Here is a 57,671-nt window from a genome sequence, read left to right on the forward strand (position 1 = left end):
TAGAGGTGCAGCACGTCGCGCTCGCGACGGCCGAGCTGAGCACGGGCAAAGTCGGCGTCGGCGTCGATCGCGCTCGCCCAGTCGAGGTTGTTGAGGACCTCGCCGCTGGCGACGGTCTTGATGGCGGCCATGACGGTCTGGGTGGCGGCCGACTTCGGGATGACTCCCGCCGCGCCTGCGGCGAGCGCCTCGCGGACGCTGGCGACGCGGTCGGCGATGGAGTGCACGAGCACTCCGGCGCCGGTGGCCTGGATCTTCTTGACGTTCTCGGTCACGCTGGAGCCGTCGCCGAGCGACAGGTCGAGCACGACGACATCGACCTCGCGGCCGTTCAGGGCGGCGATCAGAGCGTCGACCCCCGGCGCCTCTTCGATGAAGGTGAGTCCGGCGTCGGTGCAGGCGGCCTTCAGGCCGAGGCGGACGGACTCGTGGTCGTCGACCGCGGCGACGCGGTAGGCAGGAGTCGGACGGACCTCAGCGGCGGCATCTGTGACGCCTGCGGCCGTACTGACGATCTCGCCGGCAGCGGCGCTGTACGCGCCGAGGCTCGGCGCCGCAGCGGCAAGTGCCGGGCTGGTCAGATCTGGTCCGTCGATCAACTGAACCTCGTTCACGTTTCTCCCCCATTAGGCCTTCCCCAAGGCCGCGAGCCAATCGTACTTCGCGGACCCCCGGAATGTACCCCGGTGCTACGCCCCCACTTCACGGCGCGTAATGACTCTCAGCGTGCGGGGTTGGGCGCTCGAAACGGGGCTGCGACACACCTGCGCGGCGCTTCGTCCCCCGGTTGGGAGGCGCGAGCGACCGAGCGGGCCGGATCGGGTCACGCAGGGACGAGCGTGGCGACCGCTTCGACGTGGTGGGTGTTCGGGAACAGGTCGAACGCTCTGAGCCGGACCAGTTCGTACCCCTTGCGTCGGAATCCGCCGATATCGCGGGCCAGCGCGACCGGATCGCAGGCCACGTAGACGATCTGGGCGGGCCGCAGCTCGACGAGCTGGTCGACGACGGCGCCGCCCGCACCGGAGCGGGGAGGGTCGAGCACGACCGTTCCGCGCCGCAGTCGACTGCGCCGCGCGTTGTCGGCTGTGCGGAGGACGCCGGCGAGATAGCGGTCGACTCGGGCGGTGACGGCGGTGGCGCCGATCCAGTCCGCGAGGTTCTCCTGCGCGAACGCGGTGGCCGACTCATCCGACTCGACGGTCTCGATCTTGGTCGCGCTGCCGAACCGGTCCCCGACCGCCGCGGCGAGCAGGCCGACGCCGCCGTAGAGGTCGAGGTTCTGGGCGCCCGCGTCGAACAGCTGGTCGTCGATCGCCTCGCGCACGGCTGTGGTCAGGGTCTGCGCCGCGGAGCGATGCACCTGCCAGAAGCCGCTGCGGGCGAGGCGGAACTCCCGCCCGCCGACGCGCTCCACGATGACGCCGCTCGGATCGGATCGCCGTCCCGCCCTCAACGCCGCGACGGACGCCGATCCGAGGGAGGGCAGGACGAGGTCGATGCCGTCGATGTCGGGCTGCGCGCGGCCGAACGGCGCGACCTCGGCGAGCTCGGGCGCAGCGAGCGGGAGATCGGTCACCGGGATCACGCGGTGCGAACGAGCGGCGTAGGGGCCGATGGTCCCATCGTCGCCGACATGCAGCCGGACGCGGGTGCGCCAGCCGGTGCCGTCCTCGGCGCCCTCGATGGCACGGACCGTGGTGTCGATGTCCGGGCCGCCGCTGTCAGAGCCGCCGCTGTCAGAGCCGCTGCCGCCATCCCCGTCGACCGCCAGGCCCGCCATCCGCTGGAGGTTCTCGACGAGGACCTGCTCCTTGAGCAGTCGCTGGCGGTCGATCCGGATGTGGCCGAACTCGGCCCCGCCCGCGCGGTCATCCGGGTCTCGATCGATGCCGGCCACGGACCAGATGTGGTCCTGCCGGTCGGCGGATGCATCGAGCACACGGACGGCCTCTGCCCGCCAGAAGCGGTCGTGGGAGGCGTCGCTGATCCGGGCGACGACGCGCTCGCCGGGCAGCGCGTCGCTCACGAAGACGACCCGGCCCTCGGATCGGGCGACGAACACTCCGCCGTGGGCCACACCGGTGATCTCGACCTCGACCTCCCGGCCGATCTCGGGTGAGGGAGGCCCCGCCGGCGACTTGGGACGCGCTCCCCCACGCGGCGCATCTGCCGCGCTTCCGCCGGGCCGGCGTCCGGACGGCGCCTTGCCGCGCGGCTTCCCGCGCCCGTGCGACGATCGGCCCGAGCCTGCCGGCGATCCTCCCGACGAGCTGCCGGGTCCGCCGCCCGAGCCGCCGTTGGAGGCCCTGCCCGAGCCACCGCCGGATCCGTTGCCTGTCGAACCGGGGCCGTCAGCGGGTCTGGGAGCATGAGGCATCCCTCGAGCATGACACAGGGCCTCCGCGCTGCCGGAGGCCCAAGAGAGGAGCATCCGTGCCCCCATCCCCCCGCCTCTACCTGGCATCGACCTCCCCCGCCCGGCTCGCACTGCTGCGATCAGCCGGGGTCGAGCCGATCGTGCTGCCGTCGGAGGTCGACGAGCCGGCTGCGGTCGCCTTCGCCGAGGAGGCCGGCGAGCGCGCACTCGCGCCCGCAGAGCTCGTGCAGCTCCTCGCCACCGCCAAGGCCTACGCCGTGCTCGCCGCGCACCGCGATGAGATCGACGGCTTCATCCTCGGCGGCGACTCGGCCTTCGTGCTCGATGGAGTGATCTACGGCAAGCCGTACACCTCCGAGGTCGCGCGGCAGCGCTGGGAGCTGCAGCGGGGTCGCACGGGCGTGCTCTTCTCGGGCCACACGCTCATCGACGCCCGTGCCGGGGGAACGGGTCGAGTCGAGACCGCCGTCGCCCAGGCGTCGGTGAGCTTCGCCGCCGACATCACGGACGCCGAGATCGGCGCGTACATCGCGTCGGGCGAACCGCTCCAGGTGGCGGGAGCGTTCACGATCGACAGCCTCGGCGCACCGTTCATCAGCCGGATCGAGGGCGATCCATCCACCGTCGTCGGGCTGTCGCTGCCCACGCTGCGCAACCTCCTGGGCGCCTTCGGAGTTCCCTTCGCAGACCTCTGGAATCGCTGACTCCCCGACCACCTTGTAGGCACCCGGCGCAGTTCCGCCGGATCTTTGTGTCGAGTCGTCAAGGGGGCACCCGATCGCGTCAATAGGCTAGGGGGATGCCGAGCCCGACAGCGCAGCCGAGCGCGCCTCCGACCACCCGTGCCATCACGAAGGTCCTGATCGCGAATCGCGGCGAGATCGCCGTGCGCGTGATCCGCGCCGCGAAGGATGCGGGCATCGGCTCGGTGGCCGTCTACGCGGATCAGGACCGCGGCGCCCTTCACGTGCTGCTCGCCGACGAGGCGTACGCGCTCGGCGGCACGACCAGCGCCGAGACCTACCTCGTGATCGAGAAGATCCTCTCGGTCGCTCGCCGATCCGGCGCCGACGCCGTCCATCCGGGTTACGGATTCCTCGCCGAGAACGCCGACTTCGCGCGGGCCGTCCTCGACGCGGGCCTCGTCTGGATCGGCCCGCCGCCCGCGGCCATCGAGCAGCTGGGCGACAAGGTCAGCGCCCGACACGTCGCCGAGAAGGTCGGCGCCCCGCTCGCGCCGGGCACGCTGGAGCCCGTCTCCGGCGCCGACGAGGTGCTCGCATTCGTCGACATCCACGGCCTCCCCGTCGCGATCAAGGCGGCATACGGCGGCGGCGGCCGGGGCCTCAAGGTGGCCCGCGAGCGCGAGGAGGTCGCCGAGCTGTTCGAATCCGCCACCCGTGAGGCGATCGCAGCCTTCGGTCGAGGCGAGTGCTTCGTGGAGAAGTACCTCGACCAGCCGCGGCACGTCGAGACGCAGTGCCTCGCCGACGCGGAGGGCAACGTCGTCGTCGTCTCGACGCGCGACTGCTCGCTGCAGCGCCGGCATCAGAAGCTCGTCGAGGAGGCTCCCGCGCCGTTCCTCTCCGATGAGCAGAACGCGCAGCTGTACGCGGCATCGAAGGCCATCCTCAAGGAGGTCGGCTACGTCGGCGCCGGCACCTGCGAGTTCCTCGTCGCGAAGGACGGCACCATCTCGTTCCTCGAGGTGAACACCCGCCTGCAGGTCGAGCATCCGGTCACCGAGGAGGTCACCGGCATCGACCTCGTCCGCGAGCAGTTCCGGATCGCCGCCGGCGGCACGCTCGACTACTCCGACCCCGCACCGCGCGGTCACTCGATCGAGTTCCGGATCAACGGCGAGGACCCGGGCCGCAACTTCTTCCCCGCTCCCGGACCCGTGCACGTGTTCCGCGCACCGGGAGGCCCCGGTGTCCGCGTCGACACGGGCGTGCAGGCGGGTGACGTCGTCTCCGGCGCCTTCGACTCGCTGCTCGCCAAGCTCATCGTGACCGGCCGCGACCGCACCGACGCCCTCGAGCGCGCCCGCCGTGCCCTCGACGAGTTCGAGGTCGCCGGGCTGCCGACTGTGCTCCCCTTCCACCGCAAGATCGTCCGCGACGAGGCGTTCGCGCCGAGCGACGGATCAGCGTTCCGGATCTACACCCGCTGGATCGAGACGGAGTTCGCGAACGACATCCCGGCCTGGTCGGGTTCGATCGTCGCCGACGAGGACAGCCCGCCCGAGGTCCCCCGCCAGAGCGTGGTCGTCGAGGTCGACGGCAAGCGGCTCGAGGTCAGCCTGCCGGGCCGACTCGTCGCATCCGGAGCGGCCGCCACCCGGCCGTCCGCCCCGCGCCGCCGAGGCGCTGGCACCGCCGGCGTCTCCACCGCGACCGGCAACTCGGTCAAGGCGCCCATGCAGGCCACCATCATCAAGCTCGCCGTGACCGAGGGCGACAAGGTCGTCAAGGGCGATCTCGTCGCGGTCCTCGAGGCCATGAAGATGGAGCAGCCCCTCACCGCGCACCGCGACGGCGTGGTCGCCAACATCGGTGCAGCGGTCGGCGCCACCGTATCGTCGGGCACCGTCCTGCTGGACATCCTCGACGCCTAGATCCGCGTAACGCGGCAGTGCGGACGAAACGCGGTGGTACCCGACCGCGTTTTGTCCGCAGCAACGCGTTCTGCGGGAGGGCGGGTCAGTTGACGATGTGCATGGCGCGGGCGGCGTCGGTGATCGAGCCCGAGAGGCTCGGATAGACGCTGAACGCGCGGGCCATCTGGTCGACGGTGAGGCGGTGCTCCACGGCGAGCGCGATCGGCAGGATCAGCTCGGACGCGCGGGGCGAGACGATCACGCCGCCGATCACGGTGCCCGATCCGGTGCGGGCGAACAGCTTGACGAAGCCGTCGGTGATGCCCTGCATCTTGGCGCGCGGGTTGGATTCGAGGGGGAGCTTGTAGATCTCGCCCTGGGCGATGCCGTCCTCGATCTGCTTCTGGGTCCAGCCCACCGTCGCGATCTCCGGGTTGGTGAAGATGTTGCTCGCGACGTTGCGGATCTCGGTCGGGTTGACCGCATCCCCCATCGCGTGGAACACCGCGGTGCGGCCCTGCATCGAGGCGACCGAGGCGAGCGGGAGGAAGGTCGTGCAGTCGCCCGCGGCGTAGATGGCCGGCACGGAGGTGCGGGCGACCCGGTTGACCCGGATGTGTCCGGAGGCGTCGAGCTGCACACCGGCTTCCTCGAGGCCGATGCCCGCGGTGTTCGGAATGCTGCCGACCGCCATCAGGCAGTGGCTGCCCTCGACGATCCGTCCGTCGGAGAGGGTGGCGCGCACGCCGCCGTCGATGACCTCGACCTTGTCGGCGCGGCTCTTCGAGAGCACGGTCATGCCGTTGCGGGTGAAGACCTCCTCGATCACCGAGGCCGCGTCGGCGTCCTCGCCGGGGAGGACCTGGTCGCGGCTCGAGATCAGGGTGACCTTGCTGCCGAGCGCGGTGTAGGCCGACGCGAACTCCGCTCCGGTGACACCGGAGCCGACGACGATCAGGTGCTCCGGCACGTCGGCGAGGTTGTACAGCTGCGTCCAGGTCATGATCCGCTCGCCGTCGGGCATGGCCGAGGGCAGCACGCGCGGGCTGGACCCCGTGGAGATCACCATCGTGTCCACGTCGATCTCATCGAAGTCGCGGCCGCCCGCGCCCTTCGCGGTCGACGCCACGAGTCGGCTGGGGCCCTCGAGGCGCCCCTCGCCGGTCACGATCCGGACGCCGGCCTTCTTGAGGTTGGCCTTCATGTCCTCGGACTGCTGGCGGGCGAGACCCATCAGCCGCTTGTTGATGGCCGCGAGGTTGACCGCGATCTCGGGCCGGACCGCACGACCGGACTCGCCTCGGGTGAAGAACTGCACGCCCAGGTCGGAGGCGTCATCGATCGCGCTGCGCGCCTCGGCGGTCGCGATCAGGGTCTTGGAGGGCACGACGTCGGTCAGCACCGCGGACCCGCCGACGCCCGCGCGCTCGATCAGGGTCACCTCGGCCCCCAGCTGTGCTCCCGCGATCGCCGCCTCGTATCCACCCGGGCCGCCGCCCAGGACACCGATCCGCTGCTTCCGCTCGAACTCGTACGCCATGCGGCAATTGTCGCGCATCGGCACGACCTCGACGCGCGACGCCCCCGCGCGAGGGCGAGGATGCGTCCGCCTCCCGTCGCTCGGGGAGCTTCGAAAGTAGGCTGAGCGAGTGAACGCACCCTCCCCTTCGCCCCTCGACGACCTCGCTGTCGACCCCTTCGATGTCGCCGCCCGCGCCGCCGAGCAGATCGCCGCAGCCACCGGCGTGCAGCGGCACGACATCGCCCTCACCCTCGGCAGCGGCTGGGGCCGGGCCGCAGAGCTGATCGGCGAGACCGTCGCGACGGTGCCCGCGGCGGAGATCGAGGGCTTCAGCGTCTCGGGCGTCGCCGGCCACAGCGGCACGCTCCGCTCGATCCGGCTGGCCGACGGCCGGCACGCGCTCGTCATCGGCGCGCGCACCCATCTGTTCGAGGGCCTCGGCGTGCGACGGGTCGTGCACAGCGTCCGGACCGCCGCCGCGACGGGGGCGAAGATCCAGGTGCTCACCAACGGCGCCGGAGGCATCAAGCGCGGCTGGAAGCCCGGATCGCCGGTGCTCATCAGCGATCACATCAACCTCACCGGCAAGTCGCCGCTCGAGGGCGCCACCTTCATCGACCTGACCGACCTCTATTCGAGCCGACTCCGCGACATCGCCCGAACCGTCGATCCGACGCTCGACGAGGGCGTCTACGTCCAGTTCCCCGGCCCCCACTACGAGACGCCCGCCGAGGTGCGGATGGCCGAGATCATCGGCGGCGACCTCGTCGGGATGTCCACGTCGCTCGAAGCGATCGCCGCCCGCCAGGCGGGCATGGAGGTGCTCGGCTTCTCCCTGATGACCAACGTCGCCGCCGGCATCCTCAAGGACGCGCCGCTCAGCCATGCGGAGGTCCTCGAGGCCGGCCGCGAGGCCGAGGGCCGCATCGGTTCGCTGCTCGCGGCGGTGGTGGGCAAGCTGTGACCGACGCTTCGTCGACGACCGAGCTGCTCACGGCGGTGCGGAGCTGGATCGCGCAGGATCCGGATCCAGACACCCGCACCGAGCTGGAGACCCTTGCGACAGCCGCAGATGGGCAGGTCGCCGAGGCGATCGCCGAGCTGCACGACAGCTTCTCCGGCCGGCTCGCCTTCGGCACCGCGGGACTGCGCGGCGAGGTCGCGGGCGGTCCGAACCGGATGAACCGCGTGGTCGTCAGTCAGACGACCGCCGGCCTCGCCCGCTTCCTGATCGGCCGCGCACAGGAGGGCGAAGAGGTCAGCGCCGTCATCGGCTACGACGGTCGCACGAAGTCCGACGTGTTCGCTCGCGACACCGCTCAGATCCTTGCCGGTGCCGGCATCGCGGTGACGCTGCTGCCCCGCGCTCTGCCGACGCCGGTGCTGGCCTTCGCCGTGCGCCACCTCCGAGCCGGTGCCGGGGTGATGATCACCGCCTCGCACAACCCCCCGCGGGACAACGGCTACAAGCTCTACCTCGGGGATGGCGACGGCGGCTCGCAGATCGTGCCCCCCGCCGACACCGAGGTCTTCGCAGCGATCGACGACGTCGTCGCCACCCTGCGGATGGATGAGCTGGAGCGCTCGGACGACTACACCGTCGCCGACGAGAGCATCCTCGACGCGTACGTGCGCCGAACCGCGGGCGCGCTCGGGGTGCCTCCCGTCCCCGTCCGCTGGGTCTACACGCCGATGCACGGCGTCGGATGGGAGACCGTCTCTCGCGTCATCACCGCAGCGGGGATCACGCCGCCGCTGCTCGTGGAGGAGCAGATCGATCCCGATCCGGCCTTCCCCACCGTGGTGTTCCCGAACCCCGAGGAGCCGGGAGCGCTCGACCTCGCCTACGCCACCGCGACCCGGACGGGCGCCGAGCTGATCCTGGCCAACGACCCCGACGCCGACCGGCTCGCCGCCGCCGTGCCCGACGGCAGCGGCTGGCGCGCGCTCAGCGGCAACGAGCTGGGCCTCATCCTCGGCTGGGGCATCGCCCAGCGCATGCAGCGCGAGGGCCGAACCGGCAACTTCGCCGCATCCATCGTCTCCTCGCCGGGCCTGCGGGTGATGGCGGAGCGCCTCGGCTTCGGCTATCAGGAGACGCTCACCGGCTTCAAGTGGATCTCCCGCGTGCCGCACCTCGCCTTCGGGTTCGAGGAGGCGCTCGGCTACCTCGTCGACCCCTGGAAGGTGCGCGACAAGGACGGCATCTCAGCCCTGCTCGCCGCGCTCGAGGGCGTCATGGGACTGCGTGCCTCGGGCCGGACGCTGTCCGAGTTCCAGGACGACTTCGACGCCATGTTCGGCAACTTCGCCTCCGCTCAGCTGTCGGTCCGAGTGGCACAGCTCGACCAGCTGACCGAGGGCATGCGCCGGCTGCGCGCCGACCCGCCCACCTCGATCGGCGGGCTGGCCGTGCTGTCGATGGATGACCTGTCCGCCGGTTCGGAGACGCTGCCGCCGAGCGACGTGCTGCGCTTCCAGCTGAACGAAGGCGCCCGGGTGATCGTGCGACCGAGCGGAACCGAGCCGAAGCTCAAGGTCTATCTCGACGTGGCCTCCGAGACGGGCTCGGTCCTGGAGCGCCGCTCCCACGGCCGCCTCACCCTGGCCCGCCTGCGCGAGGGCGCCTCCGCCCTTCTCTGACCGATGTGTACGTTCCGGCTCGATACCTACGTAATTTCGTAGGTATCCGCGGGTTTCGTAGGTATCCGTGGTTAGTCGCGCGCGAGACGGGGTCACAACCGACCCAGACCGTCCGGTGATCACTACCTACGATTCGGTCACATGTGCACGGAATTTCGAGCACATTCGGCCGGAACGTAGGAATGGGTCAGGCGAGGGCGGTCTCGAGCTTCGAGGTGAGCTCGTCCTGATCGAGGATGTTCTGGATCACGATGACATCCGCGTAGGTGTCGCCGATCGCGCCGAGATGCTCGGCGGTCGTGAGGATCACCTGCGCATCCTCCGCATCCTCTCGGACGCGGCTGACGTTCGTCGCCAGCACCTCGGCCTCGAGGCCGAGAGTGCTGAGCGCACGCTCCGCGCTCACCTTGAGGATGGCGGAGGTGCCGATCCCCGCCCCGCAGATGGTCACGATCTTCACGGGGCGAGTGTACCTCGCTGAGTCTTCCTCACCTCAGGCCAACCACCTGGCCACGGGTTCTGCGCGCGGGTCAGGCCGACAGCTCGTCGAATCCGGCGCTGATGCTCTCCGCGAGGTCCTCGCGGTCCTCCACGCTGAGGAACGTCGCGGCGGCGGCGTTGAGCTGGAAGACCTCGAAGTCGGAGAGGTCGTAGCCGAACGCGTCCGACAGCAGCGAGAGCTCCCGGGTGATGCTCGTGCCGCTCATCAGCCGGTTGTCGGTGTTCACCGTGACGCGGAAGCCGAGCTGGTAGAGCAGATCGAACGGGTGATCCGACAGCTCGGTGCCCCAGGCGGCGATGGCCTCGGTCTGCAGGTTGGACGACGGCGCGAGCTCGAGCGCGATCTCGCGGTCCTTCACCCACTGGGCGAGGTCGCCCAGGCTGACGAAGGTGGTCTCGTCGTCCTCGTTCTCGATCTCGATGTCCTCCGCGACGCTGACGCCGTGGCCGAGGCGCAGGGCACGGCCGTCGATGATCGCGCTGCGGATGCTGTCGAGGCTGTCCGCCTCGCCCGCGTGCACGGTCACCGGGAACCACGACTCGGCGAGGAAGTCGAAGGCATCGAGGTGCAGGCTCGGCGGGAAGCCCTTCTCGGGGCCGGCGATGTCGAATCCGACCACGCCGTTGCCGCGATGCCGCACAGCGAGCTGGGCGATCTCGAGGCTGCGGTCGGCCTGCCGCATGGCGCTGACGAGCTGGCCGACGCGGAGGACGTGCCCGCTGTCGCGACGGGCGTCCTCGATGCCGAGCTCGAGGCCCTCCTGCACCGCTTCGACGGCCTCGTCGAGGCTGAGCCCGCGCTGCAGGTGCTGCTCGGGCGCCCAGCGGATCTCGCCGTAGACGACTCCGTCGTCCGCCAGGTCGAGCGCGAACTCTCGGGCGACCCTGATGAGGCCCTCACGGGTCTGCATCACGCCGAGGGTGACGTCGAAGGTCTTGAGGTACTCCACGAGGGAGCCGGACGCGGCGCTCTCGCTGAACCACCTGCCGAGGGAGTCGGCGTCGTCGGCCGGCAGCTCGAAGCCGATCTCATCGGCCAGCTCGAGGATGGTCTGCGGGCGCAGGCCGCCGTCGAGGTGGTCGTGCAGACTGACCTTCGGAAGCCGCGCGATGTCGATGCGGCCACCCGCGGTCCGGACCCCGTTGATCAGATACTGCCCTGCCAAGCTCATGGCTCCAACCTACCGGGGCGGGGTTGCTCCCGGATTCAGGAGATGCGGTCGGCGATGAGCTTCCGCGGCGCGAAATGCGTGCCCTCTGGCGCGATCGTGTACGCCCCGTCGACGGCCTCGAGGGCCCGCTCGAATCGAGACCCGTCGTCGGCGTGCAGGGTGAACAGCGGGTCGCCGGCCGCCACCGTGTCGCCCGGCTTGGCGTGCAGCTCGACGCCCGCGCCGAAGACGACGGAATCCTCCTGACGCGCGCGCCCCGCACCGAGCCGCCAGCCGGCGATGCCGAAGGCGAGGGCGTGCTGCTCGGTGAGCACCCCCGACACCTCGGCCCGCACCACGTGCGTCTCCTTCGCCACGGGCAGCGCCGCGTCGGGATCGCCGCCCTGCGCGACGATCATCCGCCGCCAGGTGTCCATCGCGCGCCCATCCGCGAGTGCCGCGGCCGGGTCCGCATCGGGGAGCCCAGCGAGGGACAGCATCTCCCTGGCGAGTGCGAGGGTCAGCTCGATGACGTCTGCCGGTCCCCCACCCGCGAGCACCTCGACCGATTCCCGGACCTCGAGCGCGTTGCCGATGGTGAGTCCGAGCGGGACGCTCATGTCGGTGAGCAGCGCACTCGTCGCGACGCCGGCGTCCTTGCCGAGGTCCACCATGGTGCGGGCGAGTTCGGTGGCCCGAGCGAAGTTCTTCATGAAGGCGCCCTCGCCGAACTTGACGTCCAGCACGAGGGCGGCGGTGCCCTCTGCGATCTTCTTGGACATGATCGACGACGCGATGAGCGGGATCGCCTCGACCGTGCCGGTCGTGTCGCGGAGCGCATAGAGCTTCTTGTCGGCAGGGGCGAGTCCTGCGCCGGCCGCGCAGATGACGGCGCCGACCTCCTGCAGCTGGGCGATCATCGCGTCGGGCGCGACATCCGCCCGCCACCCGGGGATCGATTCCAGCTTGTCGAGGGTTCCGCCGGTGTGACCGAGCCCGCGCCCGGAGAGCTGCGGCACCGCGACGCCGAACGAGGCCACGAGAGGCGCGAGCGGCAGGGTGATCTTGTCGCCCACGCCGCCTGTCGAATGCTTGTCGGTCGTCCGCTTGCCGAGACCGGTGAAGGTCATCCGCTCACCGCTGTCGATCATGGCGAAGGTGAGGTCGCGGATCTCCGCCCTCGTCATGCCCTTGAGCAGCACCGCCATCGCGAATGCGGACATCTGGGAGTCGGCCACGAAGCCGCGGGTGAAGGCGTCGACGAGCCAGTCGATCTCCGCCCTGTGCAGCTCCCGCCCGTCGCGTTTGGCGATGATCAGGTCGACCGCATCGAATCTCTCCATCCGACAAGGCTATGGGCCGCAGGCCGTGTGCACGAAACGACCCGATGCCTACGTAATTTCGTAGGTATCGAGCCGGAACGTAGGAGATGTCACTCGGCGGAGAGGGCTCCGACCCGCAGCCAGCTGACGTCGGATGAGAGGCAGGCGGGCAGGCCGGGCGACTCCACGAAGACCGCGACGAAGGAGTGCGGCGGATAGATCCGCCAGCCGTCGCCCGCTGCCACGTCGCAGGCATCCCCGAGAGGACCGCCGTCCGTGCCGATGTTGACCATCTGGATCGAGGCCCCGATCGAGTCGCCCGGCTTCAGCGGATAGGTCGCGATCTCCATCCCGTCGAAGTGCTCCGCCGACGCGCCGAGCTGCGTGCCGTTCCCGTCGCCCACGACCGAGACGCCGGGATAGCCGCGCAGCTCGCAGTCCGCCGTGCCCGTATTCGTGAAGACCAGCTGGTAGTACATGCTGCCCGCGCCCGAGTCGGCGGGCAGGACCTGGGTCCCGATCGCGTCATCGGCGCACTGAGCGGCTGGAGCATTGGGATCGGTCGGGTCGACCGGAGGCGGCGTCGGCGTCACCGACGCCGATGCAGTCGGGCTGGGAGTCGCCGAGGTCTCAGGAGGCGTGGTCACCGTGACGGTCGACGCAGGGGCAGGAGCGGAGCAGCCGGCCAGCAGCGCGCACAGGGTGACGGCAGCAATAGCTGCCGGGACGAACATCCTCACGGATCGACTCATGCCCCCACGCTAGGTCGCCGCAGCACTCAGGACCACCTGACCACATCAAGGAGATTCTGCTACCCAGCGACCGTTTCATCCCGATCCGAGGCCCTCGAGGCGAAATTCTCCTTGATTTGGTCAGGAGGATGGGCTCAGTGCTCGTCCTGGTAGGCCAGCAGAGTGCGCGGGCCGAATGCGTCGGGAATGACCTCGTCGATGGTCTTGATGCCGCTGACCGTGTCGAGCAGCATCTCAGGCGCCGAGTGCTCGTAGAGCAGCTGACGGCAGCGTCCGCACGGCATGAGCGCGGCCCCGTCGCCGTCGACGCAGGTGAAGGCGACCAGCTTGCCGCCGCCCGACATGGTCAGCGCCGACACGAGGGTGCACTCGGCGCACAGCCCGATGCCGTAGGACGCGTTCTCCACATTGCAGCCGCTGACCACCCGTCCGTCATCCACCAGAGCGGCAGCACCGACCGGGAACTTTGAGTACGGGGAGTACGACTTCTTCATCGCCTCGATGGCGACCTCGCGCAGGGCGGCCCAGTCGATGGCGTCGGTGGTTTCGGGGACGGTCACTGCATCACCCTCTGCTGGATAGAAGCGGTCACTGCATCACCCTCTGCTCGATAGAAGCCGGCACTGCATCACCCTCTGCTCGATAGAAGCCGTCACTGCATCACCCTCTGCTTGATAGAAGCGGTCACTGCATCACTCCTTGATGTATGGCTTGCCCACCGCAGCAGGCGCCACCGCGCGTCCGACGAGCACGGATACGGCGATCAGCGTGACCACGTACGGCGTCATCGCGATGAGATCGGCGGGGATCGGCGATCCGATCTGACCCGCCCAGATGCGGAAGTTGCGGGAGAACCCGAAGAGCAGCGCGGCCACCGCGGCGAGCCATGGATTCCACCGGCCGAGGATGACGGCAGCGAGGGCGATGAAGCCCTGCCCCGCGCTCATCTCGCGGACGAAGGCGCCGACCGAGCCGAGAGTGAGGGCCGCGCCGCCGAATCCGGCGATGGTGCCCGCGATGGTCACCGTCCAGAAGCGGGTGCGGTTGACGTTGATGCCGACCGTGTCCGCTGCGAGCGGATGCTCGCCCACCGCGCGGATGCGCAGTCCCCACCGGGTCTTGAACAGCACGAACCAGACGGTCGGCACCAGCAGAAACATCACGTACGTCGTGATCCGCTGGTTGAACAGCACAGGGCCGAGCACGGGGATGTCGGACAGCAGCGGGATGGGCAGATAGGGCAGGGTGCCCGGGAAGTTGAAGGTCTCGGCGTTGTCGGCGAGCACCGCGGAGTAGAAGAAGTTGGTGAGGCCGATGACGAGCACGTTGAGCACGACACCCACGACGATCTGGTCGACCACGTAGCGGAGCGAGAAGACGGCGAGCACCATCGAGACAAGCGCCCCGCCGATCATCGCGGCGATGAGCCCCAGGAAGAGGCTGTCGGTCACGCTCGCGACGACGGCGGACACGAAGGCGCCGGCGAGCAGCTGACCCTCGATCGCGATGTTCGCGACGCCGACCCGTTCGCCGATCACGCCGGCCAGTGAGCCGAAGATCACCGCGGTCGAGAGGCCGATCGCACCGGTCAGGATGAAGACGACGGGAACGGAGTTGCCGGCGCCCACCGAGGCGAACAGCGCGACCACGAAGAACGCGCCGACGACCAGCGACACCCACAGCGGAACGCCTCTGCGACGCACCGCCTGAACGTAGGCGAAGGCGGTGAGCAGCAGCGAGAGCACCCCGAGCACGATGCAGAACAGCTGCGACGGCACGACGAGCGGCGCGAGGGGCACCGCATCGTTGGCGTCGGAGAGCCGGAACGTGACGTCGGACGCATCGCCGAGCAGCCCGAACACCACGAAGGTGAGCAGGGCGAGCACCGACAGCACGATCGGGGTCTTGAAGTTGCGCGGTGGAACCGCCAGGTGCGGGTGCTCGGGCGACGGCGCCGGAGCGCCCGTGGTCGCAGCGGTGACGGTCATCGGTTCGCCCCTTCGCCAGTGATTCCGCTTGCCGTGCCGCTCGGATCGCCACCCGGCGAACCATGCCCGCCAGCCGACGACGTCGCCGACGCCGTGGAAGAAGCGGCGTGCGTCGGTGCCGCATCGGCGCCGACCGCCGCGTCGTCGACGACCGCCGGGAGCGGATCCATCACGGGGGCTCCAGGCTTGCGCGTCGGGCGCGGCGATCCTCCCCTGCCCGGGCGGCCGGGGAGGTGGAAGATCGTCCGGATCAGCGGCGGGGCGGCGATGAACAGCACGATCAGGCCCTGGACGACGCCGAGCACCTCAGGGGCCACGTCGGCGGCCTGCATGGCCGGCCCGCCCGCCTTCATGGCGCCGAAGAGGAGTCCTGCGCCGAGCACGCCGAGCGCTCGTGATCCACCGAGCAGGGCGACGGTGATCGAGTCGAAGCCGATCCCGGAATCGATGCTCGGCGTGAAGCTTCCGCCTCGACCGAGCGCCTGGTTGCCGGCCGCGAGGCCGATGAACAGCCCGGACGCGATCATCGCGATGATGTAGACGCGGTTCACGTTGATGCCGGCCGTGCGGGCGGCGTCGGGGTTGATGCCGACCATGCGCAGCCGGAACCCGATCGTCGAGCGCTCCATCAGCCACCAGTAGATGGCGACCGCGACGAGGGCGAGCACGAACCCGAGGTGCAGGTCGAAGGCGTCGCCGAGGATCTTCGGGAGCACGGCGCTGGGGTCGGGCGCGATCGTGATCGGGTTGTTGCTGCCGTCCGGCGGGTGCAGGACGGGCGTGCGCATCAGATAGGTGATCAGGCTGATCGCGATGTAGTTGAGCATGATCGTCACGATCACCTCGTGCGCGCCCGTGTAGGCCTTGAGCAGTCCCACGATCGCCGCCCAGAAGCCCGCACCGACGAAGCCGAACAGCAGGGCCACGATGAGGTGGATGCCGTAGGGCAGGTGCAGCTGGTAGCTGGCGAACGCGGCGAAGCCGGCGCCGACGAGCAGCTGGCCCTGGGCGCCGATGTTGAACATGCCGACCCGGAAGCTCAGCGCGACCCCGAGCCCGCCGGCGATGAGCGGAGCGGAGAAGCGCAGCGTCTCGGTGAGGGGGCGGATGGCTCCCTCGAGCGTGGACGAGTTGTAGTTGTAGATCGAGCCGCGGAAGAGCGCAGAGTAGGCCTGGCCGACCGCCGTGGCCGCAGCTGAGAGGAGGTCGCCGGGACGGCCGAAGAAGTAGCCGGCAGACGCGATGACCCGCTCGTTCGTGAAGATGATCAGCAGCGAGCCGACGACGAACGCGAGGAGGATCGCGAGGACCGTGCGCAGCACGCTGCCCTTCAGCACCTCGGCGAGCAGCTGGTTCGCTCGCGGCTGAGCCTTGATGCTGGAATCGGTGGTCATGAGGCGACTCCCGCCATGAGCTGGCCGAGCTTGGCGCGCGGCGTGTTGGCGGGCACGATGTCGATGATCCGCCCGCGGTACATCACGGCGATCCGGTCCGCGAGCGCCAGCACCTCGTCGAGCTCGGTCGAGACGATGAGCACGGGCACCCCGGAGTCGCGGACCGAGACGATCCGCTCGTGGATGAACTCGATCGATCCGACGTCGACGCCGCGGGTGGGCTGAGACGCGATGAAGAGGGCGAGATCGCGTGACAGCTCGCGCGCGAGGACGACCTTCTGCTGATTGCCGCCGGAGAGGCGTCCGGCCGCGGTGGTCGGGCCGGGCGTGCGGATGTCGAATTCGCCGATCGCGCTGCGGGCGAAGTCGTCGCGATGGCCGAAGTCGACGGACAGCCGGTTGGTGAAGGGGCCGGCGAAGCTGCGGTCGAGCATCAGGTTCTCGGCGATGGTGAACTCGCCGACGAGCCCGTCCTTCTTGCGGTCCTCGGGCACATAGCCGACACCCGACTCGAGGATGTGACGGGGCGTCGAGCCGAGCAGCTCGCGCCCGTTGAGCGTGATGGAGCCCTTGACCCGGTGTCGCAGTCCGAGGATGGCCTCGGTGAGCTCGGTCTGCCCGTTGCCCTGGACGCCGGCGATGGCGAGGATCTCGCCCTTGCGGATCGTGAACGAGACGTCGTCGAGCAGCGTGACGCCGTTGACGTCGAAGTGTGTGAGGTCGGTCACGACGAAAGAGTCGGCGCCCGCCTCGAGCGGCTTCTTGTCGACGGTGAGGTCGACCTCGCGCCCGACCATGAGCGAGGCGAGCTCCTGCGAGGAGGCCGTCGGCTCCGCCGATCCGACGACCCTTCCGAGTCGGATGATCGTGATCCGGTTGGCGACCGCCTGCACCTCGCGGAGCTTGTGGGTGATGAAGACGATCGACGTGCCGGCGGCGGCGAGCTGCTTCATGATCGTCATGAGCTCATCCGTCTCCTGCGGCGTGAGCACGGCGGTGGGCTCGTCGAGCACGAGCACCTTGGCGTCGCGGGAGAGCGCCTTGATGATCTCCACGCGCTGCTGGATGCCGACCGGAAGGTCCTCGACGAGCGCATCGGGGTCGAGGTCGAAGCCGAACCGGGCGGAGATCTCGCGGACCCGCTTGCGCGCCTCGGGAAGGTCGAGCGCGCCGCCGAAGCGCGTGGGCTCATGGCCGAGCATGACGTTCTCGGCGACCGTGAAGACGGGGATGAGCATGAAGTGCTGGTGGACCATGCCGACTCCGGCGCGCATGGCGTCACCGGGACCCGAGAAGGCGACGGGGACGTCGTCGAGCAGGATCTGTCCCTCATCGGCCTGATACAGGCCGAACAGCACGTTCATGAGGGTGGACTTGCCTGCGCCGTTCTCACCGAGCAGGGCGTGGATCTCGCCGGGCTCGATGGTGATGCTGATGGCGTCGTTGGCTGTCAGCGAGCCGAAGCGCTTCGTGATTCCGCGGAGTTCGAGTTTCATCCCAGTGACATCCTGCCCTACTGCTCCGACTCCGGTCCGTTCACGCCCGACCCTGCGCCTGCCGGGAAAGCAGAAGTGCTGGGGCCGCCTGAGCGACCCCAGCACTTCTCTGCTGCTTGCTGTGTACTGCTGATACTGCGGAGTGATCAGCTCGCGGGGACCGGCACGATGCTGCCGTCGATGATCCCGGCCTTGAGCTCGTCGAGCTTGGCCTTCGCGTCGTCGGAGATCTTGCTGTCGAAGTCGCCGAAGTCGCTCAGCGCGGTTCCGTCGTTCTCGAGCGTGCCGATGTACGGCTCGTTGGAGAACTCCTCGCCGCCGGCGAGGGGCTCGATGACGTCGAAGACGGCCTGGGTCATGCGCTTCTCGACCGAGGTGAGCACGATCGGGGCGAGCTCGGGCGAGGTGACCGCGATGTCCTTGTCGACGCCGATGATGACCGCATCCTTGCCGGAGTCCGTGATGACCTGGGCGCTGGAGGCGAAGAGGCCGCCCGCGACCGGGAAGACGACGTCCGCGCCGGCATCGAGCTGGCTCTGCGTGATGCTGGCGGCACCGGCCGTGTCACCGAAGTTGGTGGCCGGGTCGGTGAAGGTGCCCGCTCCGTCGACAGGCGCGCCGAGGACCGTGACCGGGGTGCCGGAGTCGGTCTCGTACGCCTTGGCGCCGTAGTAGTAGCCCTCCATGAACACGTCGACGGCGGGGATGTCGAGGCCGCCGTAGGTGCCGATGACCTTGGTGGTCGAGTACGACGCGGCGAGGTAGCCGGCGAGGTAGGACGACTGGTCCATCGAGTAGTTGATGGGCTTCAGGTTGTCGCCGAAGCCGCTGATGTCATCGGCGTCGATCCAGACGAAGTCCGAATCGGGGTTCGCGTTGGCGATCTCCTCGAGCGAGCCGTCGGAGAAGTTGAATCCGACCGCGAAGATCACGTTGCAGCTGGCGTCGACGAGCTGCTGCAGGTTCGGTCCGAAGTCCTCGGTGCTGCTCGACTCGAGCGCCTGGGTCTGGATGCCGAGCTCGCTTGCGGCCTTGTCGAGGCCGTCCTTGGCCGCCTCGTTGAACGAGTTGTCGTTGAAGCTGCCCTCGTCCGAGACCATGCACGCCAGGTAGTCGCTGTCGCCGCTGGCGGCGGTGCTGGAATCGGCTGCGGGCGGAGCCGCACAGGCTGCGAGCATGAGGGTGCTGGCACCGACGAGCACGAGTCCGGTGAGACCGCGCTTGCGAGTGATTGAGTTCACAGGGTTTGACCTCCATAGGCGCGCACGACGAAGTGCGTCGTGCGCAAGATGTGGTTCGAAGATTACCCAGCGTTACGCGTCGACGCGGAGTGCTTCGCCCCCCGAACGGGCGATAGTTATCAATCCGCGACCAAGGCGAAATCTGCAGGAAACCTCAGGTCTCCGCGCCGGCCGACGGACGGAGGATTCAGAGCTCGGGCGAGAAGATCCGGGGCGGCGTCGTCTGCTGCGACATCAGGCCCTTGAGGTAGTCGAAGAAGCCGGCCGAATCGATCCGCTCGACGACGCGGGCGTTGTCCGCGAGGCCGTGGACGCCCCATGACATCGCCGCGTAGCCGCGGGTCAGATCCGATTCCGACTCGATCGCGACGTTGTAGCCCGACGATTTCAGGATCAGCTCGGGATGCATCAGCACCGACGCGGTCAGTGAATCGGGATGGGTGGAGCCGGCGATGCCGACCGACTCGTCGAACTCCAGCGTCTGCTTGCAGACCTGGCCGAAGTAGCGTGCCAGCGGGGTGCCCAGTGCCTCGATCTCGGCGATCTGCTCGCGGGAGAACACCGCGTCGCCGAGGGTCAGCGGCGCCCAGGGCACGACGGTGATCTCGAAGCCCGCCTCGAAGACCGTGCGCGCGGCCTCTGGGTCGACATAGAAGTTGTACTCGGCCGCCGCCGTGATGTTGCCGCGGGCGTTGTTGGACCCGCCCATGATGAACAGCGCCTTCGTGTTCGCGACGAAGCGCGGATCCTTGACGGCCGCCATCGCTATGTTCGTGAGCGGACCGATGCAGACGATGGTCAGCTCGCCGGGGCGCTCGGCCGTCATCCGGATGAGGGCGTCGACGCCGTGCTCGGCCTCGGGCTCGAGGCCGGAGAAGTCGATGGAGAGGCCACCCGATCCGTCGCCGTGCACGTTCTCGGCCGAGACCCAGTCGCGCACCAGCGGGCGACGGCAGCCGAGGAACACTGGAACGGAGTCGAGCCGGTCGGCCACGTTGAGCGTCATCCAGGCGTTGCGGACCTGCAGGTCGAAGCCGACATTGCCGGCGACCATGGTCACGCCGACCAGCTCGGCCTCGGGATCGAGGAGGCCGACGAGCATGGCGACGCAGTCGTCCTGAGCGGTGTCGGTGTCGAGGATGAAGGGAGTGGGCACCCGGAAACGCTAGCGGTGCGCCGGCTCCTCGATCGACGACGGCACGAGCCCAGGTGGGCTAGAGGACGTCGGTGCGGCCCGAGAGCTTGAGCGCATCCACGACGGACTTGACCCGCTGGGCATGCTCGCTGGTGGTCACGAGCAGGGCGTCGGCGGTGTCGACCACCACGATGTTCTCGACGCCGATCAGGGAGATGAGTCGGCCCGTCTCGCTGACCACGATGCCGCTCGACGAGTCGGAGAGCACGCGTGCGTTCTCCCCCAGGATGGCGAGGTCGGACTTGCGTCCGCCCGACTGCAGCTTGGCGAGCGAGCCGAAGTCTCCGACGTCGTCCCACGCGAAGTCGCCGGGGATGACGGCGAGCACCCCCTCTGCCGCGGAGGGCTCGGCGACCGAGTAGTCGATGGCGATCTTCGCCAGCGACGGCCACACCTCGTCGACGATCGCACCGCGCTCGGGCGTATCCCATGCCTCGGCGAGGCGCAGCAGACCCGCGAGGAGCTCGGGCTGGGTCTTGCCCAGCTGCTCGAGGAGCCGATCCGCGCGGGCGATGAACATTCCGGCGTTCCAGAGGTAGGTGCCCGCCTCGACGTAGCGCCTCGCCGTGACGAGATCCGGCTTCTCGACGAAGCGCTTGACAGACATGGCCGACGGAGCACCCGGCACGCTGATGGCGTCGCCGGACTGGATGTAGCCGAAGCCGATGGCGGGTTCGGACGGCTGGATGCCGATGGTGGCGATGTAGCCGGCGTCGGCCACCGCGATCGCCTCGACGACCGCCTGGCGGAAGCGCCTGTTGTCGTTGATGACCTGGTCGGCGGCGAAGGAGCCGATGATCACCCCTGGCTCGCGCCGCTGGAGGATCGCCGCGGCGAGGCCGATGGCCGCCGACGAGTCCTTGCCCTCGCTCTCGAGCACCACGTTGAGATCGGACAGCTCGGGCAGCTGCGCCTCGACGGCGGCGCGGTGGGCGCGCCCGGTGACGACCATGATCCGATCGGGGCCCGAGATGGGGACGAGACGGTTCCAGGTGTCGCGCAGCAGGGTCTGACCCGATCCGGTCAGATCGTGCAGGAACTTGGGCGCGCTGGCCCGGGACAGAGGCCAGAGACGGGAGCCGATGCCGCCGGCCGGGATCACGCTGTAGAAGCGGTCGACCGCCTCGGGCTCTGTGCCGCGGCCGTGCCACACGATTCCACTGTCATTCACGTCGCCAGACTAGCGAAGAGCATTTCGGCGGCGCGGAGTCGATACCCGCAGGCCGTCCGGACGCCCCCGTATTGACGCCCCAGCAAGATTGCCCGATATTGCTTCCGGCTGGCGGAACGGAGCGACTTCGGTGTCGGAGGGCAGGCATAGAATCGATTCCGAATCGTCAGACGCACGCACGTCAGACGCCCAGCGCGGAAGGTGAAGCCACACTCGTGTCGATGAAGAGCACGGACATACCAGCACCCCGAGGGGCCTCCCCTACGGACCAAGTGGCCAGGCGCTTCTCCGCACCCAAGCGACCGGCCGGAACGGTCTATCGCGGGCGTGAGGGAATGTGGTCGTGGGTCCTCCACCGGATCACCGGGGTGGGCATCTACTTCTTCCTGCTGGTCCACATCCTCGACACCGCGCTCGTGCGCGTCAGCCCCGAGGCGTACAACGCGGTCATCGCGCAGTACAAGAACCCGATCATGGGCCTCGGCGAGCTCGCCCTCGTCGCCGCCATCGGCTTCCACGCCCTCAACGGCCTGCGCATCATCCTGATCGACTTCACCGGCTTCGGCACCCGCCACCAGAAGGCGATGTTCTACATCGTCCTCGCCCTCTGGGTCGTGCTGCTCCTCGGCTTCGCGCCGCGCCACCTGATGCACGTCTTCGGAGGTGCCTGATGACCGACAACGCAGCGACCGCCATCGACAACCCGCGCAGCACCGTCGTCCGCCGCCGGAAGGGCGTCAACTGGGAGAAGTGGGGCTGGGTCTACATGCGCGCCTCCGGCGTGCTCCTGGTCGTGCTCATCTTCGGTCACCTCTTCGTCAACCTGTTCGCGGGCGAAGGCGTCACCCAGCTCGACTTCGGCTTCGTCGCCGGCAAGTGGGCGAGCTCCTTCTGGCAGTGGTACGACTTCCTGCTGCTCTGGTTCGCCCTGGTCCACGGATCCAACGGCATCCGCACGATCATCAACGACTACTCCACTCCTCCGACCGGCACCGGCATCCGCTGGCTGCTCACCCCGCACGGCATCATGAAGACCGCCCTCGTGGTCTCGACCGTCGTACTGCTCACTCTGGGAACACTCGTGATCTTCACCTTCGATCCATGCCCGGCGGGCTCGCCGGCCGACCTGCTCCCCTCCTTCTGCTCGGTCGCACGTTGAGTCCTGCTGAGCGGTTGGGCTCCATCGGGAGCCCAGCCGGATCCACCGGCGCGCCCGACGACTCCCACCGAGCCGGCGCATATACCGCGGCACAGAAGCGCAACCCGAAGAACCCCGTCAGCCACACCGACGAGGAGCGCGGCGAGCTGCGGGACGGCGTGCGCTACCACCAGTTCGACGTGGTCATCGTCGGCGCCGGTGGCGCGGGCATGCGCGCCGCGATCGAGGCCGGCCCCAAGGCCAAGACCGCGGTCATCTCCAAGCTCTATCCCACCCGCTCGCACACGGGCGCGGCGCAGGGCGGCATGGCCGCGGCGCTCGCGAACGTCGAAGAGGACAACTGGGAGTGGCACACCTTCGACACCGTCAAGGGCGGCGACTACCTCGTCGACCAGGACGCGGCCGAGATCCTCGCCAAGGAGGCCATCGACGCGGTCATCGACCTCGAGAACATGGGGCTGCCGTTCAACCGCACCCCCGAGGGCAAGATCGACCAGCGCCGCTTCGGCGGGCACACCTCCGACCATGGCAAGGCGCCGGTTCGCCGTGCCTGCTACGCGGCCGACCGCACGGGTCACATGATCCTGCAGACGCTGTACCAGAACTGCGTCAAGCACGGCATCAACTTCTTCAACGAGTTCTACGTGCTCGACATGGTCATGTCCGACGTCAAGGTCGGCGGCAAGACGGTCAAGCGTCCCTCGGGCGTCGTGGCCTACGAGCTGGCGACCGGCGACCTCCACGTCTTCCAGTCCAAGGCGATCATCTTCGCCACCGGCGGCTTCGGCAAGATCTACAAGACGACCTCCAACGCGCACACCCTCACCGGCGACGGCGTCGGGATCATCTGGCGCAAGGGCCTCCCCCTCGAGGACATGGAGTTCTTCCAGTTCCACCCCACGGGCCTCGCCGGCCTCGGCATCCTCCTCACCGAGGGTGCGCGCGGCGAGGGCGCGATCCTGCGCAACGGTTCAGGCGAGCGCTTCATGGAGCGCTACGCCCCCACGATCAAGGACCTCGCCCCCCGCGACATCGTCTCCCGGTGCATGGTCCAGGAGGTCGAAGAGGGCCGCGGCGCCGGACCGCTGAAGGACTACGTGCTGCTCGACTGCACGCATCTCGGCGCCGAGGTGCTCGAGACGAAGCTCCCCGACATCACCGAGTTCGCGCGCACCTACCTCGGCGTCGACCCGGTCGTCGAGCCGGTGCCCGTCATGCCGACCGCTCACTACGCGATGGGCGGCATCCCGACCAACGTGAAGGCCGAGGTGCTCTCCTCGAACACCGACGTGGTCCCCGGGCTCTACGCCGCCGGCGAGTGCGCCTGCGTGTCCGTGCACGGCTCCAACCGACTCGGCACCAACTCGCTGCTCGACATCAACGTCTTCGGCAAGCGCGCCGGAAACAACGCCGTCGAGTACGTCAAGACGGCGGAGTTCATCCCGCTGCCCGAGGATCCCACCAAGGAGATCCGCGAGCTCATCCAGATGCTCTCCACCTCGACCGGCACCGAGCGGATCGCCAACATCCGCAAGGAGCTCCAGCAGGAGATGGACCGCAAGGCCCAGGTCTTCCGCACCGAGGAGAGCCTCGGCGAGATGATGGAGATCATTACGGGGCTTCGCGATCGCTACACGAAGATCAACGTGCAGGACAAGGGCAAGCGCTTCAACACCGACCTGCTCGAGGCGATCGAGCTGGGCTTCCTGCTCGACCTCGCCGAGGTCGTCGTCTTCTCGGCCCGCAACCGGCATGAGAGCCGCGGCGGCCACATGCGCGACGACTTCCCGAAGCGCGACGATGCGGGCTACATGCAGCACACCATGGCCTACCTGACCGGCGACCCGCACTCCTCGCACGCCGACGACCACATCAAGCTCGACTGGAAGCCGGTCGTCGTGACCAACTACCAGCCGATGGAACGGAAGTACTGACGATGTCTGCAGCCACCGTTGCCTACCCCGCCGAGACCGACGTCGCGGACGCCTCTGCCGAGGCCCGCGAGGACGCGCCTCCCGGATCGTTCACGATCACGCTGATCATCCGTCGGTTCATCCCCGAGATCGACGAGGAGCCGCGCTGGGAGGACTTCGACGTCAATGTCTTCCCGACCGACCGCATCCTCGACGCGCTGCACAAGATCAAGTGGGAGCAGGACGGGTCTCTGACCTTCCGCCGCTCCTGCGCGCACGGCATCTGCGGGTCCGACGCCATGCGGATCAACGGCCGCAACCGGCTCGCCTGCAAGACCCTGATCAAGGACCTCGACCCGTCGAAGCCGATCTACGTCGAGGCGATCAAGGGCCTGCCGCTCGAGAAGGACCTCGTCGTCGACATGGAGCCGTTCTTCGAGTCGTACCGCCAGATCCAGCCGTTCCTGCAGGCCAGTGGAACGCCCGACCGCGAGCGTCACCAGACGGTCGAGGCGCGCGCCCGGTTCGACGACACCACGAAGTGCATCCTCTGCGCCGCGTGCACGTCGTCCTGCCCGGTGTTCTGGACCGACGGCCAGTACTTCGGCCCGGCTGCGATCGTCAACGCGCACCGCTTCATCTTCGACGACCGCGACGAGGCCTCTCAGGTGCGGCTGGACATCCTCAACGACAAGGAGGGCGTGTGGCGCTGCCGCACGACCTTCAACTGCTCCGATGCCTGCCCGCGAGGCATCGAGGTGACCAAGGCCATCGCCGAGGTCAAGCAGGCCGTCCTCCGAGGCCGCGCCTGATCAGTTCGTCCGCGCTGTAGAACGTGGCTCCCCGCTGGTGAAACTTCACGCGCGGGGAGCCACTTTCTGCAGCGGCAAGCCTTGTCGTGTGGACTGTCAGCCAGCGACGGCGATCGACGTCCCGACGATCCAGGCGATGAACGCCAGCGTCGAAGAGGCCAGCGGGACCCAGAAGGCGAGTCGCCGGCGCACAAGCTGGACGATGGAGACGGCGGCACCCAGCAGGACGAGGGCCCCCGAGCCGTACAGCGCGAGACCCAGCCCGAACGTGTTCACGGACGGCGCGATGGCGAGCACGATCGACGACGCCGTGAAGAACATGCCGAGCGCGAGGCTGGCCAGCACCAGGACCACCGTGCCGACCACGTCCAGCACGTTCACGGGGCGCGACAGGCGGGGCTGCCCGGCAGCGGATGTGCTCTCGTACGTCATCCGCCCATCCTCCCCGAGATCTCGCCTCGCCATAGGGTGATGCGGTGAGCGAGGTCGAGCGGCGGATTGAGATAGTGATGCTGCACGCCTCGCCGATCCACCGCTACGAGGGACGGCCGAGGGCCGGCGCGCTGCCGGCGATCGGGCCGGAGCTGCACGAGGCGCTGCGATTCCGCGCCGGACTGGGCATCGTCGGCGACCGGCACTTCAACGCCCCCGCGCACCGACGGGCCTCGGTCACCCTGTTCGCCATCGAGTCGCTCGAGCGGGTCGCCCAGGCGCTCGAGACTCCCCCGCTCGATCCAGCCGCGACCCGCCGCAACGTCGTGGTCCGCGGGCTCGACGTGGACGGGCTGCGCGGATCGGACTTCAGCCTCGACTCCGGAGCCGGACCGGTCGAGTTCCGCGCCCACCGGCCGTGCAACCCGTGCGCCTGGATGGACGTCGAGGTGGCGGAGGGCGCCTTCCGGGCGCTCCGCGGCCGAGGCGGCATGCGCTGCGAGCCGCTCACCGACGGGACGCTCGACCTCGGGCCCGCAGCGTTTCGCCCGCTCGCACGCTGAACTGCCGAGTTCTGCCGCTTCGCACGCGTCACAGGCGACAGAACTGGGCGGTTCACCGGAGTCCGATGTCTGGCACGCCCTCGCACGGGGTCGCCCAGTAGGCTCGGCGCATGGCGCGTGACGCAGATTCTCAGGCCGTTCGAGACGCTCCCGCCGTCGCCACCGCGGAAGGCGCGGTAGAAGAGCCACCCAAGCCCAAGACCGGCATCGCCGCGCTCATCGCATGGGTCATGAAGCAGCGTCCCGTGCGCGCGTTCATGCACTACACGAGCGAGGGCGGCGGGCTCCTCGCGGCCGGCATGACTTACCAGGCGATCTTCGCGCTGTTCGCGGGGATCTGGGTGGCCTTCTCGGTCGCGGGCAACATCGTGGCTGCGAATCCGGAACTGCAGGGCGCGCTGTTCGATGCGCTCAACTCGGGCATCCCGGGCCTGATCAAGACGAGCAGCTCCGACCCGCGCGGCGTGATCGATCCCGAGACGCTGCTCTCCACGGCCGGCCTCTCGTGGACCGGCGCGATCGCGTTGATCGGACTGCTCCTCACCGCCCTCGGCTTCCTCGCCTCGATGCGGGACGCCATCCGTCGGATCTTCGATCTGCCGAGCGACAACACCTTCTTCCTCAAGCAGAAGGGCAAGGACCTCCTCCTCGCCCTCGGCTTCGGGGTGCTCATCGTGCTCTCCGCCGTCCTGTCCATCGTGTCGAACGCGGCGCTCGGAGCGGTCTTCGGGCTGTTCGGCATCGAGGATTCGGTGTTCGCGACCGTCGTCGGAAACGTGATCGGCTACGTCCTCGTGCTCGCCATCGACACGGCCACCCTTGCCGCCGCCTACCGGGTCCTCTCGGCGATCAAGATCCCGCCGCGGCGGCTGTTCGCCGGTGCGCTGATCGGCGGGGTCGCGATCGGCATCCTCAAAGCCGCGTTCCAAGCGGGCCTCATCGGCGGCGTCGGGAACAACGCGCTGCTCGCGGGCTTCGCGGTCCTCATCGGGCTGCTCATCTTCATCAACTTCCTCTGCCAGGTCATGCTCATCGGCGCCTCGTGGATCTCGACCGGCATGACCGACGCGAACATCGATCCGCGCGACCTCGGCCCCGACGAGATGCGAGTCGAGAAGGCCCGCGAACTCGAAGAGGCCCGCCGGCTGATCGCGGATGCCAACCACAAGCGGGCCGAGGACGAATACCGTGCTGCGACGGGGTGGAAGAAGCGTCAGCTCGGCAAGCAGATCCTCAAGGACGCGCGCATCGAACGGCGGCGCCGCGAGGCAGTGCCCACGGCCGACGAGCTGAAGAAGCAGAAGCAGGACAGCTAGCGGAAGCAGCGCAGCGCGACGTCCATGTGCACGAAGCCCGCGGATACCTGCGGAATTTCGTAGGTATCCGGCCGGAACGTACACACGGGTGCGGGCGGAGCGGTGCGGTCGGGGCGTGTCGGCGGGGGTCAATAGGGTGGATCCATGCCCTCCGGATCTGCCCTCCGCATCGCCAGCATCAATGTGAACGGCGTCCGCGCCGCCTTCCGGCGCGGAATGGGCGAGTGGCTCGACGGCCGCGGGGTCGACATCCTGGCCATGCAGGAGGTGCGCGCCTCGACCGAGGACATCGAAGACCTGCTCGGCCCCGAATGGAACGTGCTGCACGACGCAGCCACAGCCAAGGGCCGTGCCGGCGTGGCCATCGCCAGCCGGAGCAAGGCGTCCATCCATCGGGTCGCCATCGGCGAAGAGGAGTTCGACACCGCCGGGCGCTGGCTCGAGGCGGACTACGAGGTCGACGGCAGCGTGATCACGGTCGTCTCCGCCTACGTGCACTCCGGCGAGGCCGACACTCAGAAGCAGATCGACAAGTACTCCTTCCTCGACGGCATCGAGAGGCGCCTGCCCGAGATCGTCGACCACAATCCGCTCGCGGTCGTCGTCGGCGACCTCAACGTCGGCCACCGCACCCTCGACATCCGCAACTGGAAGGGCAATGTGAAGCGCGCCGGCTTCCTGCCCGACGAGCGCGCCTACTTCGACCGCTTCGTCGGTGCAGAGGGCGCTGAGGACTACAACTCGGGCGGCGGACTGGGCTGGGTCGACGTCGGACGTCGCGCGGCGGGCGAGGTCGACGGCCCGTACACCTGGTGGACCTGGCGCGGCCAGGCCTTCGACAAGGACACCGGATGGCGGATCGACTACCAGCTCGCCAGCCCCGCACTGGCCGAGCGGGTGAGCGGCTATTGGGTCGACCGCGCAGCGACCTACGAGGCGCGCTTCTCCGACCACACCCCCGTCGTCGTCGACTACGCCGTCTGACGGAGACCGCTCGAAGTCGACGCCATCGCGACCCAGGAGGCTCGACAGCGGACGACGCTCGGCGATCCGTAGGATTGAACGTCGTGACCGTCCCCACCACGCAGGCCCCATCCGCCGGCAAGCCCCGCCTGTTCTCCGGCATGCAGCCGAGCGCCGACTCCCTGCAGATCGGCAACTACATCGGCGCGCTGCTGCAGTGGCGGGCGATGCAGGACGAACACGACGCCATCTTCTGCGTCGTCGACCTGCACGCGCTCACGGTGCCCCAGGATCCCGCCGAACTCCGAGGTCAGATCCGCCGCACGGCCGCCCAGTACATCGCCGCCGGCATCGACCCCTCTCGTTCGACCCTCTTCGTGCAGTCGCACGTCCCCGCGCACGCGCAGCTCGCCTGGGTCCTCAACACGATCACCGGCTTCGGCGAGGCGAGCAGGATGACCCAGTTCAAGGACAAGGCGGCGCGGCAGGGAACCGATGCCGCATCGCTCGGACTGTTCGCCTATCCCGTGCTGATGGCCGCCGACATCCTGCTCTACGACACGGCCGTGGTGCCCGTCGGCGACGATCAGCGCCAGCACATCGAGCTGACCCGCGATCTCGCGAGTCGGTTCAACGCCCGATTCGGAGCCACCTTCGTCGAGCCGAGCGCGATGATCCAGACGGACACCGCACGGATCTACGACCTGCAGAATCCGACGGCCAAGATGAGCAAGTCCGCGGCCTCCGATGCGGGCGTCGTCTGGCTACTCGACGACCCCAAGGTGACCGCCAAGAAGATCCGATCCGCCGTCACCGACACCGGACGCGAGGTCCGCTTCGACCGGGAGGACAAGCCGGGCGTCTCCAATCTGCTCTCGATCCTCTCCGCATTCACCGAGACGCCGATCCCCGCTCTCGAGACCGAGTACGCGGGCCGGGGCTACGGCGACCTCAAGAAGGATGTGGCCGACGCGGTGGTGAGCGTCTTCGAGCCGATCCGGGCGCGCACGCTCGAGCTGCTCGATGATCCCGCCGAGCTCGATCGCATCCTGGCGGCGGCCGCCGACCGTGCGTCGGAGATCGCCGAGGTCACGCTCGCCACGGTCTACGACCGCATCGGCCTGCTCCCCCGCGGACGCGCGTGAGCGCTCCGTCGGTCGTGCTGTTCGACCTCGACGACACGCTCTTCGCCCACCGGGAGGCCGTCGATGCCGCGGCCGCCACCACGCTCCGGACCCTGTCGGCGGATCTGGATGCTGATGCGACCCTCGCCGAGGTCGCTCGCTGGACCGAACTCGAGGAGCAGCACTACCACCGGTACCTGACGGGCGAACTCGACTACCTCGGACAGCGACGGGCCAGGGCCCGCGACTTCGTCGCGCCCTATGGGCTGGACCTCAGCGACGACGCCACAGCGGAGTCCTGGTTCCTCGACTACCTCCGGGGCTATCGGAGCGCGTGGGTGCTGCACGAGGACACACTCCCGGCCATGGATGCGATCGCAGCGGCGCTCCCGGGCGTGCGATTCGGGATGATCACCAATGGGGACCTCGACTTCCAGCTCGCCAAGCTCGATGCCCTGCTGCTCACCGGTCGGCTCGAGCACGTCGTCGCGTCGGGCGAGGTTGGCGTCACGAAGCCCGATGCTCGGATCTTCGAACTGGCCGTCGACCTGTTCGACGTCCCACCCGCGGACGCGGTCTACATCGGCGACCGGCTGCGCACGGACGCGATCGGCGCCGCTGCCGCCGGCCTCACGGGAGTGTGGCTCAACCGGCGCGGCGTGGAACCCGACCCGGTGGATCACGCCGAGGCGGAGCGGCTCGGAGTGCACGTCATCCGGGGACTCGACGAACTCCCGGCTCTGCTCACCAGGAGCTGACCGCGCGCATCCGCGCGATCCTCGGTCCGACCGGGAATGTTCGCGCGCACCAGGCGTTGGACTATAACTGAAGTAGTAGTACGTGCTCCGGGGTCGGTGCAATTCCGAACCGGCGGTCAAAGTCCGCGAACCGGCGAGCAGATCATCCGTGAGGATGCTCAGCTCGCTGGCCGATCCGGTGGAATTCCGGAACCGACAGTCACAGTCTGGATGAGAGGCAGCACGGGCTGGGTCGACCCTGTCGACGCAGCCAGCGACGGCGTCCGCGCCGTCTTCCCGGAGTGACCCATCCACCGGGAAGACGAGCAGCATGACCATCCGCACATCGGCAGCAGGCGCGATCGACGGGATCGTCGACCCCGCGACCGACGATGCCGTCGAGCCGGCGGTCCGCGACGCGATGACCCGGGCTCTCGAACTCGCCCTGCGCGGACCAGCGGGCGGCGCCAATCCCCAGGTGGGCTGCGTCCTCCTCGACGCGAACGGCGTCACTCTCGCAGAGGGCTGGCATCGCGGCGCGGGAACTGCCCACGCGGAGGTCGATGCACTCTCCAAGCTCGCTCCCAGAGAGGCTCGGGGAGCGACCGCGGTGGTCACCCTGGAGCCCTGCAATCACACCGGACGCACAGGGCCGTGCTCCGAGGCGCTGATCGCAGCAGGGATAGCTCGCGTCTTCCATGCCGTCTCCGACCCGAATCCGATGGCCATCGGCGGCGCCGAGCGCCTGCGCGAGGCAGGAGTCGAGGTGCATCTCGGGCCGGCGACCGATCAGGCCGAGTCGACGATCCACGGCTGGCTGACGTCGGCCCGGCTCGGACGACCGTATGTGACGGTGAAGTGGGCGGCGAGCCTCGACGGCCGCGCCGCCGCCCAGGATGGAACGAGCCAGTGGATCACCGGCTCCGCCGCCCGGGCCGATGTGCACCGACGCCGAGCGGAGGCCGGTGCGATCGTCGCCGGGATGGGCACGGTCCTCGCGGACGACCCGAGCCTCACCGCCCGCGACGCCGCCGGAGACCTCATGGACCGTCAGCCCCTCGCGGTCGTGCTCGGCTCCCGACCCGCTCCGGACACGGCGAAGGTGCGCGAGCACCCGGGCGGGTTCGTCCAGTTCGCCGGTGACGACCTCCCCGCCCACCTCGACGCGCTCTTCGCCCGCGACATCCGCAGCGTCTTCGTCGAAGGCGGACCCGCGATCGCGAGCTCCTTCGCGCGGGCCGGCCTCGCCGACGAGTACCTGATCTACCTCGCACCCGTGCTGCTCGGCGGTGACCGCCTCGCGATCGGCGACCTCGGCATTCCCACCATCGGCGACGCCCGACGCCTCGCCCTCGTCTCCGTCGACCGCCTCGGCGACGACATCCGCATCGTCGCGCGGCCCCGCGGCACGAGAGGAGCACTGACGTGTTCACTGGAATCATCGAAGAGCGCGGCGAGATCCTCGCCTGGGACCACCAGGAGGACGGCAGTGCACGGCTCACTGTCCGAGCGCCTCAGGCCGCCTCCGACGCCGGGCACGGCGACTCCATCTCGGTGGGCGGGGTGTGCCTGACCGTCATCGATCAGGGTCCTGACTGGTTCACCGCCGACGTGATGGGCCAGACCCTCGCGGTCTCCGCCATCTCCGGCCTCGCCGTGGGCGACCACGCCAACATCGAGCGAGCGATGCAGGTCGGCGACCGCCTCGGCGGCCATATCGTGCAGGGCCACGTGGACGGCGTGAGCACGCTGCTGCGCCGGACCGACCTCGAGTCGTGGCGGGTGCTGCGGTTCGCGCTCGACCCGCAGCTCGCCCCGCTCGTCGTCGACAAAGGCTCGATCGCCGTCTCGGGCGTCTCGCTCACCGTGTCCGCAGTCAGCGCTCCGAACGGCAGCGCCCCGAACGGCAGCGACGCGAACGGCGGCGACGCGAACGGCGGCGGCGGCGCGTGGTTCGAGGTCAGCCTCATCCCCGAGACCCTCGCCGCCACCACCCTCGGTGCGCTCGAGATCGGCGGACTGGTCAACGTCGAGACCGACGTGCTCGCCCGCCACGTGCAGCGCCTGGTCGCCTTCGGGCTGGCCGCGCCCGCCGTCCCCACCCTTCCCGCATCGGCAGACGCCGTCGCGGGTGCAACAGAAGGAGGTGCGAGATGAGTCTCGCCACGATCCCCGCCGTCCTGGCGGAGCTGCGACTCGGCCGACCGGTCATCGTCGCCGACGATGAGGGCCGCGAGAACGAGGGCGATGTCATCCTCGCCGGTGAGCTCGCGACGAAGGAGTGGATGGCCTGGACCATCCGGCACACCTCGGGCTTCATCTGCGCGCCGATGACCGCCGAGATCGCCGATCGGCTCGACCTGCCCGTCATGGTCGCCCACAACGAGGACTCCCGCGGCACCAACTACACGGTCACCGTCGACGCATCCGATCGCCTCTCGACCGGGATCAGCGCCGCCGACCGTGCCCACACGCTGCGCGTGCTGGCCAGTGGATCGTCGACGCCGTCGAGCCTGATCCGGCCGGGCCACATCCTGCCGCTGCGCGCAGTGGCCGGCGGCGTGCGCGCCCGCGCGGGACACACCGAGGCGGCCGTCGATCTGCTCAAGCTCGCGGGCCTCATGCCCGTCGCGGCGATCGGCGAGATCATGTCCGACGACGGCGAGATGACCCGGCTGCCCGGTCTGATCGAGCTCGGCCTGCGCGAGGGCGTGCTCGTCACGACCATCGAGCTGCTGATCGCCTACCTCGACGAGCACGGCTTCGGCGAGGTCCCCGATCCTGCGGTGGCGATCCTCGAGACGCCGCGCGTGCGCTTCGAGGTCGAGACGAACGTCCCCACCACGCACGGAGTGTTCCGGATGCGCGCCTATCACGACACCACGACGGGCGCGGATCACGTCGCGATCATCTCGGGGCAGCCGGGAGCGGGCGCTCTCGTCCGCGTGCACTCGGAGTGCCTGACCGGCGAAGCGTTCGGCTCGCTCAAGTGCGAATGCGGGCCGCAGCTGGACGCGGCGCTCGATGCCATCGCCGTCGAGGGCGGAGTCGTCGTATACCTCCGTGGGCATGAGGGGCGCGGCATCGGCCTGGTCAACAAGCTGCGCGCCTATCGACTGCAGGAGGACGGGCTCGACACTCTCGACGCCAACCTCGCGCTCGGCTTCCCTGCCGACGCGCGCGACTACGGGGCGGCATCCGCGATCCTCGACGATCTAGGGGCCTCGGACATCCGACTGCTGACCAACAATCCCGACAAGGTCGCTCAGCTCGAAGCCCACGGGGTGAACGTCGCCGAGCGGGTGCCTCTCGTCGTCGGCGAGAGCATGTTCAACGAGGGCTACCTCGAGACCAAGAGGGATCGGATGGGCCACGACCTGGAGGGCCGCCTCGGCGGTTTCGGCGCGGGGATCAGCACTGCAGGAGGGGCACGATGAGCGGCGAGGGCGCACCCACCGGGAACGTCGGCGATATCGACGCAAGCGGACTGAAGGTCACCATCGTGGCCGGCACCTGGCATGCGACCATCGCGGATGGCCTGCTCGCCGGCGCGCGGCGCACCCTCGACGCCGCCGGCGCCGAGGTCACCGTCGTGACCGCCCCCGGCAGCTTCGAGCTGCCGGTGCTCGCGCAGGCCGCCCTTCAGGCGGGTGCGGATGCGGTGGTCGCGTTGGGCGTGATCATCCGTGGCGGCACCCCGCATTTCGAGTTCGTCTCCGACGCGGCGACCAGCGGGCTCACCCAGGTGGCACTCACCACGGGCAAGCCGGTGGGCTTCGGCGTCCTGACCCTCGACACGGAGCAGCAGGGCATCGACCGCGCCGGCTTCGAGGGTTCGAAGGAGGACAAGGGCGCGGAGGCCGCCGAGGCCGCAATGCGCACCGCCCTCACTCTGCGCCAGATCCGCGCCTCCGCCTCCTAGACGCTTCCACGGATCAGGAGATCTTGCACGGATCAGGAGATCGGTACCCAACGGGGGCGTTCGGAGCCCCCAGCGCGTGGTTTTCGGGGGCAATCCCCTGATTCGTGCACATGCTCTCAGGGTTCAGAGGGCTGAGCTCCAGGCCATCCCACCGAGACGGCGGCGGCCGCGGCTGCGGCGCGCATAGCCGCCTCGCGATGCTCCCCGGCCGCGAGTCGCGCGGCCAAGGTGCCGCAGAAGCTGTCGCCAGCCCCGGTGGTGTCGACGACCTCGTCGACCCGATCGGCCGGTACGGAGATATCGCCCCAGCTCGCGCCGTCGGCGCCGAGCGTGATCAGCACCGATCGAGGATCCCGTCCTGCCGCCCGCATCAGCTGGGCCTCGTGCTCGTTGACGATCACCGGGTCGGCCAGCGACAGGACGTCCTCGCTCACGTCGGCGTACGGCGCCAGGTTGAGCACGACGCGCGCGCCCGCCGCCGCAGCACGGCGGGCGGCGTCCTCCACCACGTCGATCGAGAGCTCGAGCTGGAGGAGGACGACATCCCCCTCGCTCAGATCGTCGAGCGACCCGAGGTCGTCGACGCTCACCCTGCCGTTGGCGCCCGGCGACACGATGATCGTGTTCTCGCCGTCCGCTGCGACAGCGATCGCGGCGTGGCCGGTGGGCGACGAGGGATCGACACGCACCTCATCCACGTCGATGTCGAACGCCGCGAGCCGTGCGATGTACTGCTCCCCCATCGCGTCGTCGCCGACCCGTCCGATCATCGAGACCTGGGCCGCGGCCATCGCCGCCGCGACCGCCTGGTTCGCGCCCTTGCCGCCGAACATCGTCTGCAGATCGCCTCCGATGAGGGTTTCGCCCGGCCTCGGATGACGTTCCACCGTCACGATGGAGTCCACGTTGAGCGAACCGACCACGATCACCTTGCCCATCCGGCCATTCTGTCGGATCACGGCGCTCCGGCTACTGCTCACGTGGCGAGCGGGCTCAGTGGAGGCGGGGCGCACCACGGCCGACCTGGGCCGATACGCGACGACTTCCCCCGGCGTCGAGTCCGCAGCACGCCCACGGGGCGATACCCTAGTCAGCGGCCTGTTTGCGGTGAGACCGCACGGCCAGCGCCCGGTGCCACCGCCCGGCACTCCCTGATCGAGGACTTCCCATGTCGACTGCCGCTCCCACCACCGCCCCCGTGAACCCGCGATCCCGGGTCATCATCGCGAGCCTCGTCGGCACCTCGATCGAGTTCTACGACTTCTACGTCTACGCGACGGCAGCCGTCCTCGTCTTCCCCGCACTGTTCTTCCCGAGCGAGAGCGCGGTAGCCGCGCAGCTGTCGTCGTTCGCGACGTTCGCGCTGGCGTTCTTCGCCCGCCCGATCGGCTCGATCATCTTCGGCCACTTCGGCGATCGGATCGGCCGCAAGGCCACCCTCGTCGCATCGCTGCTCGTGATGGGCATCGCGACCTTCCTGATCGGATGCCTGCCCACCTTCGACTCCATCGGCGTCGTCGCGCCCATCCTGCTCGCGGTCCTGCGCTTCAGCCAGGGGCTCGGCCTCGGCGGGGAGTGGAGCGGCGCCGCGCTGCTCGCCATCGAGAACGCGCCCGCCCGCCGCCGCGCCGTCTACGGCACCTTCCCGCAGCTGGGCGCACCGATCGGCTTCATCCTCGCGAACGGCCTGTTCCTGATCCTCTCGCTGTCGATCACCCCCGAAGCCTTCGCTGCCTGGGGCTGGCGGGTGCCGTTCCTGGTCAGCGCGCTGCTCGTCGTCGTCGGGCTGTACGTCCGGCTTCGACTGGTCGAATCCCCCATCTACACGAAGTCGATCGAGCGCGGCGAGCGCGTGAAGCTGCCGCTCGCGACGGTCTTCCGCTACAGCTGGCGCCCGCTGATCCTCGGCACGTTCATCATGCTGGCGACCTACGTGCTGTTCTACTTCATGACCACCTTCACGCTCACCTACGGCACAGCGCCGACCGAGGCGGCGGAAGGCGTCAAGGTCGGCCTCGGCTACTCGCGACCCGAGTTCCTCGGCCTGCTCCTGATCGGCGTCGCCTTCTTCGCGATCTTCACCCCGATCGCGGGCATCCTCGCCGACCGCTACGGGCGCCGGAAGACCCTCATCGTGATCACCATCGCGATCGCGATCTTCGGCCTCACCTTCCAGTCCTGGTTCGCGGCGTCCATGGACTCGGCGAGCGTCGCGCTGTTCCTCGCCACTGGCCTCTCGCTGATGGGTCTCACGTTCGGACCGATGGGTGCGCTGCTGCCCGAGCTCTTCCCGACGAACGTCCGCTACACGGGGTCGGCGATCGCCTACAACGTGGGCAGCATCCTCGGGGCCTCGCTCGCGCCGACGGTGGCGCTGGCGCTCTGGACCGCGGACGGCGACATCTTCAAGGTCGGCCTGTACCTGACCGGCGCCGCGGTGCTCACCCTGATCGCCCTGCTGCTCAGCAAGGAGACGCGCGAGATCGACCTCGTCGACAACGGCAGCACCGGATCACTCGCCCCCTGAGCTGACGATCCTGGGGTAACGGTGGAGCGCGTCAACTCAGATTGACAGCTCGTCCGCTTGTCAATTACGGTTGACGCCATGGATGTCGGACAGCTTCACACGCTCGCGGGGGATGCGGGTTCGGATGACCCCGTGCAGGCGCTGCGCGCGGTGCATCGGATGCGGGCAGAACTCGATCGGATCGAGGCGGTGGCCGTCCGTCGTGCCCGAACGGCAGGCGCATCCTGGCAGCTGATCGCGCTGTGCCTCGAGGTCTCCCGTCAGGCAGTGCACAAGAAGTACGGAAGAAGATGAACGCAGCAGACCGCAGTCCGGTCGCATCGATCGACCACGAGGCAGCACGATGAGCTCCAGCACCCAGTCCGCACGGCCGGCCTCGACGACGGGGTCTACACCCGAGTCGGCACCGGGGGCGACGCCGACCACCGGACCAGCTCGACGATCGCTCTTCGGGCGGCGCGCCGCCGACGACACAGGTCCGCGTGCAAGCCTCAGCCAGCTCCTCCCCTACCTGCTCGAGCACCGCCGCGTGATGGTGCTGGTGCTCATCCTCAGCATCTTCGGCTCCCTGTCGTCGCTCGCTCAGCCCCTGCTGGTGAGCAACGTGATCTCCGTCGTCCAGGATGGACAGCCGCTCGGCGGACTGGTCTGGCTGCTGGTCGCCTTCGTCGTCCTCGCCGGAATCCTCGCCGGCTATCAGCACTACCTGCTGCAGCGCACCGGCGAGGGAGTCGTGCTGAGCTCGCGTCGACAGCTCGTCGCCAAGATGCTGCACCTGCCCATCGCGGAGTTCGACACCCGTCGGGTCGGCGACCTCGTCTCTCGCGTCGGATCGGACACCACCCTGCTGCGAGCCGTGCTCACCCAGGGCGTGGTCGAGTCGGTCGGCGGTGCGCTCACCTTCGTCGGCGCTCTCATCGCCATGGCGATCCTCGATCCCGTCCTCCTGCTGCTCACCCTCCTGGTCGTCGCGATCGCGGTGGTCACCGTCGTCACGATGTCCGCGCGCATCCGGCCGGCCATCCGCGAGGGACAGAAGAAGGTGGGAGACCTCGCCGCCGCGGTCGAGCGCTCGATCAGCGCGATCCGCACCGTACGGGCCGCCAATGCCACCGACCGCGAGGTCGACGCGATCAACCGCGACGCCGAAGGGGCCTGGCTCCAGGGCATCAAGGTGGCGCGCATCTCCGCCCTGATCACGCCCGTCGCGATCGTCGCCATGCAGGTGTCGTTCCTCGTCGTGCTCGGCGTCGGCGGATACCGGGTGGCGAGCGGGGCCACGAGCGTGGCGAATCTCGTCGCCTTCATCCTCTTCCTGTTCCTGATGATCATGCCGCTCGGCCAGTTCTTCGGGGCGATCAACGCCGTCAATCAGGCTCTCGGCGCGCTCGGACGCATCCAGGAGGTGCTGGCTCTCCCCGACGAGAGCGACGCGGATCGCGGCATCGCGCCGCTGGCCGACGCCGCCACGGTCGCCGATGCACGGAGCTCGGCCCCGGCGATCGAGTTCGTTGACATCCGCTTCGGCTACGACACCCTCGCCGAGCAGGGCGATTCCCGTCCGGCCGTCCCAGCCGCAGACTCGGCGGCGATCGTCCGGCAGCCGGTGCTGCACGGCGTCAGCTTCACGGTGCCGCGGGGATCGCGCACGGCCCTCGTCGGTCCGTCCGGTGCAGGCAAGAGCACGATCCTCTCCCTCATCGAGCGCTTCTACGACGCCGACTCGGGATCGATCCGACTGGGCGGGGTGGATATCCGCGGCATCGATCGGGTGGCTCTGCGCAGCCAGATCGGCTACGTCGAGCAGGACGCACCCGTGCTCGCCGGCAGCCTGCGTGACAACCTCCTGCTCGCCTCTCCGGAGGCCACGGACGCGGACTGCATCGACGTGCTGCACCGGGTCAACCTCGCTGAGGTGCTCGAGCGTGATCCCGCAGGGCTCGATGCCCAGGTCGGCGAGGACGGCATCATGCTGTCCGGCGGCGAGCGCCAGCGCCTGGCCATCGCCCGCACCCTGCTCTCCGCCCCGCCGATCCTGCTGCTCGACGAGTCGACCTCCAGCCTCGACGGACTCAACGAGCAGATGCTCCGCGAGGCCATCGATGCCGTCGCGACCGGCCGCACCCTCATCGTCATCGCGCACCGCCTGTCGACTGTCGTCGATTCGGACAGCATCGTGGTCCTCGACCACGGCCGCGTGGTGGGCGTGGGCACCCACTCCGAGCTGGTGACCACCGTCCCCCTCTACCGCGAGCTCGCCAAGCACCAGCTCCTCGTCTGACAGGTCCCGAGCCGCCCACTTCTCCGGATCCGGAGATGTTGCAGGGATCCGGAGAATGAGGCTGCCCAGATGGTGATCGGTGGCAATTGTGGGCAACTCGACGCCAGTGAAGGCCAATCTCCGGATCGGTGAAACCAACGCGGCCGTCGTCCACAGGCCTTGGACCTCTCCGCTTCTCCACAGATCGCGGTTCGCGGCGTCAGCACCTTCTCGGATGCGCCATCGTCATCCGATGGACAGCGCGCTCGCTTCGATCATGGCCTCACTCGGAGGTGTGGCTCATATCCGAGATCTGCTCGAACGCGGATATTCGCGCCACCAGGTCGCCGCGCACGACCGCCGTGGCGATCTGCTGAGACCACGTATCGGCTGGTACGTGTCCCCGGCGCTTTCACCGGATGCGATCCGAGCGATAGGGGTAGGCGGACGACTCGGGTGCATTTCGGCTGCACGCTCGTATGGCCTGGCCACGCCTCAGGATCGCCGCCTGCACGTCGCCCTCGACGATCATGCGACCCGTCTCCGGTCGAGCCGCGACGGGTTCCGGAACATCTCGGCGGGTCAAGACCCGGAGGTCGTCTGGCATTGGGTAGGTGACCTCGGTGTCACGGGCGACGAGCGATTCAGGGTCACCCCCTCCGCCTGCATCGTTCAGGCGTCGAATTGCGTCAGCCCAGAATGGACGATCGGAATCATCGATTCCGGACTGCGCAATGGCGTGCTGGATCCGCGCGCACTGGAGGCACTCCATGCGCATTCCACGACCCGCAGGTTGCTGCCGATGGCGGATGGGCGCGCCGAGAGCATCCTGGAATCCATCCTTCGCGTGCGGCTACGGGCAGCCGGCTTGTCCCCGCAGCCACAGGTGGAACTCGGACGCTACCGCGTGGACCTCATGCTCGACGGATGGCTGGTAATAGAGGCTGATGGGGCCACGCACGGAAGCGAACGGCAGTTCGCCTGGGACCGGGAACGTGACAGCTTCTTCGCGCGATCCGGCATTCGCGTGCTGCGATTCACCTACCGGCAGATCGTCGACGAGTGGCCTCAGACACTGGCGACCATTCTCGCCGTCCGGTCTCGGGAGAGGCCCGGTCACTGAGTTTCACGGATCCGGAAAGGGTCCCCAGAAACTGCGCGATCGGCTGTAGATACGGGCAACTCACCAGCTGTCCGCGGTGCAACTCCGGATCGGTGCAACATCTCCCGATCCGTGCAAAAGGGGTGGCAGGGAGGGTCAGGCGAAGGGGTTGGGGGTCATCGTGTACTTGGTGCTCAGGTACTCGTGGATGCCCTCGAAGCCGCCCTCTCGGCCGAGGCCCGACTGCTTGACGCCGCCGAACGGGGCCGAGGCGTTCGAGATGACACCCGAGTTGAGGCCCATCATGCCCGTGTCGAGCTTCTCGATCAGGCGCTGACCTCGCGCGAGGTCCTTCGTGAAGGCATAGGCGACGAGCCCGTACTCCGTGTCGTTGGCGAGGCGGATCGCCTCATCCTCGTCAGCGAAGGTGGTGACCGAGACGACCGGCCCGAAGATCTCGTTGCGGAGGATGTCGCTGCCTGCCACGACGCCGGTCACGACGGTCGGTGCGTAGAAGGTGCCCGGTCGATCTATCGGGGCTCCGCCGGTCTGCACGGTCGCTCCACGACGGACGGCGTCCTGGACCAGCTCGTCGGCCTTCGCCACGGCCGCCTCGTTGATGAGCGGCCCGATCCGCACACCCTCCTCAGTGCCGCGGCCGACGACGAAGCCGTTGACGGCCTCGGTGATCCGCGTGGAGAACTCCTCGGCCACGGATTCGTGCACGAGAAATCTGTTGGCGGCGGTGCACGCCTCCCCGATGTTTCGGAACTTGGCGAGCAGCGCCCCCTCGACCGCCTTGTCCAGATCCGCGTCCTCGAAGACGAGGAACGGGGCGTTGCCGCCGAGCTCCATCGAGGTGCGCAGGACATTGTCCGCCGCCTGCTTGAGCAGAGAGATGCCGACGGGAGTGGATCCGGTGAAGCTCAGCTTGCGCAGCCGAGGATCCGACAGGATCGGCCCGGACACCGCCTTCGACTGGTGGGTGGTGATGATGTTGAGCACGCCGGAGGGGAGACCGACCTCCTCGAACAGCTTGCCGACGTAGAGCGTGGTCAGCGGTGTGAGCTCAGCCGGCTTGATGACCACGGTGCACCCGGCGGCGAGGGCGGGCGCGATCTTGCGGGTCGCCATGGCGAGCGGGAAGTTCCACGGCGTGATGAAGTAGCACGGCCCGACAGGACGCTGCGAGACGATCGTCCGGCCGGTGCCCTCTGGATTGATGCCGTAGCGACCGGTGATCCGCACGGCCTCCTCGCTGAACCAGCGGAGGAACTCGCCGCCGTAGACGACCTCACCAGCAGCTTCGGCGAGCGGCTTTCCCATCTCGAGCGTCATCAGCAGAGCGACATCCGACTTGCGCTCCATCAGCAGGTCGAACGCCGAGCGCAGGTACTCGCCGCGGACCCGCGGCGGAGTCGCAGCCCACTCGTCCGCAGCGGCGACCGCAGCGTCGAGCGCGAGGATCCCATCCTCCGGAGTCGCGCTGGCGATGGTCTTGAGGACCTGATTGGTCGCTGGATCCCGGACGTCCAGCGTCGCGCCGCTCGATGCCGGCACCCACCTTCCCGCGATCAGCAGACCGTCGGGAACGGTGGCGAGCAGGGCGGATTCGTCGGCGGCGGACATGGGGCTCCTTCGCAGTGCCGGATGGGTCGAATCCAGCCTAGGACCGGAAACGGAGCTTCCGATCGCTCGTAACTGCGGAATCCGTCGCCGAGATCAGGACTCGGTGACGACTACCCCCGCGTCGGCGAGTTCGTCGAGGGCGGCAACGCTGGATGCGGCGGCGACACCGGCCACGAGGTCGGTCAGTACGCGGACCCGCTTGCCGTCGGCGAGCGCGTCGAGGGCGGAGGCGCGGACGCAGTAGTCGGTCGCGATCCCGACGACGTCGATGGTGTCGACGCTGTGCGAGGCGACGAGGTCCTTCACGGACTCGCCGTCCTCGGTGGTGCCCTCGTAGATCGAGTAGGCGGGCTTGCCCTGTCCCTTCTGGATGTGGAAGTCGACGTCCGACGTGTCGAGGGCGGGGTGATACTCGGCACCCGGGGTGCCTGCGACACAGTGCACAGGCCAGGTGTCGACGAAGTCGGGCGCCCCCTCGGCGAAGTGACCGCCGTTGTCATTGGTGCCGTCGTGCCAGTCGCGAGAGGCGAAGACCAGGTCGTAGCGGTCGGGATTCGCTTCGAGGTACTCGCTGATCCCCGCGGCGACCGCGGCTCCCCCGTCGACGCCCAGAGCGCCGCCCTCGGTGAAGTCGTTCTGCACGTCGATGATGAATAGCGCCCTGGCCATCCCGCCATGCTAATTGCACGGATCAGGGGATCGCCCCCGTATTCCGGCACGACGGCGGCCCTGGCGCCCCCGTCGGGTCACGGTCTCCTGATCCGTGCGACATCCCCTGATCCGTGCAGGTGGATGGATGGGTGGGTCGGCGGGAGGGAGAAGTCAGTAGTCGGAGAGGTTCGCGCCGCAGTCCCAGAAGGCCGCCGCGAGAGCGTCGATGGCCTGCTTGGCGTCGTCGCCCACATCCCCGAGGGCGTAGATGGCGAAGGTCAGCACGGTGCCGTCCGCGGCGTCGATCGTGCCGGCCAAGGTGTAGCCGTCATCGATCCATCCGGTCTTCGCGTGCACCGCGCCGTCCGCACGCGAGCTGGAGCCCGCGAATCGGTCCGAGTAGCTGAGTGAGCCCGCCTCGCCGGAGATCGGAAGCCCGTCGTAGAGCCAGCCGAGGTTGCCGGCGCGGTTCTCGATCTGCACGAAGAGGGAGGTCAGGTAGGACGGCGGCACCGCGTTGCCACCGCTCAGGCCGGAGCCGTCGACGATCCGCAGGGCCGAGGTGTCCAGGCCGTAGGCGGCGAGCCCTGCCGTGATGCCCTGCTGGAGCGAGCCGAAGCTGCTGCCTGCTCCGGCTTCGATGGCGGTGACGCGGGCGAGCGCCTCGGCGATGGTGTTGTCCGAGACGATGAGGGTCTGCTTGACCAGGGTCGAGACGGGTGCGGATGAGACCTGGCCGAGCACCGGAGCCCCGACGGGAGCGGTGCCGATCACCGTCGTCGCACCACCGAGGGCGGCAGCGAAGGCGGATCCCGCCCTCCCGACCGGATCGTCGCTGCGGGCCGAGACGTTGCTCGCCGGGCTGTCGCGATCGCCGTCGACCATCAGGGCCGTGATCGGCGGCATGTAGCCGTCGGCGAGCTCTTTGCGGTTCCAGCTCGGCTGCCAGGCGTCGCCCGAGAAGTACGAGCTGTCGAGGACCACCGTGGTGATCGGGGAACCGGCCGTCGCTGGATCGGCGTTCCAGGCCGCCGTGACCTGATCCGCCAGCTCGTCGAGGTGCGCCGCTCCTGCATAGGCGGTGGTCGTGCCGCTGGGCGTGCGGGAGAGCGTGACGTCTCCCCCGCCGACGAGCACCACGGTCCCCGGCTCGGCGCCGCGGACGACCCTGGTGGTCAGTCGGTAGTCGGGTCCGAGCACGTTGAGAGCCGCGGCGGTGGTCAGCACCTTGAGCACACTGGCCGTCCGCGACGGGGTGGACCCACCGCGGTCGAAGAGCACCTCGCCCGTAGCGGCGTTGACCGCGCGCCCCTGGAACTGCTCGAGGCGCGGATCGGCAGCCGCATCGGCGACCGAGCAGGTGCGCACGGGCGATGCCCCAGCCGGCGCGGCGGGCACTGCACGGGTGGGGATGGTCGGCGTCGGGGTGGGAGTCGGCGATGCGGCGACGTCGACCACCGCAGACGCCGCGTCCGCCTCGGCACTGCGGTCTTCCTGGGCGCCGACGCTGGTTCCCGCCCAGGCGGCTCCGCCGAGGAGCGCGACGTACGCCACCGCCGCGGCGGCGATGACCGTGATTCGTCGCCGAGTCGGTCTGCCAGTCACCGCCTCAGTGTAGGCAGGTCACTCGCCGGGGTAGCGCAGGCCGATCCGTTCGCGGATGCTGTCGAGCACGTCCATGATCGCCGCGCTGTCCGACGGCGTGAGCAGGGGCGACGCGGTCTCGCCGGCCGCGACGAGGCGCTCGGCCTCGAGCGCCTGGTACTGCATGCCGCGTCCCTCGACATGCGATTCGTAGCGCTCGAGCTGCTGGCCCGTGCCGTCGTACACGGTGAAGGACGTCGGTTCGTACCAGGTGGCTTCGATGTCGATCCGGCCGCCCGTGCCGATGACGCTGGCGACGTTGGGACCTTTCGAGTTCAGGGCCGTGTAAAGGCTCGAGTGAGCGCCCCCTTCGTGCCTGAGGATAATCGAGGTCTCGCCGTCGACGCCGGTCGGTGTAGGCGTCGACGACGCGATCACCTCGGTGGGAAGGCCGAGGACATCGATGGCGAACGAGACGGGGTAGATCCCGAGGTCGAGCAGCGCGCCGCCGCCGAGCGCCGGGTCCTGCAGCCTGCTCGACGGGTCGGAGGGCAGCAGCTGGGTGTGGTCGGAGATCACCGCGCGCACGTCGCCGATCGTGCCGGCGTCGAGGATCTCGTGGATCCGCTTCATGTGCGGCAGGAACCTGGTCCACATGGCCTCGAGGAGGAGCAGCCCTCCTTGGTCGGCGAGCTCGACCAGCCCCCAGGCCTCGAAGCCGTTGAGGGTGAACGGCTTCTCGACGAGGACGTGCTTGCCGGCATCCAGGGCCAGCCGCGCCGCACCGGCATGGAACGGATGCGGGGTGGCGATGTACACGATGTCGACGCTGTCGTCGGCGACGAGGTCCTCGTAGCTGCCGTGCGCGTTCGGGATGCCGTACCGATCGGCGAACTCGCGTGCCGTGTCGATGGAGCGGCTCCCCACGGCCGCGACTCGGAGTCCCGCTGTCTGCAGATCCTTGGTGAAGGCGTGCGCGATGCCGCCCGGTGCGAGGATGCCCCAGCCGAGGCCGGTCGATTCCTGGTCCGACATGTCCACTCCGTTCTCGAGCGCCCTCATCGGCGCTGCGCCTCTGCGGCAGTCCCATGTTAGGGAACGGCGAGTGGGCGGTCGCCTCACTACGCGAGAGGCAGTGGGACGGCTGTGAAAGCGGAAGGCCCGCCGCTTCTTGCGAAGCAACGGGCCTTCCCTATTCTGGGCCGCCTCCGGGAATCGAACCCGGGACCTATTCATTACGAGTGAATCGCTCTGCCGACTGAGCTAAGGCGGCACGACGCGCTGGCGCGTGCACGGCTACAGAGCTTACCCGATCGTCGGAGCAGCGGCCGATCGCGACACCTGTTCGACCAGCGAACCCTCCGGAACCGCTCTGCCGACGTGCGTTCCGGACAGGACGAGCGATTCGAGCTCTGCGAACGACTCGCGCAGCTGCACATCGAGCGGGATGGCACCACTGCCGTCGATCCAGGCCAGCCATCCGTGGCGCATCGCAGCGAAGCCGACCAGTGCGATCAACCGGGCCGCGCGCTCCACCTCGGCCACGTCCGCGGCCGGATCCTCGCGGATCATCCGACGCTGGACGACCTCGTTCAATGCGTTCTCGAATGCCCTTCCCGAGGAAACGCGAAGGCCGAGCAGGCCGGGCTCCTGCCGCATCAGCCGCTTGCGCAGGGTCAGAATGTCGATGTCCTCGAGGCGGTCCGTCATGGACAGGAACAGCTCGGGCAGGTCGCGCAGCGCATCCCCTCCGAATCCGTCGGTCACGTATCGCTCGACCACGCCCTCGTCGGGGAAGCCCGGAACGGCGCCGAGCACCGCGTCCTCCTTGGAGGCGAAGTAGTTGAAGAACGTGCGCGGCGAGACGTCCGCCACCCGACAGACCTCTTCGATGGTGACGTGGTCGTAGCCGCGCTCGAGCGACTGCTGGAGGATCGCGATCTGCAGCGAGCGTCGCGTCTCCCGGCGCTTGCGCTCCCGCAGTCCCAGTTCGTTCGGCTCAGTCATGCCCCGATTATTTCATCCAGTGCAAGTTTGCACAAATGAGGTCCCGGGAGCAGATCATGGCGTGCAGGTCAGTCCGTCGTCCGGCGCGATCCCCCGGATCAGGTAGTCGTCGACCGCCTTGACGATGCACGGGTCCCGTTCGTCGTAGGCGAGATGCCCCTCACCCACGTAGGTCACGAGCACCGCGCTTTCGAGCTGTGTCGAGAGTGCCTGAGCCCATTGATACGGAGTCGCTGGATCGCCCGTCGTACCCAGGATCACGATCGGTGCCGCGCCGGCCCCCGTCACAGGAGCGAGCTGTCCGCGGAACCGGTACGGCCAGGTCTGGCAGGTCAGATCGCCGAGCGCGCTCAGATCATCGGGCTCGGAGATCGGATCTGCGGCGGCTATCTCGTCGCGCTGCTCGGCCAGGACGGCGGGATCCGTCTCCACCGGATAGTCCACGCAGGTGATGGCGATGAACGCCTCGAAGAAGTTGGACGAGTACGTGCCGTCCTCGTCCCGGTCCACGTAGCTGTCGGCCAGCAGGAAGGCCGTCCGGGATCGGCCCGCCTTGATCTCGGTGAAGGCGTCGCTCAGGTACGGCCACGTCTCCTCGCTGTACAGCGCCGACTGGATGGCGGTCGACAGGTACGACGCGTTGAGCTCGCGGCCGTCGTCGCCGCGGAGCGGAGCGGACTCAAGTCTCTTGAGCAGGACCGCGATGTCGTCGATCGATTCATCCACGGTCTCGCCGGCGAACGGGCAGTCGCTTCCTGCGAGGCAATCGGTCAGGTAGGCGCGCAGCGCGTCCCCGAAGGCGGCCGTCTGGGCGAGCGAGACGTCGAACTCGTCGAGCGTCGAATCCGTCGCTCCGTCGAGCACGAGCCGGCCGACCTTGTCCGGGAATCGGTCGGCATACTGCGCTCCGATGTCGGAGCCGTAGGAGTAGCCGAGGTAGTTCAGCCGGCGGTCGCCCACGATCGCACGCAGCATGTCGAGGTCGTGCACGGTGCTGGCGGTGTCGACGAACTCGAGAAGCCGGCCCGTCCTCTCGGTGCAGGCGTCGACGAACTCGGCCGTCTCCTTCGTGGTCTCGGCCACGTACTCCGGTGAATCCACGGGAGCATCCGAGTCGCCGAACAGGTACTCGTCGAGATCGGTGCCATCCAGGCATTGGACGGCGGATGATCTGCCGACTCCCCGCGGATCCCAGCCGACCACGTCGAAGGCGGCCTGGATGTCGGAGTCGACCGCGAAGTCGAGGCTGTCGTGGACGAAGTCGTAGCCCGAGGCACCGGGGCCACCCGGGTTGATGAACAGCGACCCCTGCGGCGTGCCCGAGGCGAGGTGGCGCACGAGGGCCAGCTCGATGTCATCGGCCGAGTCGGGCGCATCCCAGTCGAGCGGCGCGGTCGCCGTGGTGCACTGCATGCCATCCCCGCAGCCGGACCAGACAAGGGTCTGCTGGTAGTACGGCTCGAGTCCGGCAGTCACCTCTTCGGGATACGGGGTGGAGGTCGGACGCGGATTCGGTGCGAGGAAGCACGCGCTGAGCAGCCCGAGGGTCAGCGCGGCGACGGCGGCCGAGGCGGCCACGCGAAGCGCAGTGCGCCGAAGGGCAGGGCGTCCGGTCGACGGGTCGCGCGTCACGCGCGCACCGTGCGGGCGGCGACGAGCATCGCCTCGAGGGCGAGCGCGGGCGGCACGTTGGCCTCGATCCGACGACGCGCGGTGGCGATGGCATCCATGATCGCGAGCGTACGGGTCTCGTCGCTCGCGGCGGCCGCGCGCGCGATCGCGTCGCGCGCGGTCACGTTGACGGGCTCGAGCCCGGCGTGCAGCTGCTCGAGCAGGATGTCGCGGTAGAGGGAGAGGAGGTCGACGAGGATGCGATCGATGCCGTCGCGGAGGCTGCGGGTGGCCCGGCGCTTCTGGTCCTCCTCGAGCGCCTTGAGCTGCGACCTCAGCGCCGGCGGCACCGTGCCCCCCGGCTCGACGCCGAGCGAGCGCAGAGCGGATGCCCGCTCCTCCGCATCCTTCTGCTCGGTGATGGCCTTGGCGTCATCGCCGGCGATCGCGAGCAGTCGCGCCGCCGCGTGCACCGCGGCGGAGACGCTGTCGAGGCCGAGCACGACGTCGAGGGTCTCGGCCCGACGGGCGCGCGCATCGGCATCGGTGGCCAGCCGGTGCGCCATGCCGATGTGGCTCTGCGATTCGTAGGCCACGGCGAGGGCGAGCTCTGGATCCACGCCATCCCGTTCGACGAGGAGCTGCGCGACATCGGCAGCTTCGGGGGTGCGCAGTCGAACCACCCGCACGCGTGAGCGGATCGTGGGCAGCAGATCGGCCTCGCTCGGCGCGCAGAGGATCCACACGGTGCGCGGAGGCGGCTCCTCGAGCGCCTTGAGCAGCAGATTGGAGGTGCGCTCCGTCATGCGGTCGGCGTCCTCGATCACCATCACGCGGTAGCGCGCGACGGAGGGCGAGTACTGCGAGGACGACAGCAGCCCGCGGACCTCCTCGATGGAGATGATCACCCGCTCCGTGCTCAGCACGGCGAGGTCGGGATGCGTCCGCGCGGCCACCATCGCGCGGGTGCGGGCGTCGCCCTCAGGGGTCCCGTCGGAGAGCAGCGCGGTCGCGAACGCATAGGCGAGGTTGGACCGCCCTGACCCGGGAGGGCCGGTGATGAGCCAGGAGTGGGTCATGGCGCCGATGGAGCCCTCGCCGGTGCGTGCCGAGTCGGATGCCTGTCGCATCGTGGCGATCGCATCGGTCTGGCCGACGAGTCCGCTCCAGATCTCGCTCACGCGTGCAGCAGCCCGTCGACCCGAGCGCGGATCCGCTCGGAGAGGGCCTCGGGCGCGAGTGTCGCGTCGAGCACCAGGAAGCGCGCGGGCTCGGCCTCAGCGAGGGCGAGGTAGCCGTCGCGCACGCGACGGTGGAAGTCGGATCTCTCGGCCTCGAGGCGGTCGAATCGAGTGCGGGATGTGTCGAGCCGGGCCCTGGCATGCTCCTCATCGAGGTCGAGGAGCACGGTCAGATCGGGCAGCAGCCCTTCTGCAGCCCAGAGCGAGAGGCTGCGGATCTCGCCCGGGTCCAGCACCCGACCGGCACCCTGGTACGCGACGGACGAGTCGAGGTACCGATCCTGGACGACGACCTCGCCGCGGGCGAGCGCCGGTCGGACGACGGTGCTGATGTGGTGGGCGCGGTCGGCGGCGTAGAGCAGCGCCTCTGCGCGGGGCGATATCTCGCCCCGACTGTGCAGCACGATCTCGCGCAGCTCGATGCCGAGGTCGCTGCCCCCAGGCTCGCGGGTGCGCAGCACCCTGCGCCCGATCGAGCGCAGCCAGCCTTCCAGCAGCGCGGCCTGAGTCGATTTGCCCGAGCCGTCTCCGCCTTCGAGAGTCAGGAACAGCCCGGTCATGTCGCGGACTTCGCGCCCGTCTTACGGGGCGCCCGCGTGCTGGGAGCCTTGGCCGCAGCCGTCTTGGCCGCCGGCTTCTTGGCGGCCGGCTTCTTGGGTGCGGCCTTCTTGGCAGGTGCCGGCCCCTTGGCGCGCTTGTCGGCGAGCAGCTGCACGGCACGCTCGAAGTCGACCTCTTCGATGGTCTCGCCGCGCGGGATGGTCGCGTTCGTGACGCCGTCGGTGACGTACGCTCCGAAGCGGCCGTCCTTGATCTTGATCGGCTTCTCGCTCACCGGGTCGTTCTCGAACTCCTTGAGCGCCGACGACGCTCGGCGGGCGCCGTACTTGGGCTGGGCGAAGAGCTCGAGGGCCTCGGCGAGCGTGACCTCGAAGATCTGGTCCTCGCTGGTCAGCGAACGGGTGTCCTCGCCCTTCTTCAGGTACGGACCGTAGCGGCCGTTCTGTGCCGAGATCTCCGCCTCGGACTCGGGGTCGACGCCGACGACGCGGGGCAGGTCGAGGAGCTTGAGGGCGGTGGGGAGATCGATCTCTGCGAGGTCCATCGTCTTGAAGAGCGAGGCCGTGCGGGGCTTCGGCAGCTTCTTCTTCGCCGCGGCCGAGAGCTCCTCGGAGGGCTCGGGCTCGAGCTCGGTCACGTACGGACCGAAGCGGCCGTCCTTCGCGACGATCTCCTTGCCGGTCTCGGGGTTCACCCCGATGACGCGGTCGGTCTGCACCGGGGCGTCGATGAGCTCATGCGCCTTGGCGGCAGTGAGCTCGTCGGGCGCGAGGTCCTGAGGCAGGTTCACCCGCCGGGGAGGCTGCTCGGGGTCCTCGAGGACCTCGAGGTAGGGCCCGTACTTGCCGATGCGCAGAGTCACGTCATCGTCGATGCGGATCGAGTTGATGCTCTTCGCGTCGATCTCGCCGAGGTTGTCGACGACGTTGCGCAGGCCGCGGTGTTCGGCGTTGCCGAAGTAGAAGCCGCTCAGCCAGTCGACGCGGTCCTGCTCGCCGTCGGCGATCCGGTCGAGATCGCTCTCCATCGCAGCGGTGAAGTCGTACTCGACGAGGTCGCCGAAGTAGTCCTCGAGCAGACGGACCACGGAGAATGCGATCCAGCTGGGCACGAGGGCGGTTCCGCGAGGGGTCACGTAGCCGCGGTCGACGATGGTCGACATGATCGACGCGTAGGTGGAGGGCCGCCCGACGCCGAGCTCCTCGAGGGCCTTGACCAGGCTCGCCTCGGTGTAGCGCGGGGGCGGCGAGGTCTCGTGGCCCTTCGCCTCGGCCTCCACGACAGCGAGCGACTGGCCCTGGGTGAGAGGAGGAAGTTTGGCGTCGGCGGCCGCGTCCTTCTCGGAGGCGCGCTCCTCGTCCTTGCCCTCCTCGTAGGCCTGCAGGAACCCGCGGAAGGTGATGACGGTTCCGCTCGCGGTCAGCAGGGCGACGGTGTCGGTGCCTGCGGGCTTGGCCTCGATGGTGACGGTGGCGGTCGAGCCGCGAGCGTCGGCCATCTGGGAGGCGACGGTGCGCTTCCAGATGAGGTCGTAGAGGCGGGCCTCGTTGCCGCGCAGCTCGCGCTCGAGCGATGCAGGAGTGCGGAACTGCTCGCCGGACGGGCGGATGGCCTCGTGGGCCTCCTGGGCGTTCTTCGACTTACCCGTGTACACGCGGGGCTTCTCGGGCACCGAGTCGGCGCCGTAGAGGGATCTGGCCTGCGCGCGAGCCGCGGAGACCGCCTGCTCGGAGAGCGAAGGCGAATCCGTCCGCATGTAGGTGATGTAGCCGTTCTCGTACAGCGACTGCGCGACGCTCATCGTCTGCTTCGCCGAGAAGCGCAGCTTGCGGGCGGCCTCCTGCTGCAGGGTTGAGGTCGTGAACGGCGCGGCGGGGCGCCGGGTGTAGGGCTTGGACTCGACAGAGGTCACGGTGGAGACGGTGGCGTCGTCGCGCAGCGCCTCGGCGAGCGCAGTAGCCGCCGACTCGTCGAGCGCGCGGACACCAGAGGCGAGCACGCCCTTGTCGTCGAAGTCGCCGCCCTTGGCGATCCGCTGGCCGTCGAGTCGCTGCAGCTTGGCGGTGAAGCTGTCGGCGCCGGTCTGCGCGTCCGAAGAGCGCGGCGCGAAGTCGACGGTCAGGTCCCAGTAGCTCGCGGTGACGAAGGCGAGTCGCTCGCGCTCGCGGTCGACGACGAGGCGGGTGGCGGCGGATTGGACGCGACCGGCGGACAGGCCCGGCCCCACCTTGCGCCAGAGCACGGGAGACACCTCGTAGCCGTAGAGACGGTCGAGGATGCGGCGGGTCTCCTGGGCGTCGACCAGAGCGGTGTCGATGTCGCGGGTGTTGTCCTTGGCCCGGTTGATCGCGTCCTTGGTGATCTCGTGGAAGACCATCCGCTTCACGGGCACCTTGGGCTTGAGCACCTCGAGCAGGTGCCAGGCGATGGCCTCGCCCTCGCGGTCCTCATCCGTCGCGAGGTAGAGCTCGTCGGCGTCCTTGAGCGCGCGCTTGAGATCGGCGACCGTCTTCTTCTTCTGGTCGGAGACGACGTAGTACGGGTTGAAGCCGTTCTCGACGTCGACCGAGAATTTGCCGAGAGAGCCTGTCTTGAGCTCTGGCGGGAGGTTCTTCGGCTCGATCAGGTCGCGGATGTGACCCACGGACGCGAGGACCTCGTAGTCGGCGCCGAGGTAGGCGCCGATCGTCTTCGCCTTGGCGGGCGACTCGACGATGACGAGCTTCTTGCTGGTGGGCACGGTGTTTTCCATCCGGATCTGGAGATGGTTGAGCGAGGTCCATCGGGTCGATGGGCGCGATACGAAGCCGGCGGCGGCTCGTCAGGCACACCATACACACACCGGAGGACCTCCGCGCGCTTCGACGCGGAGGCGCTGACCCAGCAGCTCACCGCTCACGGTGACCGTGACTATGCCGTCGAGGGCCGTGCACTCCTCGAGGCGGACACCGCTGAGAGCCGCCGACTGAGCGGCTCGCTCGCAGGGGAATCCGGCTTCCAGACCCGACGCCGAGTCGGCCCCGGCGAGCGCGGCGGCGTCAGCTGCCGCCGCGAGGAAGCGGGTCAGGACCACTCCCCTATATAGAGGAACGAGCAGCACGGCGATCAGCACCAGGCAGGCCGCCAGCCCCAATGCGAGGGGCGCGGTCGAGCCGGACTGCGAATCGGATCCGGAGCGTCTTCGCCCGGGAGGGAAGCCAGACGTCGCTCGGTTCATTCGGCGACCAGCGCGCATGACACCGCTTCCGTCGGGAAGGAGATCAGGGCCGCGGGCCGCGGTGCCAGGCGGACCGTGACGCAGAGGAAGTCGTCCTGTCGACGCTGGGACCACTGGACCGCCCGCCCGCTTCCGTCGAATCGGTCGAGCGCAGGCTCGATCGCGTCTCCGCGGGCGGCCAGCCGCGCCGCACTCGCCGCCGCATCCATGACGGCGGCGTTGGCGATCAGCCCCTGGGCACCCGCCAGGATGGCCAGCAGCAGAGCGCCGATCACGGGGAGGAGCACGACGAGCTCGGCGGTCGCGCTGCCGGAGCCGGTGTCTCGAGCGAGCCGGTCGCCCGCTCGGGACGGAAGCGGTGAGCACCGTTCGCGGGTGCCGAGCTCGTCGTGCGCCGTCACGGTCGGATCAGCCCGCGAACGAGAGCGCGTGCTTGATGAGGTCGAGCAGCAGCGTGCGCACTGCTTCCGACTTGAGGATCGCCACCAGCAGGCCGGCGAAGCCGACCGACGCCATGGTGACCACGGCGAACTCGGCTGTCGCCGCGCCGGTGTCGTCGCGGAGCCGCTCGACGGTCGCGCGCAGCCGCCGTGCGGTGGTGGGAGACGCGCCTGTCGCGGCGGTCTCGAGAGGGGAAGGGGAGGGATGGGTCATCTGTCGTCGACCTTTCGGGGTGCGACCGGAGTCGCGTCGGACGGCACGAGCAGGTCGACTCTGACATCGGCGGATCCTGCAGAACCGCGGTCACGTGCGATCTGTGCAGAACTGATCGCCTCTGCCGCCTGTGAGCGACCGATGCGCCTCAGAACCCCGACAGCGTCGAGGTCGCCACCGCGATGATCGACGGGACGACGGCGAGGAGCATGAAGGCGGGCAGCACGCACGCTCCCAGGGGCAGCAGCAGCGTCACTCCCAGAGCCGCAGCCCGTCGCCGGTCGTCCGCCGCGCCGACCGAGCGGAGCAGCGCGGCCTCGGCACGGAGCAGTCCGGAGACCGGGGCGCCCGCCCGACCGGCCAATCGGAGGCACCCGTCGATCGCCTCCTCATCGATGGGCACCGCATGCCGATCGCATTCCCGACGGACCGTGCGTCGCGCCGCATCCAGGGCGCCCCCGCCGCGGACGGCGATGGCCAGCAGCTCGAGCGAGAAGCCCGGCGCCGCCGCGGACGGGTGCGCCCGACGGGTCAACGCCCGCGACCAGAGCGCTCCGAGGATCAGCAGCAGGACGCCCGCGGCGCCGACGATCCGTCCGTACGGCGTTCCGATCAGCGCAGCCCATGCGTCGAAGCCGAGCAGGCTCGAGCCGAGGATGCCGAGCACCGGCAGCGCGAGCACCAGACGCGTGGTCATCCGCGGGCCGGCGAGCGCGATCTCCGTCTCGCGTCCGGTCTCGGCCACGCTGGCGAGCCGCTCGCTCACGACGCGGAGCGCATCGCTCAGCGGGGCGCCCGCCTGCGATGCGACCGCGACGCCTGCCGCGGTCGCCGACCAGGCCGCGCGCTCCGAGCTCGGAAGCCGCGGCAGGCTGTCGCTGATGGCATCCGCCACCGGTTCGCCCCGCGCCGCGGCATCCGCCGCCGCCCGGAGCACGGGATCGTCCGGGGTGTCCTCCGACAGCAGCCGCCAGCAGGTGGAGGCCGGGACACCCGCTCCGAGCAGGGCCGCGAGACGCTCGACAGTGCGTGCCGGATCGCTGTGCGCCTCCGGCGCCCGTCTCCCGAGGATCGACCGGGGTCGCACGGTCATTCGGCCGTCACCTCGAGTCGACCACCGTCACCGATCTCCGGCCGCCCCATCGCGGCGATCCGGCGCCCGCCGCTTCTGCGTTCGAGGTGCACCACCAGGTCGATCGCGCTCGCCACCTGTCGGCCGATCGCGTCGGCGCTCATCCCGGCGAGGGCGCCGAGCGACTCGAGACGGGACGGCACGTCATCCAGCGAGTTGGCGTGCAGGGTGCCCGCGCCTCCGTCGTGCCCGGTGTTGAGCGCGGTGATCAGCTCACGGATCTCCGCGCCCCGGCACTCGCCGAGCACGATGCGATCGGGGCGCATCCGCAGCGCCTCGCGGAGCAGACGATCGACGGCGAGCGCGCCGGCTCCTTCGATGTTGGGCTGTCGGGCCTCGAGGCCGACGACGTGCGGATGGTCGATCCGCAGCTCGGCGACGTCCTCGATGGTGACGATCCGCTCGGTTGGCGGCGCTTCGGCCAGCAGGGCGGCGAGAAGCGAGGTCTTGCCGGTGCCGGCTGCGCCGGTGATGAGGAGATTCCGCCGCTGCGCGACCGCATCGATCAGTCGATCGGCCTGCGCCGCCGTGACCATGCCGGACGCACGCAGGGCATCGAGCCTCCACGGGGTCGGACCGGCCAGGCGCACGGAGATCGTGGTGCCGGTGACCGCGACAGGCGGCACCACCGCGTGCACGCGGACCCCGCCGGGCAGCCGGACGTCCACGGCGGGGGTCGCCTCGTCGATGTGCCGCCCGCCGGCGGCGACGAGGCGCACGGCGAGCTCGCGGACCGCATCCTCGTCGAGTCGCGGCCAGTCGGCGGCGCGGAGCAGTCCCCCGCCGCGGTCGATCCACAGTCCCGCGACGCCGTTCACCAGCAGGTCGGTCACTCCGGGGGCGGCGAATGCCGCCAGCGATCCCAGCAGTGCATGAGTCGAACGATGCGCGGAAGAGCTCGGGGAGGCTCGAGGCGGCACGTCGCGTTCGGGCGAGGGAGCGAGCGGACCGCGTCCGGCGAGGGTCTGACGGCGAGGCCGCGGGACGAAGCCTTCGGGTGCGCTGATCACGCGGTCACGGTAGGTCGAGCATCTGCGGCGCAGGCGGACCAGGTGCCATCTGTGCAGAACCCGCGTTCAGCGACGCCTGTGGACGAACGCTCCGGTCGAGCCGGGAGAACGCGGGCTGCAGCAGCGCAGTCGAGAGTCGCGCTTTAACGAGAAGGGGCGGCACCTATTGGGGGGAACAGGTGCCGCCACAGCAACGCCGGATTGGGGGGAATCTCTCACGCTGCGTGTCAAATCAACTTCGACAGCATCAGTGTACCCCGTTCGGGGGAGCGCGCAAGGCCCCAGAACATCAGCGTTTCCTGGGCGTGTCGCAACCCGGCGAAACCTTCCGTGCGGCCTCCGCGGGAGCCGGGGGTACAGTCGTGCTGGCCGCCGATCAGCGGCCATGGTCCGCGCGAAGGAGCGTCATGCCCGAGACATCACCCCTTCCCGACGACGCGGCCCTGACAGCGGAATCCCGTCCGCGCGACGGTCAGCGATTCAGCCCGTCCGCCGAGTTCCGGGCGAGCGCGGTGGCCTCGGCCGACCTGTACGCCGAGGCCGCAGCGGACCGGCTCGAGTTCTGGGCGGACCAGTCGCGTTCGCTGCTTCATTGGCACCGTCCGTTCACCGAGGTCCTCGACTGGAGCAAACCGCCGTTCGCGCGCTGGTTCGCCGACGGCGAGCTCAACGTCGCCTACAACTGCCTCGACCGGCATGTGCTCGCGGGCAACGGCGACAGGATCGCGTTGATCTGGGAGGGCGAGCCCGGAGATGTCCGCCGGATCAGCTACGCGGAGCTGACGGCCGAGGTGAAGCGCGCAGCCAATCTGCTGACGAGCCTCGGGATCGGCCAGGGCGATCGTGTCGCCATCTATCTGCCGATGATCCCCGAAGCCATCGTGGCCATGCTCGCGGTGGCTCGGATCGGTGCGACCCACTCGGTGATCTTCGGCGGCTTCAGTGCCGAGAGCCTGCGGTCGCGGATCGACGATGCGGCCGCGAAGCTCGTCATCACCGCCGACGGCGGCTGGCGCAAGGGCCGGATCAGCCCGCTCAAGCCCGCCGTCGATGCGGCGCTCGCCGGCGAGCCCACGACGGTCGAGAAGGTGCTGGTCGTGCGGCGCGCCTGGCCGGACGACCAGGAGCTGGAGTGGACCGCCGGTCGCGACCTCTGGTGGCATGACGAGATCGCTCTGATGGACGCCGACCACGTCGCCAAGTCGTTCGATGCGGAGAATCCGCTCTTCATCCTCTACACCTCGGGAACCACCGGGAAGCCCAAGGGCATCCTGCACACCTCCGGCGGCTACCTCACACACACGGCGTTCACCCACCGCAGCGTCTTCGATCTGCACCCGGAGTCCGACGTGTACTGGTGCACGGCGGACATCGGCTGGATCACCGGCCACAGCTACGTCGTCTACGGCCCGCTCGCCAATGGCGCCACCCAGCTCATCTACGAGGGCACCCCGGACACCCCGCACGGCGGTCGCTGGTGGGAGCTGATCCAGAAGCACGCGGTCAGCATCCTCTACACCGCCCCGACCGCGATCCGCTCGTTCATGAAGTCGGGCCGCGAGATCCCCCAGTCCTTCGATCTGAGCTCCCTCCGCCTGCTGGGGTCTGTCGGAGAGCCGATCAATCCCGAGGCGTGGCTCTGGTACCGCGAGGTCATCGGCGGCGGCACTCCCATCGTCGACACCTGGTGGCAGACGGAGACCGGCGGGATCATGATCTCGGCGCTCCCCGGTGTCACCGAGACCAAGCCCGGTGCCGCGCAGGTGCCGATCCCCGGGATCAGCGTCGCGGTCCTGACCGACAAGGGCAAGAAGGTCGGCAAAGGTGAGAGCGGCCTGCTTGCGGTGACCCAGCCGTGGCCGGGCATGCTCCGCGGCATCTGGGGCGACCCCGACCGGTTCGTCGAGACCTACTGGTCGAAGTTCGCGAAGGTCGAGAACGGACCCCTCTACTTCGCCGGCGACGGGGCGAGGCGCGACGAGGACGGCGACATCTGGCTGCTCGGCCGGGTCGACGACGTCATGAACGTCTCCGGACATCGGCTCTCGACCGCCGAGATCGAGTCCGCGCTCGTCGCGCATCCGTGGGTCGCCGAGGCCGCCGTGGTCGGCGCGAACGATGAGACGACCGGGCAGGCGGTTGTGGCCTTCGTGATCATCCGCTCGCGTCACTCAGACGCTGCCGCCGAG

52 protein-coding genes, 1 tRNA gene and 1 riboswitch (2 of these 54 cut by a window edge) are annotated in these 57,671 nt (G+C 69.2%); of the genes, 22 read left to right on the forward strand and 31 right to left on the reverse strand.

Annotated features, from left to right (window positions below):
* Window positions 1-515, reverse strand: the 5' portion of a protein-coding gene (locus E6C64_RS09490; protein ID WP_136427526.1) for a response regulator transcription factor. Its footprint begins 199 nt before the window's first position; only the first 515 of its 714 coding nucleotides appear in the window; the start codon lies at window positions 513-515; its stop codon lies off the left edge, out of view.
* 308 nt (window positions 516-823) lie between these two features.
* Window positions 824-2,380 carry a class I SAM-dependent RNA methyltransferase gene (locus tag E6C64_RS09495; protein ID WP_136427266.1) on the reverse strand — a complete coding sequence of 519 codons (1,557 nt, stop codon included), beginning with the start codon at window positions 2,378-2,380 and terminating at the stop codon, window positions 824-826.
* Between the two features lie 56 nt (window positions 2,381-2,436).
* Here E6C64_RS09495 and E6C64_RS09500 point away from each other — a divergent pair, with 56 nt between their 5' ends.
* Together E6C64_RS09500 and E6C64_RS09505 are read left to right on the forward strand one after the other, a co-directional pair.
* On the forward strand, window positions 2,437-3,084 hold the full coding sequence (locus E6C64_RS09500; protein WP_136427267.1) for a Maf family protein: 648 nt from the start codon (window positions 2,437-2,439) through the stop codon (window positions 3,082-3,084).
* A 95-nt stretch (window positions 3,085-3,179) separates the two neighbouring features.
* A complete protein-coding gene (locus E6C64_RS09505) occupies window positions 3,180-4,997 on the forward strand; it encodes an acetyl/propionyl/methylcrotonyl-CoA carboxylase subunit alpha (protein WP_136427268.1) in 1,818 nt (605 codons plus the stop codon).
* 85 nt (window positions 4,998-5,082) lie between these two features.
* On the opposite strand, the gene E6C64_RS09510 is transcribed toward E6C64_RS09505, so the two are convergent.
* A complete protein-coding gene (locus E6C64_RS09510) occupies window positions 5,083-6,519 on the reverse strand; it encodes an NAD(P)H-quinone dehydrogenase (protein WP_136427269.1) in 1,437 nt (478 codons plus the stop codon).
* Window positions 6,520-6,628: 109 nt separating this feature from the next.
* Here E6C64_RS09510 and E6C64_RS09515 point away from each other — a divergent pair, with 109 nt between their 5' ends.
* Both E6C64_RS09515 and E6C64_RS09520 read left to right on the forward strand, forming a co-directional pair.
* On the forward strand, window positions 6,629-7,465 hold the full coding sequence (locus E6C64_RS09515; RefSeq protein ID WP_136427270.1) for a purine-nucleoside phosphorylase: 837 nt from the start codon (window positions 6,629-6,631) through the stop codon (window positions 7,463-7,465).
* Entirely contained in the window at window positions 7,462-9,144 is a 1,683-nt protein-coding gene (locus E6C64_RS09520) for a phospho-sugar mutase (RefSeq protein ID WP_136427271.1), read from the forward strand. Before E6C64_RS09515 ends, E6C64_RS09520 begins: the two co-directional genes overlap by 4 nt.
* A 187-nt stretch (window positions 9,145-9,331) precedes the next feature.
* Here the strand turns inward: E6C64_RS09520 and E6C64_RS09525 are convergent, their stop codons facing one another.
* The 11 genes from E6C64_RS09525 to E6C64_RS09575 form a co-directional block, all read right to left on the reverse strand.
* The gene (locus E6C64_RS09525; protein WP_136427272.1) at window positions 9,332-9,604 is read right to left on the reverse strand and encodes a PTS sugar transporter subunit IIB; all 273 of its coding nucleotides are present in this window, start codon (window positions 9,602-9,604) and stop codon (window positions 9,332-9,334) included.
* A gap of 70 nt (window positions 9,605-9,674) precedes the next feature.
* Window positions 9,675-10,817 (reverse strand): adenosine deaminase, encoded by a 1,143-nt coding sequence (locus tag E6C64_RS09530; protein ID WP_136427273.1) that lies wholly within the window; start codon window positions 10,815-10,817, stop codon window positions 9,675-9,677.
* Window positions 10,818-10,852: 35 nt separating this feature from the next.
* Window positions 10,853-12,139 (reverse strand): thymidine phosphorylase, encoded by a 1,287-nt coding sequence (locus tag E6C64_RS09535; RefSeq protein ID WP_136427274.1) that lies wholly within the window; start codon window positions 12,137-12,139, stop codon window positions 10,853-10,855.
* Between the two features lie 89 nt (window positions 12,140-12,228).
* A complete protein-coding gene (locus E6C64_RS09540) occupies window positions 12,229-12,870 on the reverse strand; it encodes a DUF4232 domain-containing protein (protein WP_136427275.1) in 642 nt (213 codons plus the stop codon).
* A 134-nt stretch (window positions 12,871-13,004) separates the two neighbouring features.
* The gene (locus E6C64_RS09545) at window positions 13,005-13,430 is read right to left on the reverse strand and encodes a cytidine deaminase (protein WP_136427276.1); all 426 of its coding nucleotides are present in this window, start codon (window positions 13,428-13,430) and stop codon (window positions 13,005-13,007) included.
* A gap of 132 nt (window positions 13,431-13,562) precedes the next feature.
* Window positions 13,563-14,858 (reverse strand): ABC transporter permease, encoded by a 1,296-nt coding sequence (locus E6C64_RS09550; protein ID WP_136427277.1) that lies wholly within the window; start codon window positions 14,856-14,858, stop codon window positions 13,563-13,565.
* A complete protein-coding gene (locus tag E6C64_RS09555; protein ID WP_136427278.1) occupies window positions 14,855-16,252 on the reverse strand; it encodes an ABC transporter permease in 1,398 nt (465 codons plus the stop codon). The genes E6C64_RS09550 and E6C64_RS09555 overlap by 4 nt, the downstream gene beginning before the upstream one ends.
* Window positions 16,249-17,748, reverse strand: a complete 1,500-nt coding sequence (locus E6C64_RS09560; protein ID WP_136427279.1) for an ABC transporter ATP-binding protein — start codon at window positions 17,746-17,748, stop codon at window positions 16,249-16,251. Before E6C64_RS09560 ends, E6C64_RS09555 begins: the two co-directional genes overlap by 4 nt.
* Window positions 17,749-17,894: 146 nt before the next feature.
* The gene (locus E6C64_RS09565) at window positions 17,895-18,989 is read right to left on the reverse strand and encodes a BMP family lipoprotein (protein WP_136427280.1); all 1,095 of its coding nucleotides are present in this window, start codon (window positions 18,987-18,989) and stop codon (window positions 17,895-17,897) included.
* 187 nt (window positions 18,990-19,176) lie between these two features.
* Window positions 19,177-20,145, reverse strand: coding sequence for a nucleoside hydrolase (locus E6C64_RS09570; protein WP_136427281.1), 969 nt, complete (start codon window positions 20,143-20,145; stop codon window positions 19,177-19,179).
* Between the two features lie 58 nt (window positions 20,146-20,203).
* Complete coding sequence (locus E6C64_RS09575) at window positions 20,204-21,355, reverse strand: mannose-1-phosphate guanylyltransferase (RefSeq protein ID WP_233255545.1); 1,152 nt, start codon at window positions 21,353-21,355, stop codon at window positions 20,204-20,206.
* 272 nt (window positions 21,356-21,627) lie between these two features.
* On the opposite strand from E6C64_RS09575, the gene sdhC reads away from it, so the two are divergent.
* The 4 genes from sdhC (at window position 21,628) to E6C64_RS09595 (ending at window position 25,239) form a co-directional block, all read left to right on the forward strand.
* Window positions 21,628-22,026, forward strand: coding sequence for a succinate dehydrogenase, cytochrome b556 subunit (sdhC, locus tag E6C64_RS09580; RefSeq protein WP_269846375.1), 399 nt, complete (start codon window positions 21,628-21,630; stop codon window positions 22,024-22,026).
* Window positions 22,026-22,514, forward strand: a complete 489-nt coding sequence (locus E6C64_RS09585) for a succinate dehydrogenase hydrophobic membrane anchor subunit (protein ID WP_136427283.1) — start codon at window positions 22,026-22,028, stop codon at window positions 22,512-22,514. The genes sdhC and E6C64_RS09585 overlap by 1 nt, the downstream gene beginning before the upstream one ends.
* A 146-nt stretch (window positions 22,515-22,660) precedes the next feature.
* Entirely contained in the window at window positions 22,661-24,448 is a 1,788-nt protein-coding gene (gene sdhA, locus E6C64_RS09590) for a succinate dehydrogenase flavoprotein subunit (protein ID WP_136427530.1), read from the forward strand.
* Between the two features lie 2 nt (window positions 24,449-24,450).
* Window positions 24,451-25,239, forward strand: coding sequence for a succinate dehydrogenase iron-sulfur subunit (locus tag E6C64_RS09595; protein ID WP_136427284.1), 789 nt, complete (start codon window positions 24,451-24,453; stop codon window positions 25,237-25,239).
* A gap of 96 nt (window positions 25,240-25,335) precedes the next feature.
* Here E6C64_RS09595 and E6C64_RS09600 read toward each other — a convergent pair whose 3' ends face one another.
* Window positions 25,336-25,671: a hypothetical protein gene (locus E6C64_RS09600; RefSeq protein ID WP_136427285.1), complete on the reverse strand. Its 336-nt coding sequence runs from the start codon at window positions 25,669-25,671 to the stop codon at window positions 25,336-25,338.
* Window positions 25,672-25,715: 44 nt separating this feature from the next.
* Between E6C64_RS09600 and E6C64_RS09605 the strand changes: the two genes are divergently transcribed.
* From E6C64_RS09605 to ribH, 9 genes are all read left to right on the forward strand, one after another.
* Window positions 25,716-26,234, forward strand: a complete 519-nt coding sequence (locus E6C64_RS09605; protein WP_136427286.1) for an MOSC domain-containing protein — start codon at window positions 25,716-25,718, stop codon at window positions 26,232-26,234.
* A gap of 110 nt (window positions 26,235-26,344) precedes the next feature.
* On the forward strand, window positions 26,345-27,550 hold the full coding sequence (locus E6C64_RS09610) for a YihY/virulence factor BrkB family protein (RefSeq protein WP_136427287.1): 1,206 nt from the start codon (window positions 26,345-26,347) through the stop codon (window positions 27,548-27,550).
* Window positions 27,551-27,694: 144 nt separating this feature from the next.
* Complete coding sequence (locus E6C64_RS09615) at window positions 27,695-28,534, forward strand: exodeoxyribonuclease III (RefSeq protein ID WP_136427288.1); 840 nt, start codon at window positions 27,695-27,697, stop codon at window positions 28,532-28,534.
* A gap of 83 nt (window positions 28,535-28,617) precedes the next feature.
* On the forward strand, window positions 28,618-29,658 hold the full coding sequence (gene trpS / locus E6C64_RS09620) for a tryptophan--tRNA ligase (protein WP_269846376.1): 1,041 nt from the start codon (window positions 28,618-28,620) through the stop codon (window positions 29,656-29,658).
* Complete coding sequence (locus E6C64_RS09625; protein WP_136427289.1) at window positions 29,655-30,395, forward strand: HAD family hydrolase; 741 nt, start codon at window positions 29,655-29,657, stop codon at window positions 30,393-30,395. The genes trpS and E6C64_RS09625 overlap by 4 nt, the downstream gene beginning before the upstream one ends.
* Before the next feature lie 79 nt (window positions 30,396-30,474).
* Window positions 30,475-30,622: riboswitch (FMN riboswitch) on the forward strand.
* A gap of 173 nt (window positions 30,623-30,795) precedes the next feature.
* Window positions 30,796-31,947, forward strand: a complete 1,152-nt coding sequence (gene ribD, locus E6C64_RS09630; protein ID WP_233255578.1) for a bifunctional diaminohydroxyphosphoribosylaminopyrimidine deaminase/5-amino-6-(5-phosphoribosylamino)uracil reductase RibD — start codon at window positions 30,796-30,798, stop codon at window positions 31,945-31,947.
* Entirely contained in the window at window positions 31,833-32,531 is a 699-nt protein-coding gene (locus tag E6C64_RS09635; protein WP_233255579.1) for a riboflavin synthase, read from the forward strand. Before ribD ends, E6C64_RS09635 begins: the two co-directional genes overlap by 115 nt.
* Window positions 32,528-33,811, forward strand: a complete 1,284-nt coding sequence (gene ribA, locus E6C64_RS09640; RefSeq protein ID WP_136427291.1) for a GTP cyclohydrolase II — start codon at window positions 32,528-32,530, stop codon at window positions 33,809-33,811. The genes E6C64_RS09635 and ribA overlap by 4 nt, the downstream gene beginning before the upstream one ends.
* Window positions 33,808-34,296, forward strand: a complete 489-nt coding sequence (ribH, locus tag E6C64_RS09645; protein ID WP_136427292.1) for a 6,7-dimethyl-8-ribityllumazine synthase — start codon at window positions 33,808-33,810, stop codon at window positions 34,294-34,296. Before ribA ends, ribH begins: the two co-directional genes overlap by 4 nt.
* A gap of 116 nt (window positions 34,297-34,412) precedes the next feature.
* Here the strand turns inward: ribH and E6C64_RS09650 are convergent, their stop codons facing one another.
* Window positions 34,413-35,255 carry a ribokinase gene (locus tag E6C64_RS09650; RefSeq protein WP_332908221.1) on the reverse strand — a complete coding sequence of 281 codons (843 nt, stop codon included), beginning with the start codon at window positions 35,253-35,255 and terminating at the stop codon, window positions 34,413-34,415.
* Between the two features lie 209 nt (window positions 35,256-35,464).
* Between E6C64_RS09650 and E6C64_RS09655 the strand changes: the two genes are divergently transcribed.
* The 4 genes from E6C64_RS09655 (at window position 35,465) to E6C64_RS09670 (ending at window position 40,206) form a co-directional block, all read left to right on the forward strand.
* Window positions 35,465-36,823 (forward strand): MFS transporter, encoded by a 1,359-nt coding sequence (locus E6C64_RS09655; RefSeq protein ID WP_136427293.1) that lies wholly within the window; start codon window positions 35,465-35,467, stop codon window positions 36,821-36,823.
* Between the two features lie 78 nt (window positions 36,824-36,901).
* Window positions 36,902-37,117 carry a hypothetical protein gene (locus E6C64_RS09660; RefSeq protein WP_136427294.1) on the forward strand — a complete coding sequence of 72 codons (216 nt, stop codon included), beginning with the start codon at window positions 36,902-36,904 and terminating at the stop codon, window positions 37,115-37,117.
* Window positions 37,118-37,166: 49 nt separating this feature from the next.
* On the forward strand, window positions 37,167-39,104 hold the full coding sequence (locus E6C64_RS09665) for an ABC transporter ATP-binding protein (protein ID WP_136427295.1): 1,938 nt from the start codon (window positions 37,167-37,169) through the stop codon (window positions 39,102-39,104).
* Between the two features lie 232 nt (window positions 39,105-39,336).
* Window positions 39,337-40,206: a DUF559 domain-containing protein gene (locus E6C64_RS09670; protein ID WP_158437823.1), complete on the forward strand. Its 870-nt coding sequence runs from the start codon at window positions 39,337-39,339 to the stop codon at window positions 40,204-40,206.
* Between the two features lie 135 nt (window positions 40,207-40,341).
* On the opposite strand, the gene E6C64_RS09675 is transcribed toward E6C64_RS09670, so the two are convergent.
* From E6C64_RS09675 to E6C64_RS09745, 15 genes are all read right to left on the reverse strand, one after another.
* Complete coding sequence (locus E6C64_RS09675; RefSeq protein ID WP_136427297.1) at window positions 40,342-41,814, reverse strand: NAD-dependent succinate-semialdehyde dehydrogenase; 1,473 nt, start codon at window positions 41,812-41,814, stop codon at window positions 40,342-40,344.
* 93 nt (window positions 41,815-41,907) lie between these two features.
* A complete protein-coding gene (locus E6C64_RS09680) occupies window positions 41,908-42,483 on the reverse strand; it encodes an isochorismatase family protein (RefSeq protein ID WP_136427298.1) in 576 nt (191 codons plus the stop codon).
* Between the two features lie 153 nt (window positions 42,484-42,636).
* Entirely contained in the window at window positions 42,637-44,070 is a 1,434-nt protein-coding gene (locus E6C64_RS09685) for a D-alanyl-D-alanine carboxypeptidase/D-alanyl-D-alanine-endopeptidase (RefSeq protein WP_233255546.1), read from the reverse strand.
* A gap of 18 nt (window positions 44,071-44,088) precedes the next feature.
* A complete protein-coding gene (locus tag E6C64_RS09690) occupies window positions 44,089-45,084 on the reverse strand; it encodes a Gfo/Idh/MocA family protein (RefSeq protein WP_136427299.1) in 996 nt (331 codons plus the stop codon).
* Between the two features lie 165 nt (window positions 45,085-45,249).
* A tRNA-Thr gene (locus E6C64_RS09695) sits at window positions 45,250-45,322 on the reverse strand.
* A gap of 32 nt (window positions 45,323-45,354) precedes the next feature.
* Window positions 45,355-46,056 carry a TetR/AcrR family transcriptional regulator gene (locus E6C64_RS09700; RefSeq protein WP_199241003.1) on the reverse strand — a complete coding sequence of 234 codons (702 nt, stop codon included), beginning with the start codon at window positions 46,054-46,056 and terminating at the stop codon, window positions 45,355-45,357.
* A gap of 54 nt (window positions 46,057-46,110) precedes the next feature.
* Window positions 46,111-47,688 (reverse strand): alpha/beta hydrolase, encoded by a 1,578-nt coding sequence (locus tag E6C64_RS09705; protein WP_136427300.1) that lies wholly within the window; start codon window positions 47,686-47,688, stop codon window positions 46,111-46,113.
* Window positions 47,685-48,848 carry a DNA polymerase III subunit delta' gene (locus E6C64_RS09710; protein ID WP_199241004.1) on the reverse strand — a complete coding sequence of 388 codons (1,164 nt, stop codon included), beginning with the start codon at window positions 48,846-48,848 and terminating at the stop codon, window positions 47,685-47,687. Before E6C64_RS09710 ends, E6C64_RS09705 begins: the two co-directional genes overlap by 4 nt.
* Window positions 48,845-49,468: a dTMP kinase gene (gene tmk, locus E6C64_RS09715; RefSeq protein ID WP_136427301.1), complete on the reverse strand. Its 624-nt coding sequence runs from the start codon at window positions 49,466-49,468 to the stop codon at window positions 48,845-48,847. The genes E6C64_RS09710 and tmk overlap by 4 nt, the downstream gene beginning before the upstream one ends.
* Window positions 49,465-52,209 carry a type I DNA topoisomerase gene (gene topA / locus E6C64_RS09720; protein WP_136427302.1) on the reverse strand — a complete coding sequence of 915 codons (2,745 nt, stop codon included), beginning with the start codon at window positions 52,207-52,209 and terminating at the stop codon, window positions 49,465-49,467. The genes tmk and topA overlap by 4 nt, the downstream gene beginning before the upstream one ends.
* An 81-nt stretch (window positions 52,210-52,290) precedes the next feature.
* Window positions 52,291-52,581 (reverse strand): hypothetical protein, encoded by a 291-nt coding sequence (locus tag E6C64_RS09725; protein ID WP_199241005.1) that lies wholly within the window; start codon window positions 52,579-52,581, stop codon window positions 52,291-52,293.
* Window positions 52,582-52,682: 101 nt separating this feature from the next.
* Window positions 52,683-53,087, reverse strand: a complete 405-nt coding sequence (locus E6C64_RS09730; protein ID WP_136427303.1) for a TadE/TadG family type IV pilus assembly protein — start codon at window positions 53,085-53,087, stop codon at window positions 52,683-52,685.
* A gap of 7 nt (window positions 53,088-53,094) precedes the next feature.
* Window positions 53,095-53,340 carry a DUF4244 domain-containing protein gene (locus E6C64_RS09735; RefSeq protein ID WP_136427304.1) on the reverse strand — a complete coding sequence of 82 codons (246 nt, stop codon included), beginning with the start codon at window positions 53,338-53,340 and terminating at the stop codon, window positions 53,095-53,097.
* A gap of 148 nt (window positions 53,341-53,488) precedes the next feature.
* Window positions 53,489-54,433 carry a type II secretion system F family protein gene (locus E6C64_RS09740; protein WP_136427305.1) on the reverse strand — a complete coding sequence of 315 codons (945 nt, stop codon included), beginning with the start codon at window positions 54,431-54,433 and terminating at the stop codon, window positions 53,489-53,491.
* Entirely contained in the window at window positions 54,430-55,482 is a 1,053-nt protein-coding gene (locus E6C64_RS09745; protein ID WP_438941851.1) for a TadA family conjugal transfer-associated ATPase, read from the reverse strand. The genes E6C64_RS09740 and E6C64_RS09745 overlap by 4 nt, the downstream gene beginning before the upstream one ends.
* A gap of 407 nt (window positions 55,483-55,889) precedes the next feature.
* Between E6C64_RS09745 and acs the strand changes: the two genes are divergently transcribed.
* Window positions 55,890-57,671 carry the 5' portion of an acetate--CoA ligase gene (acs, locus tag E6C64_RS09750; RefSeq protein ID WP_136427306.1) on the forward strand. It continues 243 nt past the right edge of the window, so 1,782 of the gene's 2,025 nt are visible here — the first part of the coding sequence; the start codon lies at window positions 55,890-55,892; its stop codon lies off the right edge, out of view.

This window comes from Naasia lichenicola (assembly GCF_004801885.1).
GTDB classification, from domain to species: domain Bacteria; phylum Actinomycetota; class Actinomycetes; order Actinomycetales; family Microbacteriaceae; genus Naasia; species Naasia lichenicola.

Excerpts from the sequence above, each read along its gene's own strand:
- E6C64_RS09540 (WP_136427275.1), bottom strand. The coding sequence starts at position 12,870 with ATGAGTCGATCCGTGAGGATGTTCGTCCCGGCAGCTATTGCTGCCGTC.
- E6C64_RS09700 (WP_199241003.1), bottom strand. The coding sequence starts at position 46,056 with ATGACTGAGCCGAACGAACTGGGACTGCGGGAGCGCAAGCGCCGGGAG.
- E6C64_RS09535 (WP_136427274.1), bottom strand. The coding sequence starts at position 12,139 with ATGGAGAGATTCGATGCGGTCGACCTGATCATCGCCAAACGCGACGGG.
- E6C64_RS09600 (WP_136427285.1), bottom strand. The coding sequence starts at position 25,671 with ATGACGTACGAGAGCACATCCGCTGCCGGGCAGCCCCGCCTGTCGCGC.
- tmk (WP_136427301.1), bottom strand. The coding sequence starts at position 49,468 with ATGACCGGGCTGTTCCTGACTCTCGAAGGCGGAGACGGCTCGGGCAAA.
- E6C64_RS09655 (WP_136427293.1), top strand. The coding sequence starts at position 35,465 with ATGTCGACTGCCGCTCCCACCACCGCCCCCGTGAACCCGCGATCCCGG.
- E6C64_RS09550 (WP_136427277.1), bottom strand. The coding sequence starts at position 14,858 with ATGACCGTCACCGCTGCGACCACGGGCGCTCCGGCGCCGTCGCCCGAG.
- E6C64_RS09690 (WP_136427299.1), bottom strand. The coding sequence starts at position 45,084 with ATGTCGGACCAGGAATCGACCGGCCTCGGCTGGGGCATCCTCGCACCG.
- E6C64_RS09670 (WP_158437823.1), top strand. The coding sequence starts at position 39,337 with ATGGACAGCGCGCTCGCTTCGATCATGGCCTCACTCGGAGGTGTGGCT.
- E6C64_RS09555 (WP_136427278.1), bottom strand. The coding sequence starts at position 16,252 with ATGACCACCGATTCCAGCATCAAGGCTCAGCCGCGAGCGAACCAGCTG.
- E6C64_RS09615 (WP_136427288.1), top strand. The coding sequence starts at position 27,695 with ATGCCCTCCGGATCTGCCCTCCGCATCGCCAGCATCAATGTGAACGGC.
- E6C64_RS09505 (WP_136427268.1), top strand. The coding sequence starts at position 3,180 with ATGCCGAGCCCGACAGCGCAGCCGAGCGCGCCTCCGACCACCCGTGCC.
- ribD (WP_233255578.1), top strand. The coding sequence starts at position 30,796 with ATGACCCGGGCTCTCGAACTCGCCCTGCGCGGACCAGCGGGCGGCGCC.
- E6C64_RS09585 (WP_136427283.1), top strand. The coding sequence starts at position 22,026 with ATGACCGACAACGCAGCGACCGCCATCGACAACCCGCGCAGCACCGTC.
- E6C64_RS09610 (WP_136427287.1), top strand. The coding sequence starts at position 26,345 with ATGGCGCGTGACGCAGATTCTCAGGCCGTTCGAGACGCTCCCGCCGTC.
- E6C64_RS09665 (WP_136427295.1), top strand. The coding sequence starts at position 37,167 with ATGAGCTCCAGCACCCAGTCCGCACGGCCGGCCTCGACGACGGGGTCT.
- E6C64_RS09675 (WP_136427297.1), bottom strand. The coding sequence starts at position 41,814 with ATGTCCGCCGCCGACGAATCCGCCCTGCTCGCCACCGTTCCCGACGGT.
- E6C64_RS09530 (WP_136427273.1), bottom strand. The coding sequence starts at position 10,817 with ATGAGCTTGGCAGGGCAGTATCTGATCAACGGGGTCCGGACCGCGGGT.
- E6C64_RS09740 (WP_136427305.1), bottom strand. The coding sequence starts at position 54,433 with ATGACCGTGCGACCCCGGTCGATCCTCGGGAGACGGGCGCCGGAGGCG.
- E6C64_RS09560 (WP_136427279.1), bottom strand. The coding sequence starts at position 17,748 with ATGAAACTCGAACTCCGCGGAATCACGAAGCGCTTCGGCTCGCTGACA.
- E6C64_RS09660 (WP_136427294.1), top strand. The coding sequence starts at position 36,902 with ATGGATGTCGGACAGCTTCACACGCTCGCGGGGGATGCGGGTTCGGAT.
- E6C64_RS09510 (WP_136427269.1), bottom strand. The coding sequence starts at position 6,519 with ATGGCGTACGAGTTCGAGCGGAAGCAGCGGATCGGTGTCCTGGGCGGC.
- E6C64_RS09595 (WP_136427284.1), top strand. The coding sequence starts at position 24,451 with ATGTCTGCAGCCACCGTTGCCTACCCCGCCGAGACCGACGTCGCGGAC.
- ribA (WP_136427291.1), top strand. The coding sequence starts at position 32,528 with ATGAGTCTCGCCACGATCCCCGCCGTCCTGGCGGAGCTGCGACTCGGC.
- ribH (WP_136427292.1), top strand. The coding sequence starts at position 33,808 with ATGAGCGGCGAGGGCGCACCCACCGGGAACGTCGGCGATATCGACGCA.
- E6C64_RS09495 (WP_136427266.1), bottom strand. The coding sequence starts at position 2,380 with ATGCCTCATGCTCCCAGACCCGCTGACGGCCCCGGTTCGACAGGCAAC.
- E6C64_RS09680 (WP_136427298.1), bottom strand. The coding sequence starts at position 42,483 with ATGGCCAGGGCGCTATTCATCATCGACGTGCAGAACGACTTCACCGAG.
- E6C64_RS09735 (WP_136427304.1), bottom strand. The coding sequence starts at position 53,340 with ATGACCCATCCCTCCCCTTCCCCTCTCGAGACCGCCGCGACAGGCGCG.